The 57,671-nt window shown below is 48.2% G+C and carries 52 protein-coding genes and 1 pseudogene (2 of these 53 cut by a window edge); 41 read left to right on the top strand and 12 right to left on the bottom strand.

Annotation, left to right across the window (positions count from 1 at the left end; translation table 11 throughout):
• From ABEW73_RS19255 to ABEW73_RS19230, 6 genes are all read left to right on the top strand, one after another.
• Nucleotides 1–656, top strand: the 3' end of a protein-coding gene (locus ABEW73_RS19255; RefSeq protein ID WP_430166099.1) for an ABC transporter substrate-binding protein. The gene continues 937 nt to the left of window position 1, outside the view; only the last 656 of its 1,593 coding nucleotides appear in the window; its start codon lies off the left edge, out of view; it ends in the stop codon at nucleotides 654–656.
• Between the two features lie 119 nt (nucleotides 657–775).
• The gene (locus ABEW73_RS19250; RefSeq protein WP_430166097.1) at nucleotides 776–1,906 is read left to right on the top strand and encodes a GntR family transcriptional regulator; all 1,131 of its coding nucleotides are present in this window, start codon (nucleotides 776–778) and stop codon (nucleotides 1,904–1,906) included.
• 366 nt (nucleotides 1,907–2,272) lie between these two features.
• On the top strand, nucleotides 2,273–3,232 hold the full coding sequence (locus tag ABEW73_RS19245; RefSeq protein ID WP_430166095.1) for an AAA family ATPase: 960 nt from the start codon (nucleotides 2,273–2,275) through the stop codon (nucleotides 3,230–3,232).
• Nucleotides 3,233–3,246: 14 nt separating this feature from the next.
• Nucleotides 3,247–3,885 (top strand): RNA ligase family protein, encoded by a 639-nt coding sequence (locus ABEW73_RS19240; protein WP_430166093.1) that lies wholly within the window; start codon nucleotides 3,247–3,249, stop codon nucleotides 3,883–3,885.
• Between the two features lie 289 nt (nucleotides 3,886–4,174).
• Nucleotides 4,175–4,585, top strand: a complete 411-nt coding sequence (locus ABEW73_RS19235) for a hypothetical protein (protein WP_430166091.1) — start codon at nucleotides 4,175–4,177, stop codon at nucleotides 4,583–4,585.
• Between the two features lie 23 nt (nucleotides 4,586–4,608).
• Nucleotides 4,609–5,178 carry a hypothetical protein gene (locus ABEW73_RS19230; RefSeq protein WP_430206393.1) on the top strand — a complete coding sequence of 190 codons (570 nt, stop codon included), beginning with the start codon at nucleotides 4,609–4,611 and terminating at the stop codon, nucleotides 5,176–5,178.
• Between the two features lie 920 nt (nucleotides 5,179–6,098).
• Here the strand turns inward: ABEW73_RS19230 and ABEW73_RS19225 are convergent.
• Together ABEW73_RS19225 and ABEW73_RS19220 are read right to left on the bottom strand one after the other, a co-directional pair.
• Nucleotides 6,099–6,833 (bottom strand): hypothetical protein, encoded by a 735-nt coding sequence (locus ABEW73_RS19225; protein ID WP_430166087.1) that lies wholly within the window; start codon nucleotides 6,831–6,833, stop codon nucleotides 6,099–6,101.
• Nucleotides 6,808–7,710: an ABC transporter ATP-binding protein gene (locus ABEW73_RS19220; RefSeq protein ID WP_430166085.1), complete on the bottom strand. Its 903-nt coding sequence runs from the start codon at nucleotides 7,708–7,710 to the stop codon at nucleotides 6,808–6,810. Before ABEW73_RS19220 ends, ABEW73_RS19225 begins: the two co-directional genes overlap by 26 nt.
• A gap of 226 nt (nucleotides 7,711–7,936) precedes the next feature.
• On the opposite strand from ABEW73_RS19220, the gene ABEW73_RS19215 reads away from it, so the two are divergent.
• Nucleotides 7,937–8,386 (top strand): DUF1569 domain-containing protein, encoded by a 450-nt coding sequence (locus ABEW73_RS19215; protein WP_430166083.1) that lies wholly within the window; start codon nucleotides 7,937–7,939, stop codon nucleotides 8,384–8,386.
• Between the two features lie 121 nt (nucleotides 8,387–8,507).
• Nucleotides 8,508–9,512 (top strand): MerR family transcriptional regulator, encoded by a 1,005-nt coding sequence (locus ABEW73_RS19210; protein WP_430166082.1) that lies wholly within the window; start codon nucleotides 8,508–8,510, stop codon nucleotides 9,510–9,512.
• Between the two features lie 67 nt (nucleotides 9,513–9,579).
• Here ABEW73_RS19210 and ABEW73_RS19205 read toward each other — a convergent pair whose 3' ends face one another.
• The 3 genes from ABEW73_RS19205 to ABEW73_RS19195 all read right to left on the bottom strand — a co-directional run bounded on the left by ABEW73_RS19205 (nucleotide 9,580) and on the right by ABEW73_RS19195 (nucleotide 12,503).
• Nucleotides 9,580–11,040 (bottom strand): alpha/beta fold hydrolase, encoded by a 1,461-nt coding sequence (locus ABEW73_RS19205; RefSeq protein WP_430166080.1) that lies wholly within the window; start codon nucleotides 11,038–11,040, stop codon nucleotides 9,580–9,582.
• Between the two features lie 229 nt (nucleotides 11,041–11,269).
• Nucleotides 11,270–11,755 (bottom strand): hypothetical protein, encoded by a 486-nt coding sequence (locus tag ABEW73_RS19200; RefSeq protein ID WP_430166079.1) that lies wholly within the window; start codon nucleotides 11,753–11,755, stop codon nucleotides 11,270–11,272.
• Between the two features lie 97 nt (nucleotides 11,756–11,852).
• Nucleotides 11,853–12,503, bottom strand: a complete 651-nt coding sequence (locus ABEW73_RS19195; RefSeq protein WP_430166077.1) for a hypothetical protein — start codon at nucleotides 12,501–12,503, stop codon at nucleotides 11,853–11,855.
• 184 nt (nucleotides 12,504–12,687) lie between these two features.
• Here ABEW73_RS19195 and ABEW73_RS19190 point away from each other — a divergent pair.
• Nucleotides 12,688–12,966: pseudogene (locus ABEW73_RS19190) on the top strand (siderophore biosynthesis protein); the annotation flags it as partial.
• Between the two features lie 235 nt (nucleotides 12,967–13,201).
• On the opposite strand, the gene ABEW73_RS19185 reads toward ABEW73_RS19190, so the two are convergent.
• Nucleotides 13,202–14,089 carry a helix-turn-helix domain-containing protein gene (locus ABEW73_RS19185; protein ID WP_430166075.1) on the bottom strand — a complete coding sequence of 296 codons (888 nt, stop codon included), beginning with the start codon at nucleotides 14,087–14,089 and terminating at the stop codon, nucleotides 13,202–13,204.
• 124 nt (nucleotides 14,090–14,213) lie between these two features.
• On the opposite strand from ABEW73_RS19185, the gene ABEW73_RS19180 reads away from it, so the two are divergent.
• The 13 genes from ABEW73_RS19180 (at nucleotide 14,214) to ABEW73_RS19120 (ending at nucleotide 28,520) form a co-directional block, all read left to right on the top strand.
• A complete protein-coding gene (locus ABEW73_RS19180) occupies nucleotides 14,214–14,996 on the top strand; it encodes a phytanoyl-CoA dioxygenase family protein (RefSeq protein ID WP_430166073.1) in 783 nt (260 codons plus the stop codon).
• Nucleotides 14,997–15,189: 193 nt separating this feature from the next.
• A complete protein-coding gene (locus tag ABEW73_RS19175) occupies nucleotides 15,190–16,953 on the top strand; it encodes a sensor histidine kinase (RefSeq protein ID WP_430166071.1) in 1,764 nt (587 codons plus the stop codon).
• The gene (locus ABEW73_RS19170) at nucleotides 16,938–18,281 is read left to right on the top strand and encodes a response regulator transcription factor (RefSeq protein ID WP_430166069.1); all 1,344 of its coding nucleotides are present in this window, start codon (nucleotides 16,938–16,940) and stop codon (nucleotides 18,279–18,281) included. The genes ABEW73_RS19175 and ABEW73_RS19170 overlap by 16 nt, the downstream gene beginning before the upstream one ends.
• A 118-nt stretch (nucleotides 18,282–18,399) precedes the next feature.
• Nucleotides 18,400–20,124 carry an extracellular solute-binding protein gene (locus ABEW73_RS19165; RefSeq protein WP_430166068.1) on the top strand — a complete coding sequence of 575 codons (1,725 nt, stop codon included), beginning with the start codon at nucleotides 18,400–18,402 and terminating at the stop codon, nucleotides 20,122–20,124.
• A gap of 82 nt (nucleotides 20,125–20,206) precedes the next feature.
• Complete coding sequence (locus ABEW73_RS19160; protein WP_430166066.1) at nucleotides 20,207–21,097, top strand: ABC transporter permease; 891 nt, start codon at nucleotides 20,207–20,209, stop codon at nucleotides 21,095–21,097.
• A 20-nt stretch (nucleotides 21,098–21,117) separates the two neighbouring features.
• Nucleotides 21,118–22,005: a carbohydrate ABC transporter permease gene (locus tag ABEW73_RS19155; protein WP_430166065.1), complete on the top strand. Its 888-nt coding sequence runs from the start codon at nucleotides 21,118–21,120 to the stop codon at nucleotides 22,003–22,005.
• 28 nt (nucleotides 22,006–22,033) lie between these two features.
• Nucleotides 22,034–23,320 (top strand): Gfo/Idh/MocA family protein, encoded by a 1,287-nt coding sequence (locus ABEW73_RS19150; protein WP_430166063.1) that lies wholly within the window; start codon nucleotides 22,034–22,036, stop codon nucleotides 23,318–23,320.
• Nucleotides 23,321–23,544: 224 nt separating this feature from the next.
• The gene (locus tag ABEW73_RS19145; RefSeq protein ID WP_430166062.1) at nucleotides 23,545–24,045 is read left to right on the top strand and encodes a hypothetical protein; all 501 of its coding nucleotides are present in this window, start codon (nucleotides 23,545–23,547) and stop codon (nucleotides 24,043–24,045) included.
• A gap of 34 nt (nucleotides 24,046–24,079) precedes the next feature.
• Complete coding sequence (locus ABEW73_RS19140; RefSeq protein WP_430166060.1) at nucleotides 24,080–24,550, top strand: hypothetical protein; 471 nt, start codon at nucleotides 24,080–24,082, stop codon at nucleotides 24,548–24,550.
• A gap of 205 nt (nucleotides 24,551–24,755) precedes the next feature.
• Nucleotides 24,756–25,913 (top strand): type III polyketide synthase, encoded by a 1,158-nt coding sequence (locus tag ABEW73_RS19135; RefSeq protein ID WP_430166058.1) that lies wholly within the window; start codon nucleotides 24,756–24,758, stop codon nucleotides 25,911–25,913.
• Nucleotides 25,900–26,622 carry a methyltransferase domain-containing protein gene (locus ABEW73_RS19130; RefSeq protein ID WP_430166057.1) on the top strand — a complete coding sequence of 241 codons (723 nt, stop codon included), beginning with the start codon at nucleotides 25,900–25,902 and terminating at the stop codon, nucleotides 26,620–26,622. The genes ABEW73_RS19135 and ABEW73_RS19130 overlap by 14 nt, the downstream gene beginning before the upstream one ends.
• Nucleotides 26,623–26,681: 59 nt before the next feature.
• Nucleotides 26,682–27,833, top strand: coding sequence for an NAD(P)/FAD-dependent oxidoreductase (locus ABEW73_RS19125; RefSeq protein WP_430166055.1), 1,152 nt, complete (start codon nucleotides 26,682–26,684; stop codon nucleotides 27,831–27,833).
• Between the two features lie 138 nt (nucleotides 27,834–27,971).
• Nucleotides 27,972–28,520, top strand: coding sequence for a DinB family protein (locus ABEW73_RS19120; RefSeq protein ID WP_430166054.1), 549 nt, complete (start codon nucleotides 27,972–27,974; stop codon nucleotides 28,518–28,520).
• A gap of 120 nt (nucleotides 28,521–28,640) precedes the next feature.
• Here the strand turns inward: ABEW73_RS19120 and ABEW73_RS19115 are convergent, their stop codons facing one another.
• Both ABEW73_RS19115 and mscL read right to left on the bottom strand, forming a co-directional pair.
• Nucleotides 28,641–29,102 carry an OsmC family protein gene (locus ABEW73_RS19115; RefSeq protein WP_430166052.1) on the bottom strand — a complete coding sequence of 154 codons (462 nt, stop codon included), beginning with the start codon at nucleotides 29,100–29,102 and terminating at the stop codon, nucleotides 28,641–28,643.
• A gap of 243 nt (nucleotides 29,103–29,345) precedes the next feature.
• The gene (mscL, locus tag ABEW73_RS19110; protein ID WP_430166050.1) at nucleotides 29,346–29,744 is read right to left on the bottom strand and encodes a large conductance mechanosensitive channel protein MscL; all 399 of its coding nucleotides are present in this window, start codon (nucleotides 29,742–29,744) and stop codon (nucleotides 29,346–29,348) included.
• Nucleotides 29,745–29,970: 226 nt separating this feature from the next.
• Between mscL and ABEW73_RS19105 the strand changes: the two genes are divergently transcribed.
• Together ABEW73_RS19105 and ABEW73_RS19100 are read left to right on the top strand one after the other, a co-directional pair.
• A complete protein-coding gene (locus tag ABEW73_RS19105) occupies nucleotides 29,971–30,111 on the top strand; it encodes a hypothetical protein (RefSeq protein ID WP_215163679.1) in 141 nt (46 codons plus the stop codon).
• Between the two features lie 114 nt (nucleotides 30,112–30,225).
• Nucleotides 30,226–31,722: an Lsa family ABC-F type ribosomal protection protein gene (locus ABEW73_RS19100; RefSeq protein WP_430166049.1), complete on the top strand. Its 1,497-nt coding sequence runs from the start codon at nucleotides 30,226–30,228 to the stop codon at nucleotides 31,720–31,722.
• A gap of 158 nt (nucleotides 31,723–31,880) precedes the next feature.
• Here ABEW73_RS19100 and ABEW73_RS19095 read toward each other — a convergent pair whose 3' ends face one another.
• A complete protein-coding gene (locus tag ABEW73_RS19095) occupies nucleotides 31,881–32,372 on the bottom strand; it encodes a hypothetical protein (protein WP_430166047.1) in 492 nt (163 codons plus the stop codon).
• 251 nt (nucleotides 32,373–32,623) lie between these two features.
• Between ABEW73_RS19095 and ABEW73_RS19090 the strand changes: the two genes are divergently transcribed.
• From ABEW73_RS19090 to ABEW73_RS19060, 7 genes are all read left to right on the top strand, one after another.
• Complete coding sequence (locus ABEW73_RS19090; protein WP_430166045.1) at nucleotides 32,624–32,998, top strand: VOC family protein; 375 nt, start codon at nucleotides 32,624–32,626, stop codon at nucleotides 32,996–32,998.
• A gap of 204 nt (nucleotides 32,999–33,202) precedes the next feature.
• Nucleotides 33,203–34,336, top strand: coding sequence for an NAD(P)/FAD-dependent oxidoreductase (locus ABEW73_RS19085; protein WP_430166044.1), 1,134 nt, complete (start codon nucleotides 33,203–33,205; stop codon nucleotides 34,334–34,336).
• A 349-nt stretch (nucleotides 34,337–34,685) separates the two neighbouring features.
• Nucleotides 34,686–35,294 carry a TetR/AcrR family transcriptional regulator gene (locus tag ABEW73_RS19080; RefSeq protein ID WP_430166042.1) on the top strand — a complete coding sequence of 203 codons (609 nt, stop codon included), beginning with the start codon at nucleotides 34,686–34,688 and terminating at the stop codon, nucleotides 35,292–35,294.
• A gap of 2 nt (nucleotides 35,295–35,296) precedes the next feature.
• Nucleotides 35,297–35,482, top strand: coding sequence for a hypothetical protein (locus ABEW73_RS19075; RefSeq protein ID WP_430166041.1), 186 nt, complete (start codon nucleotides 35,297–35,299; stop codon nucleotides 35,480–35,482).
• A 5-nt stretch (nucleotides 35,483–35,487) separates the two neighbouring features.
• Nucleotides 35,488–35,889 (top strand): GNAT family N-acetyltransferase, encoded by a 402-nt coding sequence (locus ABEW73_RS19070; protein ID WP_430166039.1) that lies wholly within the window; start codon nucleotides 35,488–35,490, stop codon nucleotides 35,887–35,889.
• A gap of 319 nt (nucleotides 35,890–36,208) precedes the next feature.
• Nucleotides 36,209–39,397 (top strand): bifunctional cytochrome P450/NADPH--P450 reductase, encoded by a 3,189-nt coding sequence (locus tag ABEW73_RS19065; RefSeq protein ID WP_430166037.1) that lies wholly within the window; start codon nucleotides 36,209–36,211, stop codon nucleotides 39,395–39,397.
• 115 nt (nucleotides 39,398–39,512) lie between these two features.
• Nucleotides 39,513–39,884 (top strand): winged helix-turn-helix transcriptional regulator, encoded by a 372-nt coding sequence (locus tag ABEW73_RS19060; RefSeq protein WP_430166035.1) that lies wholly within the window; start codon nucleotides 39,513–39,515, stop codon nucleotides 39,882–39,884.
• 77 nt (nucleotides 39,885–39,961) lie between these two features.
• Here the strand turns inward: ABEW73_RS19060 and ABEW73_RS19055 are convergent, their stop codons facing one another.
• Entirely contained in the window at nucleotides 39,962–40,525 is a 564-nt protein-coding gene (locus ABEW73_RS19055; RefSeq protein ID WP_430166033.1) for an NAD(P)H-dependent oxidoreductase, read from the bottom strand.
• Nucleotides 40,526–40,853: 328 nt separating this feature from the next.
• Between ABEW73_RS19055 and ABEW73_RS19050 the strand changes: the two genes are divergently transcribed.
• A complete protein-coding gene (locus ABEW73_RS19050) occupies nucleotides 40,854–41,669 on the top strand; it encodes a ZIP family metal transporter (RefSeq protein WP_430166031.1) in 816 nt (271 codons plus the stop codon).
• A gap of 253 nt (nucleotides 41,670–41,922) precedes the next feature.
• Nucleotides 41,923–42,882, top strand: a complete 960-nt coding sequence (locus ABEW73_RS19045; protein ID WP_430166029.1) for a DUF4097 family beta strand repeat-containing protein — start codon at nucleotides 41,923–41,925, stop codon at nucleotides 42,880–42,882.
• A 617-nt stretch (nucleotides 42,883–43,499) separates the two neighbouring features.
• Here ABEW73_RS19045 and ABEW73_RS19040 read toward each other — a convergent pair.
• Nucleotides 43,500–45,545: a serine hydrolase gene (locus ABEW73_RS19040; RefSeq protein WP_430166028.1), complete on the bottom strand. Its 2,046-nt coding sequence runs from the start codon at nucleotides 45,543–45,545 to the stop codon at nucleotides 43,500–43,502.
• Between the two features lie 329 nt (nucleotides 45,546–45,874).
• Between ABEW73_RS19040 and ABEW73_RS19035 the strand changes: the two genes are divergently transcribed.
• The 6 genes from ABEW73_RS19035 (at nucleotide 45,875) to ABEW73_RS19010 (ending at nucleotide 52,453) form a co-directional block, all read left to right on the top strand.
• Entirely contained in the window at nucleotides 45,875–46,609 is a 735-nt protein-coding gene (locus ABEW73_RS19035; RefSeq protein WP_430166026.1) for an alpha/beta fold hydrolase, read from the top strand.
• Nucleotides 46,610–46,721: 112 nt separating this feature from the next.
• Complete coding sequence (locus tag ABEW73_RS19030) at nucleotides 46,722–47,546, top strand: MerR family transcriptional regulator (RefSeq protein WP_430166024.1); 825 nt, start codon at nucleotides 46,722–46,724, stop codon at nucleotides 47,544–47,546.
• 53 nt (nucleotides 47,547–47,599) lie between these two features.
• On the top strand, nucleotides 47,600–48,622 hold the full coding sequence (locus tag ABEW73_RS19025; protein ID WP_430166022.1) for a serine hydrolase domain-containing protein: 1,023 nt from the start codon (nucleotides 47,600–47,602) through the stop codon (nucleotides 48,620–48,622).
• 209 nt (nucleotides 48,623–48,831) lie between these two features.
• Nucleotides 48,832–51,036 (top strand): heavy metal translocating P-type ATPase, encoded by a 2,205-nt coding sequence (locus ABEW73_RS19020; protein ID WP_430166021.1) that lies wholly within the window; start codon nucleotides 48,832–48,834, stop codon nucleotides 51,034–51,036.
• 149 nt (nucleotides 51,037–51,185) lie between these two features.
• Entirely contained in the window at nucleotides 51,186–52,283 is a 1,098-nt protein-coding gene (locus ABEW73_RS19015) for a glycoside hydrolase family protein (protein WP_430166019.1), read from the top strand.
• Nucleotides 52,280–52,453: a hypothetical protein gene (locus ABEW73_RS19010; protein WP_430166017.1), complete on the top strand. Its 174-nt coding sequence runs from the start codon at nucleotides 52,280–52,282 to the stop codon at nucleotides 52,451–52,453. Before ABEW73_RS19015 ends, ABEW73_RS19010 begins: the two co-directional genes overlap by 4 nt.
• Nucleotides 52,454–52,617: 164 nt before the next feature.
• Here the strand turns inward: ABEW73_RS19010 and ABEW73_RS19005 are convergent, their stop codons facing one another.
• Nucleotides 52,618–54,603 (bottom strand): beta-galactosidase trimerization domain-containing protein, encoded by a 1,986-nt coding sequence (locus tag ABEW73_RS19005; RefSeq protein WP_430166015.1) that lies wholly within the window; start codon nucleotides 54,601–54,603, stop codon nucleotides 52,618–52,620.
• Between the two features lie 134 nt (nucleotides 54,604–54,737).
• On the opposite strand from ABEW73_RS19005, the gene ABEW73_RS19000 reads away from it, so the two are divergent.
• Nucleotides 54,738–55,682, top strand: coding sequence for a helix-turn-helix domain-containing protein (locus tag ABEW73_RS19000; RefSeq protein WP_430166013.1), 945 nt, complete (start codon nucleotides 54,738–54,740; stop codon nucleotides 55,680–55,682).
• 34 nt (nucleotides 55,683–55,716) lie between these two features.
• Nucleotides 55,717–57,671: the 5' portion of a helix-turn-helix transcriptional regulator gene (locus tag ABEW73_RS18995; RefSeq protein WP_430166011.1), read on the top strand. The gene runs 355 nt beyond the window's last position; 1,955 of the gene's 2,310 nt are visible here — the first part of the coding sequence; its start codon is at nucleotides 55,717–55,719; the stop codon falls past the right edge of the window.

Below are 57,671 nucleotides of genomic sequence, written 5' to 3'. Positions count from 1 at the left end.
AGGATGCAGCTGAAAACTATGTGGGCATTCATGCCCTCGAGGGGCCGAACGGGGATAAGGTCGCGGGGGTGTTGGGGCCGCCGGCAAAAGGAATCTTCGGTTTCGTCATAACGAACAAAAACAAATCCCCGGTTGAAACCATCAAGTGGATCGATTATTTCTATGGGGAGGAAGGGATACACTTTGCCACCTTTGGACTTGAGGGCGAAACCTATGAAATGGTTGACGGCAAACCGAAATACAAGGACGAGATTTTAAACTACAAGGGCGGTGTACAGCTGGGCGCTTTCCAATATGTCGATAATGTGTATGGTGCTTATTATCCATATGTTGAACCTGACGACGATTTGCGGATGGCGGCGCGCGGGACGACGGTGGCTGACGAGATCAAGGCGGATCCTGCAGAGCTTGATGAGCTTGCGCCCAAAGAGCTTTGGCCGGATTTTGTTCCCACGGATGACGAAGCCAATCAAAGCAGCGCGATCCTGACCGACATTAATAAATACATTGAGGAGATGCGGGTGAAGTTTGTGACGGGGAAAGCCAGCCTGGACACGGACTGGGATAACTACGTAAAGACCCTGGACAAAATGGGAGCCCAGAGCTACTTGGAAATCAAACGAGCGCAGTATGAACGTTATTCAAATGTGAAGTAATCGAAATGGTGCAAAGAACGGATGAAAGGAGCGGTTTACATGCCAATGATGCAAACGCTATAATTTTAGTACGACAAGATTAACACTGGAAAATAGATAAAGATGGGATGAGAACCAAGTTGACCAAAGACAATAAACCTCCGCTGTACCGTGTGATGATGGACGAGCTGAAATCGCAAATTTCATCGGGCCACTATTCTCCTGAAGCCCAGCTTCCCACGGAGGCCGAGCTGAGCTCCACCTTCGGCGTGAGCCGTATTACAACAAGAAGAGCGCTCGAGGAGCTGGAGCGGGACGGGTTTATCTACCGCGTCAAGGGAAGCGGCAGTTTTGTTAAACCACGACAACGTGGACAGGAGCAGCGGTCGGTTGGAACAGATAAAATGATATCGCTTATCCTGCCTTCCGAAGACGACCGCGGTACGATGGGATATATTCGCGGAGCTTCGGACTGGCTGAACGCGAATGGCTACTATTTGAGCATTCACCAAAGTGATTATGATTCCCAGAAAGAACGCGATCTGCTGGAAATGTTGACCCGAAAGGGCATTGCGGCCATCATATTGTATCCGCGGAACGATCAGACGAACTACGACATTCTGCATCGACTATGCCTCGAAGATTATCCGATCGTAACCATCGATAAATATTTTGACAGTCTGCCGTTAGGGGCGGTGGTTTCCGACAATTTGGGCGGTTCCTATCAAGCCGTATCCAGGCTGATTGAGCTCGGTCATCGAAAGATTGCGTTTCTGACAGCGGTCAGCATTGAATCGACCTCTTCGGTGCGCAACCGCTATTTCGGATACTGCCAAGCGCTGAAGGACCACGGGCTTCCCGTCGATAGCCGTTATATCAGGCTGAATATGAAGGATTATCGGGAGAAGGTTGGCTTTGAGCAATTTTATAATGAGCTGCTGGACTCTTACCAGGCGGAGGGGGTAACGGCTGTTCAGACGGAGAATGATCTGATTGCCGCCAACTTGCTGAACCGCTGTTTGGAACGAGGGATCCGCATTCCGGAGGATATATCGATCATAGGCTTTGATAATAACCCTGTCACAGAGCATGTCATGATCCCGCTGACCACCGTTGAGCAGAATTTTTACGAGATTGGACGCCAAGCAGCCGAACATGTTGTAAACTGGCTGGAGAGAGGGAAACAGACACCGGACCGGACACTGATCCCCGTCAAGCTAGTAGAGCGTGATACGACTGCACCTGCTCCGAAAGGAAAAGTCACAGAGTAGATATGATATGAAAGCATGATATGAAGGCTGATTGCCATGCAGGACTTCTTACCTGCGACAATCAGCCTTTTTATAGGCATGTAAAAGTTGAGTATAAAAATTCTCTACTTACTCAAACACTTCGTAAGGATGGTACATTATGTAGAGGAACGGATTTCGATAAGCGCTGTCCATTTGAGAGATCTATCTGACCAACAGGCGATTTGAACGATGAGAACGGGATCAAAGCGTTAAAGGCGGCGATCATGCGGATGCCGCGATGATAATTGAACCGGACACAACTAAGCGTTAAGGTTGAGACGTCTATCCCTCCGGACAAATAAACATGACACCAAGTGAACCAAGACCTGAAAGGAGGTGATCAACATGTGTACGATTCATATGCTGGTCGGGATACCCGGCAGCGGAAAAAGCTATTATGCCAAACAATTATGCAAAAGCGAGCGGGCCGTCATCGTTGCGACGGACTCGATCCGTGAAAGATTGTTCGGAAGCGAATCCAAACAGAAAAATACGTATCTGGTATTTGACGAAGCTTTCGCCGAGATCGAACAGGCGCTTGCGTCCGGACGAAATGTCGTATTTGATGCCACCAATGTCAGCCGGGAGCGGAGACAGAAGTTCCTGAAGCGATTTGGCGATAGACCTGTGGAGTGCCATATCTGCACAACCCCTTATGAAGTGGCTCTGAAAAGAGTCAAGGGACGAAAACGCCGTCTCGATGAGAAGATCATGACGAAATTTGCCAAGAATCTTGAATTTCCTGTCAGGGGCGAAGGATTTAGCAAACTGCATCTCGTTCATGAGCAGGGCGAAACTCAGTTTACAAGAGAAGAACTGGAAGTGCTGCTAACACGCAAACCGGGTCATGATGAGTTATTTGGCTACTTGTCCCAATCTCCCTATTTCAACGTGATGCTGGGATATGATCAGGAGAATCCGTTTCATTCCAAAACGTTGTCGGAGCACACATTTGCCGTGCTGGAATATATCAATGCTTTCTATGAAGGCGAGCATTTGCTGGCTATGCAATTAGCAGCGTTGTTCCATGACGCGGGCAAGCCGTTTTGCAAAGTATGGAAGCAGGCAAGAGGGTACTATTCCTATTATGGGCACGAGCATGTATCGGCAAGCATTGCCTGCCATACATTGAAGGACCTCGGATATGATGATGTATTTATTCAGTACGTCGTTCAACTTGTGAGTTTTCATATGGAAATTTTGCATGGAGGGGATGCCGGGGCATCCAAAATCTATCATTTGTTAGGCGAAGATGTGCTGGCTGAGCTGTATTTCTTCGCGGAAGCCGATACCTTCGGCAAATAAGGAGGTGAACAACGATGAAAATGAAATATCCCAAAACGATGCATTTGCCTTGGTCCAGAGGTTATACGGATGACGATAAGATTTTACGAAGTACTGACCATTTTACGGGGCAGGAAGTTGTCATTACCGAGAAAATGGACGGGGAGAACACCACGATGTACCCCAATTTCATCCATGCCAGATCTCTGGACAGCAAGGATCATCCTTCCCGTCATTATGTGAAGACGCTGCATGGTGGCATCCAGTTTTTGATTCCGGAAGGATATCGTCTCTGCGGGGAAAACGTATATGCCAAGCACTCGCTTTCGTATTCGGCGCTGCCTGCCTATTACATGCTGTTTTCCGTGTGGAATGAGTATAATGTATGCCTGTCATGGGACGAGACAGAGGCTTGGGCGGAACGTCTGGGGCTGGTAACGGTTCCTGTCTTGTACCGGGGAATCTGGAACGAGGCTGCTGCCAAAGCGTGTTATACGAAGCTATCAAACTGCGGAGGGGAACAGGAAGGTTATGTGGTTCGGCTGGTTTCCTCATTCGCTTATGGCGATTTTAAGCGCAGCGTTGCCAAGTTTGTGCGCGAGAATCACGTACAAACCGATGAGCATTGGCTAAGCAAACCGGTGGAAGCGAATCAATTGGCTGCCGGTGAATAAAGCGGTAAGATGGTGAACGATAATAATTTTCAAGAAATGAGGTGTTGATCATGTAATTCCGAATTGCTTTATAATAAGATATGTGGATACATAACACAGACATGAGCTGCCGCTTACATCGGGGCTTTTTTTATTGTTTTTGTACATATTGGTTACCACATTTTGTTAGTTCAAGTATAATGAACCTATACATAAGGATGAGAAACAGAACCATCATGATTCCAAGATAGGAGATAAGATGAATAAGAAGAGGATGTTTCGAGTTTCTGCTCCGTCAGGGGGGAGATTGATGCTTTCGATGTTGATTTTAATCGCTATTCTTCTTGGAAACATAATAAGAGGCCATGAAGAAAAGGACATCTTTTATTATGTATGGATTGTATGGCTGGTTCTTTGCTCCGCCATATTCGTTATCACCGTATATAGAACCTACGTGAAGAAGCCAAGCGTGATGGAAATGCATCAAGACGGAATTGTTATAAACGGTACAGAAATAAACGCTGAAGCTGTAGCATGTTTATTGATCAACGATAACAAGAAGCGGGTAATCGGGATCAAGCCGAAAGGGCGTGCAATCGTACCTCTAAAGTTATGTTTTACGTTCGAGGAGGAGCAGGTGGAAGGGATCAGGCAGCTGGAGACATGGGCACGCGAAAGACAGGTGAAGGTGTCAAAGGGATATTTTATGAGATGGATGTAGAGCGAGTAGTGGAGGGGATCAAATTGTTTTTTAAGCGAAGGGGGAAACAAAAGATAGCCAGCTCGGAAGTTATATCTCTTTCGGTTCAGGAGGAACGTTGGGAACGGTATATGTATGAGTGGCATACACCTGAAGAATTGGCGGGATGGGCCAAGCAGTTGAGGGTGTTCAGATATTGTCGCGCCTATGGCGGACATGCCAATGACGGAGACGCTTTAAAGGCTGCAATTTTGATTAACAACCGTCATGACCTTGAAGAAGTTTGCTCACACATGGGCATTGAGCTTAAGGTGCTGCCAGCGCTTCATGATGGATATCCCCCGGATTCAAGAAGCATTCAGACATACCCGGAATATGAACAGCCAGGCTGGATAGAAATTAGCGAAGTACCTGTTCACGTATGGGTCTACCCGGACAGACTGGAGCTTCATCTTGCTGATCCCATCAATCGGCACGTCGTTACCCACGAAGTCGTGAGTACTGCTGTTATCGTCGAGAAGATCCTGGAACCGCTGTATGACAGGATTATCGATCCCCCGCAGAATAACCGCCGCTGTGTGTGCCCCAAGTATTATCCGGCTCTATTCAAGTGAGTAGAATGAATATTTAAGTTTATTACACACGCATCTGTGGATGCTGCTGTGAATGAAATTGTCGAGACGTTAGAATTGCGGAGAGGTATTAAAATACAAGAACCTTCACTCCGTATAATAAAAAATGGAGTGAAGGTTCTTGTATTGTGAGTATTAATTAATATGTAAGTGGATGCATTGCCCTAGCAAGCAAGCCATAAACAGTGTTACCCTTTACTGGAAGGCCTAATAAAGATAGAGACGATAACTCCAATGATTAGGAACAGAATTGGAAATCCGATCAAGAAAATAAGGGCTGATGATATCCCTTCATAACTAGTTGTGTTGATAACGATAGGGATGTTCACTCCTACAAACGAAAAAATGAAGAAAATTAGACCGATAACAAGTCCAATAAGACCAAATATTTTAATTGTTCCCGCCTTTGAATTAGATGATCTCTTACCCATAAACGAGTCCCTCCAATATTGACTGAATTAAGATGAATTCTAAATATAATATCTCTTAGATAGTTCGTGTAAGGCGGCTTCTTGAAATATATGCTACGGTCAATAATCCGATACTAATGAATACATAAATGAAGCACAAAGCCCATGAGTTTATTCCTATGTCGGTGACCCAGTTTTCCCCTCCTGTTGACTTTGTACCCATGAAGTCTAGAATCGGCATTTTGTTAAACGGGCCTATGTACCAAATGATCATATATAGTACCTCGAATGTTCGGTTTGTTTTAGTAAGTACCCCTGAGGCAAGTGCAAAGCTAGGAATAAGAAAGACAGCTGAAATCCAATGTGCCACGTACGGGACATCACCTTCCAAAATGAAACGAATGAGCATGCCACCCCCGGTTATGCACGTCAGTAGAAATCCTGCGAACCACACGGCAGTTAGCTGACGGGAAACAAAACGCGGACTTGAAGCTACCATTCGAATAGCTGAATAGGCTTCTCGCCGAGAGTCAGGATACCGATTCCGAAATCACCTGAATAGTTCGGTTGGAGCGTAGTGAGGTCATGGACCATGCTGTCAGTAATGATGTTGGTCCCGAAGGGGATGTAGCTGGAGATCGAGAGAAAAATGATAATGATGAGAAAGTAAATCAAATTACCGAGCACGCCTTTTAAAACCTTCCATGTTTCAAAACATATAGCTAGAGCAGAGACAATGGATATCATCGGAAAAGTTAAGAACAGAAACGGTGAGATCAGGTTCCACCATTCGATCTTCATAACCTCACCGCGCACCTGTTGCATAATGATCGTCATCAAGATAACCACAAATACGATAATGGACAAAACAGCAAAGTTGCTGATTGATTTACCGATCAAATATTTCAGCTTACTCACAGAGGTTGAAGCGATAATTTGTACAAAACCCGTTCGTTCATCACGTTGTATGCTATTTTTCACTAAATAGAAACCAAACAGCATAAGGAATAGTGTAGTAGAAATGGCGACTGATGCGCCAACCCAAGCAGAGTTGTAGATCCCGCGATAATGATCCAGATAAAGCGTCACGTAACCGCTATCCACAGGTGGAACAAAGAAGTAAGCCACCATGATCGTAATCCCTAAAATGACCAGAAACGAAAATTGTCTAATCCTCTCAAGAAGATCAGCTCGTGCAATGTTATAGATTGTGCGGAATACTTCCACCAAAAGTTCCCTCCTGGGTAGTTTTAATGTACAAATAGGCATCTTCTAGGCTTGGAGATACTTCAATAGAGCCTGGCAGCGGCGGTTGATCAGAGACAATACGGAGCTGTAGGCCTTCCTCTCGTCGAATGGTACCACTTATTGTCCATGTGGCGCGGGCTTCCTGAAGGTCATGATCTGCTATGATAACAGACCACACTTTACCATGTACTTTGTGTAGGAGCTCTGAAGGGGTTGATTTTGTCAATAATTGACCCTTCGATAAAATGACAATCTGATCGGCAGTTGCTTCTATATCAGATACAATGTGCGTGGAAAAGATAATAATTCTTTCCCCTGATAAATCCGTCAAAAGGTTACGAAAGCGAACACGTTCTTCCGGGTCAAGGCCTACGGTCGGTTCGTCAACGATAAGCAATCGGGGATTATTGAGCAGCGCCTGAGCAATCCCAATTCGTTGACGCATACCCCCGGAGAAGTTACCAATCGGGCGCTTTAAAGTATCATGCAAATTTAATAGTTCAAGTATTTCTAAAATCCGAGATTTGATCTTACGGCTGTCTAAGCCTTTCAATGCAGAAACATATTCGAGGAATTCTACGGGGTACAAATGCGGATACACACCAAAATCTTGAGGTAAATAGCCGAGGGTTCGACGCAACTCATCGTTTTTTTTGCGAGTATCCGTCCCATTCCAACTCACAGTTCCACTCGAAGGTTGCGAGATGGTGGCGAGGATTCGCATGAGAGTAGATTTACCTGCTCCATTTGGTCCTAGAAGACCTACGATCCCTGGCTTCAAGTGCAGGTTAATATCCTGTAATGCCCATGAGCCTTTCTTGTATGATTTACTCACTTGTTGTATGTCTAGTAGCATTCATATACCTCCTTAAGGAAATAATTATATTTTATGGAAATGTGAATAATATACGATGATTATATAAGTGCCTTACTTACTTGTCTATAATTGTTTACGGTGAAATGAATATAAGCATAGATGATAAAGGTAGGGTTAAAGCAATTAAGAAGAAATCTCCGAAGCTGGGTCGGCTATAATGTAATCAGGTGTTTACACATGAATTTTATTACGGGGAGAGGCAAACATGAATAATATGTACACTCATTTAGATATGATCGAAATACTAAAGCGAATTGACAGTTTAAGCGCTCAATCACAGCCGTTATGGGGAAAAATGGATGTTGCTCAAATGCTGTCTCACTGCTCCGCGTTCCAAGACATCGCCATGGGAATCACAAACCCGCCAAGAGGTTGGTTAGGCAGGTTGGTAGGGAATTTCGCAAAACCTGTGTTCTATAATGAAAAATCGTTACCTCGCAATATGTCTACTATTCCGGATATTTTGATTGCGGATCCAAGAGAATTTGAAACGGAAAGAGAACAATTGAAAGAAAAAATTATAGCATTTCAAAAGAACGGACCTGAGAGATGTACCACGCATCCTCATGCATTCTTCGGTAAATTGACCCCGGAGCAATGGGGGAAAGGATTATACAAGCATCTGGACCATCACTTGAAACAGTTTGGCGTTTAAGGCTCAAGAAACCGCAGACTCGCGGTTTTTTTAATTCTTTACGGTTCTATTCATGTCCTATAGCTTCATATGAAGGCATTCGGCTTAAGATGGTATATACTATCTAATTGAGGTGAGTGGAGTGTATTCATACAAAGAGACCAGCTTACAGAGAGATGGGAACCGTAATTCCGTAACACATAAAGACGAAACTTATTCGATCGGACAAGTTGCTGCATTGCTGGGCTCTACCGTAAAAACGGTCCGTTACTATGACAAGATCGGATTGCTTAAGCCCTCAAATTACACCGAGGGAGGGCACCGGCAGTATGCGAAGGATGATATTTGGCGTTTACAACTCATTACAACGCTGCGCTTTCTAGATTTCGAAATTGATGATATACGCAGGCTCATAGCTGGCGAAATCGAAGTTGCTTCAGCCTTGGATTGGCAGATTGAGTCCTTGGAGGCGCAGGTTAGCACACTGACGAGTATGATCTCGATTTTGCGTCAAGCGAAGACACACGACGAGGATTCGTTAGATTATATTCAAGACCTAGTCAAGACACGGACGAGCAATAGTGAGAAGCGGCATCAATTTATGATGGATAAATTGGAGGATTCCAAATTTCTGGATGGAGTCCCTCAGGAATGGAGAGGATCATTTCTCTATTTCTTTAATAAATATATAGTGAATCAAGTCAAAATAACGGCTAAACAAGCGTTTGTATGGGATGAATTACAGGCGTTAATTAACGATCCCCAGTTTATTCCGGACCTGGTCCAAGATGAATTTCTATTTTTCAATATGGTCAACCAGCCAAGATGGGGTGCCTCCGTATGGCCCAAGAAGATTGAGGATATCCATAACCGGCTGAATACAGCATTGGAGCGCAACCTTTCAGCTGGTAGCCCTTTCGTGCAGTCCATCGTCGAGAATGCGGCCATGCTGTATGCAGACGCCGAACAGTCGATGAACCAAGAGGATGTATTTCGCTACTTTGCGGAATATGCGAAGAGCCCTAGAACTGAACGTATTAAACGGTTCAATACATTGTGCGCAATGTTAAGCCCGGAATACCGCTTGTTCTCAAAAGGGAACAACTTACTGCTTCAAGGCATCGAATGGAGGCTCGAACATAGGTGACCACGCATTATGAAAAAATAACCGAGGCGATAACGCCCCGGCTAAGAAGTTAAATGCATCCTGGAATTCAGTCTGCACCTTTCTGCAGTGAAAACGAAGAATGATCTCCAATATTTTGTTCTATTAATTCAAACGGCTGCTGCTTTAAATAATGGTTAAAGAAGTCAAGGGTGTAGTCGTTGATCAGGCGATGTGCTTTTCGCACATCAACCCCTTCCATCCATGCTAGCACAGGTGAAAGCAGGTACGTATCGGAGAAGCCCATATGCTTCATTTTATTCATCTTCATCCAATAGTTCTCGCCGGCTGCTACAGACTCATATCTTGATAACACCTCGTCAAAAAACTTGTCCAATTCCTCTCTTGTTGTACCTTGGGAAGCGATATTCTCATCGCTCATATTGGCGGTTCCTGCCAGTGTGTCGTCAGCGCTCATCATCAGGAATGGTTTCTTCACACCATCCTCCGGAAGACGTTGTTCGCCGAATAATCCACCGTCCATGTTGATGGCAGCTTTCAGTCTGGGATCCTTCAACAGGGTTTGAACGGCAGTCGCCCCACCATAGGAGTGACCAAACATGCCAATGTTGTCCGTATCCATACGGCCTGTAAATCGATGATCCGGATCATTTGCCACGAGCTTCTCAACCTGATCGATTACAAACATCGTATCTTCCACCCAGACCTTATTTAATTGATCTAAGTATTCGTACCCGCTATCCTCCAGAGGAGAAAAATTTACAACACGACCATCAGGGAATACGGAAGTGGTGCTATAGTACGTGTGATCGATGCCGATTACGATATATCCATGACTGGCCAACTCTTCAATCTGGAAGGTGTTTTGGTTCTTAACTCCATTGAATCCATGCGAGAATAGGAGAACCGGGTAGGTAGTTTCCTTATTCGATAGTTCTGCACCTTTGATCGCATGCGTTTTAATCAGTCCAAGGCTTTTAAACAACGGCTTAGGCATATTGAGCGCTTGGCTGTATCCATCTTCGAAAATATCGGGGTGTGCGACATATGGCGCTTGTTTGCCTTTCGCCGAAGGATTGGCCGGGTACCAGATTTGTACCATTAACTCACGGTTATCGTCAGGTGTCGGCGTATTCGCTTCCTCACGCAACCCATCTTTCCAATCATACGTCACCGTTCCTATTTTATAGGGCCCCGTCGGCTTCTCAAATTTAAATACTGGAAGCAGGAGAGGCAGTGTCACCGCAATAGTGGAATACAGCACGGCCAGTGCAGCGATCAGCATGGTTTTAAATGGGAATGCCTTCTTTTTGACTTTCTTTGATTTGGGAATGTACCTTAATGCCAACACCATGATCGGGATAAACGTCATTGCATAGGGAGGGATCATTTGCCAACGCATTCCTTCGATCAGAATGTGCGCTAGCAGGAGTACGGCAGATATACCGAAACCAATGATCAGATGTCGCTGCGGCTTGTTCCGAGCAAAGATCAACCAACCTAGCATAATCAGATTAAAGATAACAAACCACATTTCCAAAGTTCTCATTACGATGAAACCTCCTCAATTTCTGTTCTTGCTGTTTTTACAATGCAAGTATAAAACCTCCCCTAAGGGTACATTCAACAACAAAAAAATGAGCGTATGTATAACTAACCGCGGATACTGAAAGAGAACTGAGATATGGAGTAATGATGCGAAAATACCCCGTAGAGCCAGCACACAACGAATGTTGGCTCTACGGGGTGGGGGGGAACTGCGGATTATGTATTTTCCTTTATAACCAATCTTTGTATTTCTCCATCGTAAACTCGCCTTCCAGCTCCAACCGGGTATCCGGCTTACTGCCGTCATAATAGTTGACGTCCATCGTCGTACCCGTCCAATATACGTAAAATACGCCATTTCCTCGATACTCGATACGTCCCCGGTTATCATTCACCTCCTGGTGCTCAAAATAATACAGTCTTGCATCCAGGCTTCTGGAGTTCTCGTTATAACCCTGGGCAATCGTAAATTCCAGCGGTGCAAACTCATCTAGTTTTAACGTATCCAGATATATTGTAAGCTCCGCATCCGGATTGTTCAGTAATTCATCCGAATCCGGTAAACACTGGAGCGGCTCGGGTTCCGTTTCCGTCTCGAACCAGAGCATGATTTGCGGCCGTTCATTGACTTGGCTGCGGGTTGCATAGGCTTTGGATTCGGCCAAAGCGTGTTTTTCGGTTCCGTTATAACGAATTAGAGTTAATGTCCCTGTCATGCGAGTCTCCTTATCTATTTTTCCTTAAGCACATGGAACCATTGCACCTACCGGTATGCCTTGTATCGGTACGGTCAAATTGGCAGGTCAGACATCTTTATTGAATCGATAAATATTCCAGAAGCGCATCCATTTGCTCGTTTCCCAAAAGATCAGTCAGTGATGGCATCACATGGGAGATATATTCCGGTTTCGTCTCATAGGTTTCTTCGTCGCTGATTTCCCCTTGGAAAAGACGAGCTCCTTCAATGAGAATGGACAGCGCGTGTAAGCAATCCGCAAGCGAATTCGCAATCAGCTTCGGCTCGCCGCCTTCGAATGCGGCATATATGGGTGAACCACTCGCTTGGACGTCAACGATCAGCGGATCATCGTTTACATTGGCAATGACGACGTGATGAGCCGGCCAAGCGTTCGATTCTGCTGTTTCACCGCCGACGTTAATCCAGCGATAGCCCATTTGCTGCCGGACCAGATGCTCAGGAGACACAAAGTAGATGACAGCCGATTCACCGATCTCAACCGCCGCGTTCTTCATTTTGTGGGTTCCTTCGGCCAAAGCGTCATTCATCTCATAATGGCTGTATAGATAGCTCAGTTCAGGGGACAGCGTGATGCGGTCATCCACAGGCGGCAGCTGGACCTCGGACCGCTGTCGTATTTCATGATCGGTGAAGAGCCCATATTCCCGATTATATAAGTCCTGTTGTTCTATGAATCTAGTTAAAGCCGCTTCCAGTTCCAGCATTTATTTCATCCCTTCCAGCATATTAACCGAATTATAACACGCCAAGTCACCGTGGTTAAGCGTGGGGGATTCAAACTCAGGAATGAGATATGGTAGAATATCCCGTATGGTGAGAATCTATTAAACGACAGAAGATGTTATAACGAATACTAAAAGGATGATTTGAATCTGCAGTAAGCAAGGGGGATTGAGCTTTCCTGAGTTCAACGGACTGCTGGATGACATCGGTTTTATGTCGGATGAAGCACAGCGGGATCTGCTGGAGGAGGGTGAATCACTGGAAGATTCGCTCAGGTTTGAACAGACCAATCTTCTGCAAGTGCCCCGTAAGCCGGAGGGAGAGACTTTTACATATATAGGTCGGTTAACGGGATATTACTTTCAGGCTTACGGGGCTGATGCGTTGTATCTTTTCTACTCAAGGGAGCTGCGCAAGGCAGTCATATGCTTGGAATATACTTGAGAAGACTGCAGGATCTATATACTAACATCTATAAAATACACATGGTTGGAAAGTAGGACAAGTACAACAGAATAGTCTCGAAACTTTTGGTCCATTTATGGCAATGATGACGAATGTCCAGGTTAGAAATACAAGCAGCCTCGTGAATGGAGGGCTGCTTGTATTGATATGGAAGAAAATGAAAAAGCGTATATTGCTGTATCGTTGCTAACCTTCCGCTTATCTCTTAGAGAGATCATTCTTGTTGATCCGCCTCTAAGGCCCATTTCGCTCGATAAGCGGCAGGCGGAATACCCTTGAACTTGGTGAACAGCCTTGTGAAGTAATGAACGGATGAGAACCCGGTTCGCTCTGCAATCGCCTTGATGGGATCTTGGGTGTGCTGGAGCAGCAACTCGGCTGCCCGGATCCGTTCGGTGCGAACCATGGAGGTAAAGGATTCATGAATGCTCTCCGCAAACAATCGGGATAATTGCCGCTCGGACACATTCAGGTAAGCCGCCACTTCGGGTAGTGACACAGGCCCGCTGAGGTTGTCTCTTATGTACAACTTTGCCTTTTGAATGAGTTGTAACGCAGATGATAAGAGAGGAGCGCTTTCGAAGCTGCCGGAAGCCCCGAGCAGTCCAGGAAAGGATTGCAGGAGTACATGCGCTAGCTTGGGCAGAAGCGATGCAGGCAGCGAGTCATCGGCTTCCGACCGGACCAGCATGGATTTCCATATTTGGATGGCGGGTGATTCGCCCGCATGCTCGGTCCAAACAGCACATCGATCAAGCGCTTCCATGTATTTCACCGATACATCCGGAGCTGACGGTTTCTCCATCGCTTCAAACGCAACGAACAACAGATTCAGATCGTGAACGTCTTTGATCTGATGTAACCGACCTGGGCGTGTACAGAAAGCTACCCCCTCATATAAGGGATACATCTGATCGCCGTCCGTATATACACCGGTCCCGCCGTCCACATAACAAATCTCATAGAATGAATGGCGATGAATGGAATTAGCCGTCAAATGCCTGACGGTCCCCCAGTAATGCACAAGGAACGAGAGGCTTTCATCTTCAAGCCGTCCAGCATAACGATTAAGGCGTTCCTCACTTTTGCTCCAACGATACAAGGCAGTTTACAGCTCCTTTGGCGTAATTTTGCAAAACGTCGTCATCCCCGTGCAAATACGATTTCGCTTGCCCTTACTATAATTAAACTAGATATTCCATAACATATCGAGAGGGTGCATGGTGATGATGGACGAAAAGGATGTGCAATTTTACAAAGACAATGGGTACCTGCTGGTCCGAGGCGTTTATAATCAACAGGAAGTAGAGGATATGAGAGCGGCAGTTGAAGGGATTATCCAGAGGGCGGCACGCGCCAAATCGGATCAAAACCATGCCTGGCAAGGCGACTTCCTGCCGCCTGAGCAGCTTAAGAAGCTGGTTCTGAAAGGCTTTCACGATGTGCATTACCATGATGCCGCGTTCATGAGAGCCGCAATCCATCCCCGATTGACAGAAGTGTTGAACGGAATCATCGGTCCGAACGTGCAGCTGCATCACTCGAAAATGCTGGTGAAGCCTCCTGCTAACGGGGCCGCGTTTCCCATGCATCAAGATTATCCATATTTCCCTCATCGCGATCACACCATGTTAGCTGCTAGCGTTCATCTGGACGATGCCGATATGGAGAACGGCTGCCTATGCGTTGTGCCGGGATCCCATAAACAGGGCGTTTTGCCGCATATCGGCGCTTATTATTTGAATCACAAGGAGTATCCCTTATCCTCGGGAACCCCGTGCCCGGCCAAGGCGGGCGATGTGCTTTTCTTTAATTACCTGACCATTCATGGCTCGGACGTGAACCGGAGCGACCGTACGCGGAGAAACATCCTGTTCCAATACCGTGACGCTGCGGATGTGCCTACCGCGGATGTTCACTTCGATTGGGGAATGGGCTTAATGGTAAGCGGAATGAATCCGGATTTCAACAATGTAAAGCCAAAATATGAAATCATCCGTGCGAAATGACCACACAACAGTACCGATTCCAAATGCTGAATTCTAGACCAGCTTAAAGCCCCTCAACGGGGCTTTTTTCTATGACTGGTACTCATGCCTGTCAAGTTCACACTTAACAATGTAAAAATAATTCGTTGTAATGCCGGCTGGCCCCCCTATACTAGATGATAATAGATCGGTTGATACCAAATGGGGGGAAAGCATGAAACTTCAAGCTCCGGGCAAAGCATCGAAATGGTTTGTGTACCAGAAAATCGTCGTCGTTTTTATTCTATTATTACTTCCTCTCATCTCGATGAATATTTGGTTGAATTATAAGGGAATGTCCGTTACGAAGGAGTCCCTCTTGAACTCTGCTACGGCCGGCGCATCCTTCTATTCCAAGCAGCTCGATAAAGAGATGTATTTTATTCGGAATTTGCAGCTGCAGCTGATGAATGACAAGGATCTGCAGAAGCTGAGCTTTCGGGGCAGTATGCTTGAGGACTATGGAGAGGTGGAGCTGATTGATCAGGTCAGGGATCGGCTAGCAACCCTCATGGTTTCCAGTGAGTACATCGTGAACGCCGGGGTTTACGTGAAGGATATCGGGAAAACGATCTCGACCACAACGGGCGTGACCAATACACCGAATAAGGAAATGGAACTGATCTCCTCGATGATGATGGTTATGCCCAAGCCTTCTTTTTATCGAAGCGGCGACCGGATTTTTCTGATTGAAACCGAAAACAACGGCGGCATCTGGTCCTACATCGAAATTTCCCGATCCAAGCTGCTGGGGGCTTTAAGCGAAATCGCCAAGTTGTATCCGGAATCCGAAGTATTACTCGGGAGTAAAGAAGGGGGGACCATATTAACGACAGCTCTGCGGGCCGATGAGTCATCCGAGATTTTGAGCCATATTCTGGACAATCCCAGCCCGGAGCAAAGTGTGCCGGGGACAGGGGAACTGAACGGCGTAGACTATTTTATTATCGAGAATGAAGTTAGCGCGCTGGATCTGTCCTTGGTCATGTATGTGAACCAGAATGAAATCACGCGGCCTTTAAGCCAATTCATTACATGGTTTTATACGTTGTTTATTCTGGCGGTGACCGTCATGGTGCTTTATTCGTTCTCGGTCAATCTGATGATCCACAGGCCACTGTCCAAGCTTGTTAAAGCCTTTCATATGATCGAAACCGATAATTTGAACATCATGATCGAGTCCAGAAGCAAAGATGAGTTTCATTACGTATTTAATGGATTCAACAGGATGGCGCATAAACTCAAACATTCGATTGAGGAAAACTATGAGCAAAAAATAGCACTCCAGCACTCGCAACTGAAGCAGCTGCAGTCCCAGATCAATCCGCACTTTCTATATAACAGCTTTTTCAATATTTATATGATGTGCAAGGTTGGAGACTCGGATAGCGCGGCGGAGCTCTCGCAAAAGCTGGGAAGCTACTATCAATACATCACGAGAAGCGGCTCCGACGAGGTGCCTTTCTATAAGGAATACAAACATGCGCTGGATTACTGCGACATTCAAGGTATCCGCTTCTCGAACCGGATTGCATATGAGCATAAGGAAATATCGGACATCCCACCGTCTATAACCGTGCCGAGACTCATCATACAGCCTATCGTGGAGAATGCGTTTGAGCATGCGTTCGAAGACGGCATGGAGGAGGGGAAATTATATATCAGCAGCGATTACCGGGAAGGCAAATTGCGTATCACGGTGGAGGATAACGGGAAGCTGCTAACGAATGAGATGCTGCAGCGTTTGCAGGACAAGCTGGCTATGGATTCGAAGCATATTGAAAAAACAGGATTGATCAACGTGAACAACCGGCTTCAGCTTAAATATGGGCCTGAAAGCGGATTATTCATCTCACGCAGCGCCTATGGCGGCTTAAAGGTGGATCTGATCATTAACATCGATGGGATAGAGGAGGCATCATCATGTACAGACTGTTGATCGTGGACGACGAACCTGTCATCGTTAACGGCTTGGTTCAGCTTTTTCAGGAGCAAACGCAATTGGATCTGGATGTATGCAAAGCGTATTCCTCCAAGGAAGCGCTGGAGATTGCCATGAGAGTGAAGCTGGACATCCTGGTCAGCGATATACGAATGCCCCAAAAGAACGGGCTACAGTTGATTGATGAAATTACATACTATTGGCCGCATTGCCGAATCATTTTCCTGACCGGCTATAGTGAATTTGATTATGTTCATGAAGCACTGCGCAAAAACGTGGATAACTACATTCTGAAAACCGAAGGAATCGATCCGATTTTCCAAGCTGTCCAAGTGGCTTCTTCTAAACTTGATGAGGAAAACCGTCGCAGGATCCAGGCGGAAAAGGCAAAGGTGCATTTTCAAATCGCCGAACCTCTGCTGAAACGGGAGCTGATACGAAAGCTATTGAATGGAGAAGCCGCCCGTTCCTTGTTGTCCGAGTCCCGCTATGAAGAAGTGGAGTTGTGCATCGATATAGACCAGCCGGCATTCTTTATCTTGGGAAGGATCGACGGTGCGTCGGAGACGAAAACAAAGGATGTGGCGCAAGCTGTTCAGATGACGTTTATCAACGATTTGCCCAACTCATTTGCATGTGAGCATGCAATTCTGGACGATGCCTTACAGGTATGGCTGCTGCAGCCGGATGTGGAACTTCGGGATCGCTTTCGAGGTGATGCACAGGAAAATGAGCTTCATTGGCATGGGGTTATGTCTTATATGAGAGGTATCCTGGAGCTGGTTCAGAATGAATGCGAAGAACTGCTCGGCGTTTATGTTTCTTTCGGGATCTCGGGCAATCTGCATGATAAGTGGGATACCTCGGGGCAGCAGCTTGATCTGTTACGATCCATGCTGCAGAGCAGGGCTGCGCTTGGACAAAATATGGTCATTGTGAACATCGAAAAGGCTAAAGAGCTTGAGGAAACGAACCAAGATTATGACCTCTTCAAGCAGGATGACATGAAATTCGACGTGATTGACCGGATCCATAAATATATCATGGAGCATTTATCCGGGGATGTCTCCTTGACCGCCATTGCGGAGGAGGTTCATTTTAACCCGTCCTATCTTTCGCGCTACTACAAGCAGCTGACAGGGCACAACCTGCTGGAGTATATCCAGGCGAAGAAGCTGGAGGGGGCGCTCCATCTGATGTTGCATACGAACATGAAATTACAGGAGATTGCCACCCGGCTCGGATTCGAATCCCCGTCCTATTTCACGACATTTTTCAAAAAAAAGATGGGGGTTTCCCCTCAGGAATACCGAAATACCCAATAAGTAAAAAAAGTGAAAGCGATGTAAAAAACTTAAAATTGATAGCGCTTTCGGACGGGATCTATAATGATACCAAGCAGCACAGATATGAAGATTACGCCAGATAAAGGGGGACGCAATCATGAGATGGATCAAGCTAGCGAAGATGATGTTGATTAGCACGATGACGCTTTCGGTAATGGCTGCATGTTCGAATCAGGCAACAGAATCTGAGGGGACGCCGGCCAAATCCTCTACCGAGGATGCAAAAACCAATACTGCACCACCCGAACCTCTCGGCAAATATCCTGAAACGGTGACGGTCACGCAAGTGCTCGGCTACAATCCGCCGGAGGACCCGCGGACGCCTCAAGGGATTACACCTGAACAGAATGCTTACTTTAAAGATCTCAAAGACATGCTGAACATTGAGGTTCAGTACAAATGGACGGTGCCTTCGAGCCAGTTCGAACAGAAGTTTTCGTTAGCCATGGCTTCGGCGGATCTGCCGGATATTATGGAACTGGACCAGAAGAACTTCGAGAAGTTGAAGAAACAGGGGATGCTAGCCGATCTAACCCAGGCTTACAACGACTATGCTTCACCGGCACTGAAAAAATACATGGAGTCTGACGGCGGCTTTGCGATGAAGACGTTTACGTCAGAAGGAAAGCTGCTGGCGATTCCCGGATTTGAGGATCCGTTCCTGTCGACCCAACTGCTCTGGATCCGCAAGGACTGGCTCGACAACCTGAATTTGCAGCCGCCGCAAACCATGGATGAGCTGGAACAGGTTGCAAGGGCCTTCGTGCAGCAGGATCCGGACCAAAACGGTAAAAATGACACATACGGTATCGCGATGCAGAAGAATCTATTCTTCTGGGGATTTGACCTGAGAGGTTTCTTCAATGGATTTGGCGCATATCCGTCCATCGGGGACAACCAGTCGGCCTGGATTAAGGATGACAGCGGCAAGCTTGTACCTGGACTCATTCAGCCGGAAGTAAAGACCGCGCTGGGCAAGCTGCAGTCCTGGTACAAGGAGGGGATTCTGGATAAGGAATTTGCCTTGAAGGACGAGAACAAGTCCGTTGAAGATATTACCGCAGGCAAGGTCGGCATTTCCTACGGGGAATGGTGGTATCCGAACTGGCCATTGAATCTCAATGTCGATAAAGATCCTAAAGCAGAATGGATTGCCCTTCAGATACCTGGACTGGATGGACCCGGCAAGTCCATGGTGCCTAAGATCCGCAGCAACAAGCTCGTGGTCGTGAACAAAAAAATGAAGAATCCGGAAGCCGCCATTAAGATGATCAACTTCTATATCGAGGTGGGCAACAAGAAGTACATGGATCAGAATAAAGCGGAAAAAGGATATGTATACAATTGGTTCGTTCCACGAATTTATAATCCGGCCCAAATCGATACGATCTATACGGAAGTTAACAAAGCGCTTGATGCGAACCAATCGGAAATTACGCTGGATGACGAGAACTACAAAAATGTGGCGGACGTCTTCAAAGCAACGAAGGATTACCTTGCGGGTAATACCGCAGATGCCTCGAAAGGCGTAAATTGGGGCCAGTATTTTAGTCGGGCGGCAAAAGACGGCGGCTGGGGAACGACGCGGCAAATCAAAGAGAGTCAGGCTTATGTGAATAATGAATTCTACGGCCTTCCCACGGCAACGCAAGTGGAGAAGGGATCCCAGCTCGATAAACTGATGCAGGAAACCTTCACCAAGATCGTCATGGGGGCTTCGCTGGATGAATTCGATAAATTCGTTCAGAGCTGGAAGTCGCTTGGCGGCGATCAGATTACGCAAGAGGTCAACGATTGGTACGGCCAGCAGAGTGCCAAATAATCTTTGAATGATGGAACGGGAGGGTGTGCCTTTTGGAAGTTGGCAGATTCCTCCCGTTTTAAATGGACGGGGAGGTTCATCTGTGAGAACGCTAAAAAAAGAATATTTGCTGCATTTGATGTTGCTGCCTGGAGTTATCGTCACATTGATTTATGCTTATGGACCTATGGCCGGCCTCGTGATGGCTTTTCAACAGTTTGAGCCGCTGGCCGGGTTCTTCCACTCGGATTTCGTTGGCTTTGATAATTTCCGATATGTATTTGAACTGCCCGATTTCAAGCAGGTACTGTGGAACACCATTGTCATTTCGGTATTTAAAATGATTTTGTTTTTACTGGTGCCTCTGATTCTGGCACTGCTTCTCAACGAAGTCACCCGGAGATGGTTCTCGCGTTTTATCCAATCCGCCATCTTCCTGCCATTCTTTCTGTCCTGGACGGTGCTTGGCGGCGTCATCATCGAACTGTTTTCGTTGAATGGTCCAGTAAACGGCTTGTTGGGCGCACTGGATATGGAACCGATCATGTTCATGCTGGATAACCACTGGTTCCGTGGAATCATCATCGGTTCGGACGTATGGAAAGGGATGGGCTATAACATGATTGTTATGCTCGCAGCCATAACAGGAATCCATGCAACGCTGTATGAAGCTGCTGAAGTAGACGGAGCGGGAAGATGGAAGCAGATGATTCATATCACGCTCCCGGGCATGGCACCGATCCTCATCCTGCTGGGTGTATTAAGTCTTGGCGGCATTCTCAACGCCGGTTTCGAACAGATTCTGATTATGTACAACCCGACGGTTTATGAGGGTGCGGATATTATCGATACCTTCGTCTATAGGCTCGGAATGTTCAGTCAGCAATTCGGACCTGCCGCCGCGGTCGGCTTCTTTAAATCCATCATCTCTCTGGCTCTCGTGGCTGTGACGTACTATGCGGCTTATAAATATAACAATTATCGGATCTTTTAGGCTGGAGTGGAGGTAGGAAAATGCACAAACCAACGATCAGCAGAAGGCTGTTTGTAATCGTGAATACGCTGGTTCTATCCGCAATCACCTTGCTCGGTATTATTCCGTTCATTCATTTGCTCTCGATTTCGTTAAGCTCGAATACAGCAGCGATGGCGGGGGAAGTGAGGCTCTGGCCGGTCGGCCTTAACTTGGATGCTTACCGGTACTTAGGCGAAAAGGTCGAGTTTTTTCGATCGTTCCGGGTTTCGCTAACGCGGGTGGTGTTAGGAACGGCAGTGAATATGTTTTTGGTATTTATCACCGCGTATCCCTTATCGAAATCAAATCATCAATTTAAGTTCCGAACACCGTACGTGTGGTTTTTTGCCATTACCATGTTTTTCGGCGGGGGCTTGATTCCCACTTACATGATCGTGAAGAATACCGGCTTGATTGACTCCGTATGGGCTCTGATTCTGCCTGGGGCACTCAATGTATGGAACATGGTTCTGATGCTGAACTTCTTCAGAACGATCCCGAAGGAACTGGAGGAGGCGGCAACGATTGACGGCGCCGGACACTGGCGAATATTATGGCGTATCTACCTGCCGGTTTCACTGCCGTCCATTGCAACGATTGGCTTGTTTACCATCGTGGGACACTGGAATGCTTGGTTCGACGGAATTCTATACTTGAATTCGCCGGATAAATATCCGCTGCAAACCTATTTGTCTACACTCATCATGTCAATCAATTCCCAAATGACTTCGATATCGATCGAGCAGATCAAGGCGATGGAGAATTTGAGTGAGAAAACGCTCCGCACTGCCCAAATATTCATGGGCGCGCTGCCGATCATGGTCGTGTATCCGTTCCTGCAAAAGTATTTTGTCAAAGGGATGACGGTCGGAAGCGTCAAAGAATAAGTGCTTACAAAAAAAGGAGAAGAGTCGGATGAATAAGGTTAAGGTTGCCCTTATCGGAGCAGGACTGCGAGGCATCAATTATATGGAATATGCCCTGCTGCATCCCCATGAGCTTGAGGTGGTTGCCGTCGCAGAACCGAATCAGCAGCGGAGGGAACAGTTTCAAGCTAGGCATGGCCTTGAAGATGCAGCTTGCTTCGAGAATTGGAATGATTTCTTTGCAGGGCCCAAGCTCGCGGACGCGGTACTGATATGCACCCAGGATAAGCAGCATTTCGAGCCGACGATGCGAGCGCTTGAAGCCGGTTACCATGTGCTGCTAGAGAAGCCGATGTCACCGGATCCCGAAGAGTGCATCAAGATGGGCGAGATGGCTTCACAGGCCGGGCTGGTGTTCTCCATCTGTCACGTGCTGCGATATGCGCCGTTTTTCACGACTTTAAAGGAACTGCTGGAACGTGAGACCATTGGCCAATTGATGTCGATCCAGCATAACGAGAACGTGGGCTATTGGCATCAGGCGCATAGTTTTGTGCGGGGGAATTGGCGTCGTAAGGAAGATTCCAGCCCGATGATTCTCGCCAAGTCCTGTCATGATCTCGACATTTTGCTCTGGCTTGCCGATTCTGAATGCCTTCGGGTATCCTCTTTCGGCTCGCTGAGCCATTTTACGCCTGCGCAAGCACCGGAAGGCGCACCTAAACGCTGTTTGGACGGATGCCCGGTCTCGGATCAGTGCCTCTATTATGCGCCGGATCTATATTTGACAGAGGATACGAATTGGCCAACGTCGGCGATCAGTGATGATATGAGTTATGATGCCCGTTATAAGGCGTTGCTGGAGGGGCCATATGGCCGCTGCGTATACCATTGCGATAATGACGTGGTGGATCATCAGGTCGTCAATCTGGAATTTGCTAATACCGTGACGGCCGCATTTACGATGAGTGCGTTTACGCGAGATGTCAGCCGCACGATCAAGCTGATGGGAACCCGCGGGGAGATCCGCGGAGCCATGGAGAAGAATGAAATTGAGATCATTCACTTTGGCAGCGGCAAGATTGAGCGAATATCTTTTGAGGATAGGGGCGGGCATGTCGGGCACGGCGGCGGTGATATGGGCCTGATCAAGGATTTTTTGAGACTGGTGCAGACTGGGGGAAGCGATCAAGGGCTGACTTCGGCAAGTCGTTCCGTTCAAAGTCATCTCATGGCATTTGCGGCTGAGCAATCGAGAGTGGACGGAAGCATCATCTCGATAAAGGAATTTGAGCAGCAGTTCAGCACGCATGTAAAAACGATGCCCAGGAAATAATCCCAAGCCTGATTGCTGATGCAATCGGGCTTGTTTTGTATTCTAAGGCACAACGCCAAGTGGCTGTCTATGGTAAAATAAACCTAGCGCTTGATAATGGAACAAATAGATCGGCAGGGATTTGAATCATGAAGGAGCACTCCGTAAAGGACACAACGCGAGCCGCTTCCGAAATGTAGGAGTTGACGATTATAAAATATCTAAAAGATGTTCAGGAGCCGGGGATGGGAACCTGGTACTTTGAAATTGATAACAATGGCACGGCTTATAGGCAGATCGTGGTTAATGAGAACGGCAGCTGCATTACATCCAACCGGAAGCACGATTCCTATCATTTCATGCTTGCGGAGCACCCTCTTAATCTGGAGGAACCCTATTATACAGAAATCAGTCAAGCGGCATTCGAGGAGCTTTGGATGGAACAGCTGCAAGCTGGCCTGGAGGACTGGCATCGGACTCAACGTTTATTTCCAGTCGGCGCTAAAGTGGAAGGATTCATCGAGGCCTTTTTTCCGCAAGGCACATTAATCAACTTGTTGGAACCGGGGGCCGTAGGCTTGACGGACACGTCCGCTCTGAAATCGCGAGCCCCTGCTGAATGGATGTACCCTCGTTATCGGGTCATTGCCGAGGTATCCGGTTACGATGAAGTAAACCAATGGGTCCTTCTTGCCGATGCAAAAATTCCGGGAAGTCAGTTTAATGAAGGTGAACTTGGCGAGTAGGAAGGAGTATAGGATGATCGAAAGGAGTGTTTGAATGATGTGCAGCAGCGGTTGGACTGCAGGAGAGCTTGTTGTTAATGGAGAACGGGCCATTCACCCCGGTTTAACCGAAGATCCATTATGTGCATCCAAACTTTATACCCTGTATTTTCACTCTGCCCGCTCCATGGGGAATGGCTATGAGTGGTTTTATTTTAACGAGGTTCCGTTGATGGATGAATCGGTATTTGTGTCCATATGCTTTCATGCAGGTAAGCTATATACGGTAGAATTGTCCGTTCAGGGGGAGCAATTTCCGACTTCGTGGGATAACTGGACCGTGGAAGGCGAGCGGAGAAGGTACGAGAAGCATAGGAACATGCTTGAGAGGGCTTTATGTTTAATGCCTAACTATGAGCAGGAACGTCCTTATCCATATGTGGAATACCAGATGGAATGGGGGAATATCACCTCCTATCAGGATCCGCGTTCAGGATCGACGGCCATCGCGTTTTCTTTTACGTGATGTGATCATAATAGTTAGCCCAGGAAACCACGTTCATCGTGGTTTTTTTTGCGACTACGGACATGCGGACTAAGCCTTCGGTGTGAATTGGATATAATTTGCTAAGTTCGGGTTATCCTAATCTCAAAAGTAAGTCTTAGGACGAATTCAAAATACCCAGGAAAGGGTAATCATGTATAATTCCAAGACGATACAGGAGGTTAGCATGAAACATACAAACGGTATGTCCGCTGTTGCGATTCTCGGGATGGGGACGGCATTGCCGGCACATTCGGTGGCACAGTCGGATATCGCGGAATTAATTGCCTCTACGCTGCAGGATAAACCCGATCTGGCCCGCTTTGCTCGAAGAGTATTTAGATCCTGCGGTGTCGAAACTCGTTATACCTGCGAACCCAACTACCTTGGTCCATTGGAAGAGTGCCGCTATTTGCCTTCCCATGACGAGTCAGACATCCCGACAACCGAGGAACGAATGGATACATACAAGCGGGAGGCCCTCCCGCTTGGCATAGAAGCTGCCAAGCAGGCCTTGAAGGATGCCGGTATGTCGCCGGATCGAATCACGCATCTCATTACGGTCAGCTGCACGGGTCAATACCAGCCGGGTATGGATGCACTGTTGATCGGCCATTTGGGGCTTTCTCGACGGGTTAATCGCCTGCCGTTGATATTCCAGGGATGTGCTGCCGGCCTTAAAGCGATTCAAATGGCGCGGGATGTTGTCATAGGGGCGCCGGGGTCGCAAGTATTGATTGTGTGCGTGGAGCTTTGTACCCTTCATTTTCAACCGGTCAAGGAGAGGGAGGCGCTGTTTGCAGCCTCGTTTTTCGGTGATGGAGCCTCATCATGTGTCATCGGTCATCCGGCAACGGAGCATCGACATTATTTGGAGCTTGGCTCGGGTTATTCGGTCTTGCTCCCGGATTCCACGGAGGATATGACATGGGAGGTAGGTAACACAGGCTTTGATCTTTTTTTGTCGCCGCGTATTCCGAAGCTGCTCGGTATTCACCTGGAGGAAGAACTGCGTGTTCTGCTGAAGGGCGATAAGCTTCCTGAATTGTGGGCCATCCATCCTGGCGGACGGGGCATCGTGGATTCGGTGCAGAACGTCATGGGCCTGACCGATGAACAAACCAAATACAGCCGGGACATCTTAAGAACGGCAGGGAATCTCTCCTCCGTGACCATTTTGTTTGTGCTGAGTGCGATGCGCAAGGAGATGCAAGAGCTGAATAAAGATTCCGCGGAAGGGGTAGCCATGGCCTTCGGGCCAGGCCTGACAGCGGAGCTTATGCGCTTTACCTATATGAAGGCTTATGCGTCATCGGTCAAGGAGCAGGACCATGTCCTTCTTTAGAACCCTGTCCATCCGGGCGGAGGAAGATGAGCTTATGGATGACTTCTCCATCGGAGGAGAAGAGCTAAGCGAAGCGCTGAAGCATTTAAGGCGGCTGAATCGGATTTTCGCTGCACCGGGACCGACCTTGGACGGCGTGGAGAAGCTTTGGAAGTCGATTGGCAGCCCGAGTACCCTTAGCATCATGGACGTAGGGGCTGGTTCAGGCGATGTAAACCAGAAGCTGCTGCAATGGTCGGATCAAAGGGGCATCCGGCTGAATATTACCTTAGTCGATATGACGGAAGAAGCATGCGATGAGGCTAGACGACTGTTTCGAAACGAGCCGAGGGTTCAAGTTCGACGTGCCGATGTTAAAGAGTTACCCGATGCATCGGCAGATATTGTGACCGGTTCCCAGTTCATCCATCATTTCCAGGGCGATCAGCTTGTGGACATGGTGACGCATATGCTGCGAGCCTCTATTCACGGGGTTGTCATCAATGATATCCATCGGCATCCGGTCCCCTACACGGCAGTTTGGATTACAACGCGCATCATTTCCCGCAATCGTTATATTCGCCATGATGGTCCGTTATCGGTTGCTAAGGGATTTAAAGGGAGAGATTGGAGAGAGCTGAAAAAACAGCTCAATCACGACACCATGACCTATGAATGGAAGCCGCTGTTTCGCTATTCCGTTGTTATCCCGAACCATCGGGCTCGATAGTCCTCTCATCGTTACCAAGCCAATGTTCTTCAGGCAAGCTATAAGGCAGGTGGTCATATATGTCAAAGCAAGCGGATGTTATTGTGATCGGAGCGGGAGTAGCCGGTACCAGCTGTGCACTACAGCTTGCAAAGCAAGGGCATCGTACGATATTGCTGGATCGGCAATCATTTCCGCGTCATAAAACCTGCGGTGAATTCATGTCACCGGAGACCAAAGAGATGCTGGATTATCTAGGCGTCGATCTAGTGGGTCAAGAGATGAAGCCCAGCCCCATGGATCATGCCAAAATCGTGATGCCACACGGCGGTGAAATTACCGCTCCATTACCGGGAAAGGCCACAGGCATCAGCCGCTATGAGCTGGATCGCCTCCTGCATGAGAATGCAGTGGCCGCGGGTGCGGAAGTTGTCACTGGAACAACCGTGACCGATATTCAGAAGCTCGGTGATCATCGGTATGAAGTCGATGTAAGGCAAGGGAACGAGCGCGTTCGATATGAGGCAAGGGCCGTCATTGGTGCATACGGTACGAAAAGACCGCGCGGTGTTTCCCCTGCCGAGGAGTATCGGGATGATACCGTATATGTGGGCGTAAAATCACATTTTAGCGGCATTACGATACCTTCCCGGGTAGAGCTGTACTTTTGCGAGGGGGGGTATGTCGGAATCTCGCCGATTGAAAATGGGACGGTTAATGTGGCTGCGTTGCTGACCTTGAATTCAGTGCAGGGCAGCGGCAAATCGGTGCCTGAAATTCTCCGGGCCGCTTCACGTACGAACAAAAGGTTAGCTGAACGAATGGCTGACGGAGAGCCTGTTTCGGGAACTCAGGTATCGATTGCCCCGCTTCGTTTATCCCATACGCCGTATCCATGGTCGGAATATCCTCACATCGGCGATGCCATGCTGATGCTTCCGCCGCTGTGCGGGGACGGGATGTCGGTTGCTCTGCGGTCCTCGCTGATATGCGCTCGTTGGACCGACTCTTATTTAAAGGGAGAAATAAACTTCGAACATTGGCGAAATCAGTATACACATGAAGCCAATCGTACGTTTACGGAGCTTCTCAGAAGAGCGAGGAGAATTCAGAACCTGGCTTTTGCCAAGACCAACCGTTTCTATCCAGGCATCGCCCGGATGATCCCAGGATTGGCTTCCTATATCGTAAAAGCTACCCGGTTATCCGCATCGGGTATAGGCTCCAGATAAAAGCCGCAGGATTGCGGCTTTTTTATATTGTTATTTAACGGACTTTCGTTGACATTGGATAGATGGTATTTTATTATGTTTATAAAATGATAGACATATTTAAATAGTGTTTATTATTTCGATGAATGGAGGGGCGATATGCAGGATGGACAGAATTCACCTAATCCAACCGGGCTTATTCGAAGTACGCTTGATTTTCAGTTCCAAATCGCTTGGCAGATGCTCGACTTGCATCTCACGGGGCTTCAAGATGAGGAGTTTCATTGGCGACCTGCTTCAAAGGGACTCCACGTTTACCGTGAATCTGGGATCTGGCTGGCGGATTGGCCGGAATCCGAGGAGTACGAGATTGGCCCGCCGAATATATCTTGGTTGACATGGCATATCACATACTGGTGGTCTATGGTACTGAATTATTCGTTCGGCAGCGGGGCTTTGGCCCGTGAAGACATCCATTCTATGGGTAACATCCAAGAGACCAGAGATAGAATAAATGAATTGAGCTGCGACTGGAAACGTGAAATGTCGGCTTTGACGGACGAAGCATTCCTTTCTACGGAACGAACGTTATGGCCTTTCGCGGATAAGCCTTTTCATGAATTGGCAGCCTGGCTAAATCTAGAACTGATGAAAAATGCGGCTGAGATCGGTTATTGCCGTTTCCTTTATGCCGTTCACAAGAAATAATACATTATCTATGGACAATACGTCGCTTAATGATACCCGGATGATTGGTTTTCATAAGATGAAAAATGAAGGGCTGCTACGTTGCTTGGTGCAACGTAGCAGCCTTTATATGTAGATTAATTAAGAATGAGTCACTTCGTTCTCAATGACGATGCGATTTAGCTTCACATTTACTGGCGCCGCTATCGTATCGCCCACAGGGCATTTACTCTCCAGAAATTCAACAAACTGCTCAACTTTCTCGGCGGACGAAGGGGTCTTGATGTAGAACGTGTACCGAATATCGGAGTATCCAGGGCGTACGTCAGAGCGATTAAAGAATCCATCCAGGTCAAGGTCGCCTTCTACATCAACTCTGAAATCTTCAAGGATCACATCGAATTTTGGCGCATATACACGGGCCACGATTGATTGGCATGCCCCGAGGGAGGCGAGCAGAGCTTCAACGGGGTTCATTCCGGTATCCGTACCTCCAAGGCTTTTCGGCTCATCGATGACGAACTCGAACTGCCTTACATTAGTAACAACTCTTACCCCTTCTTGCAAATGGGCAGTTGCTTTGAACGTTTGAACACTTGGCATATAACACATCTCCCTTTTTCTAGACAGCCCCATACGTCCTGGCTAATCTGTCTTTATATTATAATGTATACTATTTTACTTGGTTTAGTCTGGATTATAATTCTATTTAGCTTGATCTGTCAATAGAACATGAATAGAACGATATGACGGGCGTTTGTTATTCCCATGGGTGGACCTGGCGGAAGGCGAAAAAAAGAGAGTATGTTCTCATATCGAAAACACACTCTCTAGATCGGTACCCTATTATTTTTCGGAGGCCTGATTTTGCTGCTTCAGCAAATCGCGAATTTCAGTCAATAATAGTTCTTCCTTCGATGGAGCTGGCGGTTCTTCTGCCTTAGTTTCTTCTTTGCGTTTAAAGCGGTTCAGCGTACGGATGAATATGAAGATCGAGAAGGAGACGATCAGGAAGTCCACGACCGTTTGAAGAAATACACCATACGTCAGGGTTGCATCCCCGATCGTCGCATCTAGTCCTGATAAATTGACTCCGCCAAGGAGCAAGCCAATTACCGGCATAATGATATCGCTCACCAAGGAGGATACGATTTTGCCGAAAGCAGCACCAATGATAACCCCAATGGCTAAATCGAGCACATTACCCTTAAGCGCAAAGGTTTTAAACTCTTTTAATAAATTCATAATAAGTCACCTGCTTTTCAATCCAAAATGTAGGCGGCATTTCATCTACCACTCGAAATATCCTATCAGCAACTAGTGAAATGCGCAAGATCGTTAAGTTGTATCTTTTTTACGGAAACGTAGGCGAGCCGCCGCTTGCCCTATACAGGTTGACCAATAGGTGGCATTCATGTTAAGTTTATAATATTCGCACAATAACGGGATCGAATGAAGGAGGGATAAAGCGATGACTGAATTAGATGTTGTAGATGTTCATGTGAACCTGTCGATACTAGGAAGCATTAGACAAGGTTCACACCATAACCAGTCAGATACCGGAACTTTATCCTTCTATACTTATATGCAGGCAAATTTAGCGATAGCTTGATCGTCGCTTGTTTCTTTATGGTATAGTTGGCAAAGATAAGCGTAGAAAGCACCGGGTTCTGGTGTTTTTGCGCTTTTTTTCGTTCTGAAATTTTACCGTAGAGGAATGATGAAAATGTCATTAATCCAAGTTTCAAACCTTTCGTTTGCTTATGAGAGCAGTTTTGATCCGATATTCGAACAAGTGAGCTTTCAAATCGATACCGATTGGAAATTAGGATTTACCGGAAGAAACGGCAGGGGGAAAACCACGTTTCTCAATCTGCTGCTAGGCAAGTATGAATACAGCGGGAATATCTCGGCCTCCGTGAGCTTCGAATATTTCCCTTACCATGTCGAGAACAAGGAGTATCTCACTCTGGACATCATCGAGGAGATCTATCCGGAGTATGTTCATTGGCAAATCGTGCGCGAACTTAACTTGTTAAAGGTTTCGGAAGATGTCCTGTACCGGCCTTTTGACTCATTATCCAGCGGAGAACAGACCAAAGTGATGCTGGCTGCGTTGTTTATCAAGGAAAATCGCTTCCTCTTGATTGACGAACCGACCAATCACCTGGATATGCATGCGAGAAAATTAGTCAGCGACTACCTCAGCAAGAAAAGCGGATTTATTCTGGTGTCGCACGATCGATCATTCTTGGATCATTGCGTAGACCACATCCTGTCCATTAATAAAACCAATATCGAGATCCAAAAAGGCAATTTTTCCGCATGGTGGGAAAATAAAAAGAGACAGGATCAATTTGAGCTTGCGAGTGACGAGAAGCTGAGGAAAGATATTAAACGTTTAACCGATTCTGCAAGAAGGACGGGGAATTGGTCGGATCAGGTGGAGAAATCGAAGAACGGTACCAGAAATTCAGGCTCCAAAGTAGATAAAGGCTATATTGGCCACAAGGCAGCTAAGATGATGAAGCGCTCCAAAAACCTAGAGCAGCGACAGCAGTCCGCCATTGAGGAAAAATCGAAGCTCCTTAAAAATATCGAGAGCTCCGAGAATTTGCAGATGTTCCAACTGGACTATCACAAAAAACAACTGGTCCAGCTGGAGGATGTCTCCATTTCATACGGCTCCAAGACGGTGTGTGAAAACTTGAGTTTTACGATTGAAAAAGGGGACCGAGTTGCCCTCTCGGGCAAGAACGGTTCTGGAAAATCCAGTATCCTTAAGCTGATATGCGGAGAAGAGATGCAATACACAGGCCAGTTCAACAGGGATAGCCAGCTTAAGATATCCTATGTATCTCAGGACACGTCCTACCTGCAAGGCAGCTTGACGGATTATGCCATAAGCAGCGGGATTGATGAAAGCCTGTTTAAATCCATATTGCGAAAGCTCGATTTCTCCAGACTTCAGTTTGAAAAGGATATTTCGACTTATAGCGGGGGACAGAAGAAGAAGGTGCTGATCGCTAAAAGCCTTAGTGAGCATGCTCATTTGTATGTGTGGGATGAACCGCTTAATTTTATCGATGTGATCTCTCGCATGCAAATCGAAGAGTTATTGCTTGAGCATGCACCGACGATTCTGTTCGTGGAGCATGATCGTGCATTCTGCGAGAACGTGGCAACGAAGTTCGTTGAACTTGATGCCCATCAAGAAACATAAGAAACAATAAGATTGTTATCCCAAAGAAGGAATAAGAGTATCAATTAGCCCAAATATGTTCCTTAATGGGAAATTACAAAAAAAACTGTCGCGAATTAGTTTGCGGCAGCTTTTTTATATTTCGTTGTGATATGAACTAAGATGTTCATACAGTAAACCTAACCCTTCCAGTAGCCGGTCAAAGACAGTCCTTCCATCGCTTGATTCCAAATGAACTCATCATTAGGACGGTCGATGGGGACCTGAAGTGTGCAAATGCCGTCGATTCCCCAATCCAATTCTCGTACATCTTGAATATCGTGCATGGTCTGAAGAACAAGAATATTGCACGTGCCGGGTACGAATGAGGATAAGACGGCATGAAGCAGAGCAGCTTCCGGGGGATTCACTTCCCCCCACCTGATAAATAAAACGGCTCGGCTGTTGTTTAGAACTTCATAAAACCTGCGAATGCGAACATTCATCTTCTCTTTATAGGAAGCGTACGTTTGCGTCCAATCTTGATGGGGCAGCACTGGGAAGTCATCAAGCGGGAAAGAAAAGCGTCGCAGTTGACGCTCCCGCAAATTGACCGATGGCCCGCACCAGTTGCCCAAGCTAATGATCACATCGTAGGCGCCTTTCACGTCCACCAGCTTCACGTTTGTCACCACTCTCTCATGTACATCTATATTATCGTATTCAGCCTGTTTTCAAGCCGTATGGACATTCATAAATAGGAAACCGTCTGTTTTGATACGGACATAAGTGGCGAATACTATAAAAATAAACCGGAATTTAATATAAATTCGCATTTGATAAGAAATATAAGTCCATCTGGCATGTTATGATCTGAAGAGAAAAGGAAGTCATAGAAACAAGCTGGTTTTAACATTTAATAAGACGAGGAGTGTAACAATTGATGATTAGTAAAGTTGGTCAAATTATGGTGTATGTGAATAATCAGGATCAAGCAGTGAAGTTTTGGACTGAAATGGTAGGATTTCAAGTCATAGCTGAAGAGAATAACGGTGAAATGAGATGGATTGAAATTGCCCCAACGAAGGAAGCCGAAACAAGTATTATTCTGCATGACAAGGAGCTCGTAGCCAAAATGTCGCCTGGAATGAATTTGGGCACACCTTCTTTAATGTTTTTTACGGAAAATTTCGAAGCGTTGCACAGCCATTTAACCAGCCATGATATCACCGTCGGCGAAGTGGTGAATTTGCCTTCCGGCAGAGTGTTCAACTTTGCGGATTATGAAGAAAACTATTTTGCTGTCATGGAAAAATAACCAGTCCATCAGATCAACCATAGATCGGCTTGGATGTGAAGTCGCCTATTTGGCGGCTTTTTTGTATATTCTTTGGTATGGAAGAAATGTATTTGCCGAATTACCCTCAGCGGCTCAATCTAAAATGCTTAGATGGTGGGCGTTATACTTTTTTCCTGCATTCGCTATAATGGATACAGTGATTGAAGGAAAGGGATGTCATGCATGAAGAAAGTGATCGTCATTGGATCGGGAATACTGGGGGCATCGACTGCTTATCAGTTAGCAAAAATGGGAGCGGAAGTCCTTATTATAGACCGCAAAGATAGAGGACAGGCTACGGATGCCGCGGCAGGCATTATCTGCCCCTGGCTATCGCAAAGGCGGAATCAGGCGTGGTACCAATTAGCGAAGGCGGGCGCACGTTTTTACCCTGAGTTAGTGAAAGAACTCATCATTGAAGGCGAGACAGAAACAGGCTATGCCCAAGTCGGCGCTCTTAGCATTCATGAGGATTTGGATAAAATCGGCAAGATGGAGGAACGGGCTCATATTCGGAAAACAGATGCTCCGGAAATCGGTGAGATTACCCGACTGAATGAGGAAGAAACCCATGAGCGTTTTCCTCTGCTTGGTGAAGGCTATCATTCCGTCCATATTAGCGGTGCCGCCCGTATCGATGGTCGTGCGCTGCGCGATGCGTTGATCCGGTCCGCACAGAGGAACGGGGCTAAGCTTATAGACGGGGATGCCGCATTGCTATACGAATCGAATCGTGTTATCGGAGCAGCAGTCGGAGCTGATAGCTTCGAGGCTGATGAAGTCATTGTTTGTGTCGGTGCATGGGCTAATCAACTGCTTCAGCCATTAGGCATTCACTTTCAGGTTCGTTTTCAAAAAGCGCAAATCATGCATGTGCAGGTGCCTGATCAGCAAGATACAGGTGCCTGGCCGGTCGTCATGCCGCCTTCGGATCAATATTTGCTCTCTTTTGATAACCAGAAGATTGTGATCGGAGCGACTCACGAAAATGAAGTCAATGGCTACGATACAAGAGTAACACCCGGCGGTATGCAGGAAATCCTGAATAAAGGATTAGCCTTAGCGCCTGGTTTGGCTGACAGCACATTTGAGGAGGTACGAGTCGGGTTTCGTCCGTTTACACCCGGATTTCTTCCGGTTATTGGTGCTGTCCCTGGCTGGGAAGGCCTTATTACGGCAAACGGGCTGGGCGCGTCCGGATTAACGATGGGGCCATTTATCGGAAGCCAACTTGCAAAGATAGCGCTTGGAATGCCGCTGGATATCGACATTCGTGATTATGATGTTCGAAAAGCAATGGATGGAGCCTGGGCATGAACCTCCGGCTGATCGGAGCCATGAATAATCATAGCAATATCCTGCGTACAGATATTGCATGCTTGTCATGACAATGCAGATGAATACTGGATATCAAAAAAGCCGCGATCATATTCGCGGTTTTTTATAGCAAAACTCCGATATTCTAGACGGTTGTGAGCGATTCGTTCATTCGGTTCGCTTTCAGCTTACCAAACAGGAATCGAACGGCCGGCCTACGAGGAGCAGTTGAATCGGCAAAGCAAACACAAAATTTTTATTTTACTGCGATTCAGCAATTCAAGGCTTGATCATTCAATGTTAACATTTTATAATGAGTAAAAACTCACTCATAAAAAGGAGGAGCTCATTGCCACGTACGAAGGACCAATACGAAGAAATGCGTAACGCCACCAGACAAAAAATACAATCGGCCGGGATGCAGCTATTTGTTCATAAAGGGTTCGGTTCCACGAATGTACAGGACATCGCGGATGCGGCCGGTATCAGCATCGGGCTTTTATATCGGCATTACAAAACAAAAGAAAGCTTGTTTAATCAGTTGGTGGAGTTTGCGCTTGATGGCTTGAAAAAAATCACGAAAACCTTTGAGGAAGCTGATTCACCGAAACAACTCATGGCGCAGTTTGTCGACGAAATTTATAACGATATGCTAAATGGAGAGGAACTTGCCAATTTGCTGATCCTCATGAATCAGTTGTTTTTCTCAGGAGGCGCAGCCAATCCGAAGCAATCGGAGGTTTTAGAGAAACATGATCGACTGCTGTCTGCTACAACCGCGCTTTTCAAAAAGGGACAGGAATTAGGCGATTTCCGTCCGGGGGATCCTTATCAAATGGCCGTGTTGTTCTATTCCGCTTTGCAGGGGCTGGCCGAATTGAAAGTGATCCTGAAAAACAACTTTGTTATGCCATCCCCGTTCGTTCTCACTTCATTCCTGTTCAAGGAGGAAGATTAACGATGTATACAGTAATGAAAGCCGATCAATTCGGAAGAGATGCAAGAGCTCAAATATCCCACATTTTTGCGGAAGGATTCTCACAATGGCTTGGATATTTCTCGAAAGATAAGGAGAAAATTGAAAGAGCCTTTGCCCACATGTTTAATCTGGATCAATTCTATGTTGCCGTTGCCGCGACAAAGTAGTTGGGATGGCTGCATGTACGGACGGTACCTCTTTATCAGTGAAACTCAACAAAAAAGAGTTGCGGGAGCATTTGGGTTTATATAAGGGCAGCCTCGCGCATATGTTTCTGAAAAAGGAATTTGAAACACCTCTTGCGAATCCGTCACCGGTGAAGTGTTCGATTGAGTTTGTCGGGACGGCTTCGGAATATCGAGGACAGGGAGTAGGCTCGCTGATCATAGGCCATATTCTTGAAGCTACTTCATACCGTGAGTTTTTAATAGAAGAGGTAGCTGATACGAATATACCTGCCATGAGACTCTACGAAAAGATGGGCTTTAAAGAATATAAACGAAGAATGATTCCCCAAAAAAGAGCAGTAAAGATAGGCATTAATCATATCGTATCTCTAAAGTACGCAAAATGAGGATAACAGTGGATTCATAGTCCTAAAGTTTCAAAAACGGAACACACTTGGTTGAAAAGTAATAAGGGAATATCGGCGGACCTAAACGATATTACGGACCTCCGGCAGATGTGCGGGATATCATATCATGATAGGGTAAAGGGTAGGATAAGACAGCCATGTTAAGTAGAAACTAACGATGCAGCCGTCAATCCTCTTTTTTATTGTGAAATGACCGGATTACGACATTGGTCAGTGAGTACTGTAACTGTATAGGAATTGACCTGTCCAAACAAAGGGACGCATTCCAAAGAAACAATGGATCATGGAGGGAGATCGAATGTCAGATACGAAGCAAGTACCTCAACCTAAAACTTACGGACCGCTGGGCAATCTGCCTCTGCTGGATTCCGCAGCTCCAATCCAATCGCTTGTGAAGGTCGCATCGGAACTCGGGCCGATATTTCAATTTCAGTTTCCGGGCGGACGCAGGGAGCTGTATGTCTCCGGACACGAATATGTCAAGGACGCGTGTGACGAGAAGCGTTTTGATAAACAAATCTGGGCGCCGCTTCAGAATGTCCGTCCTTTTGCCGGTGACGGATTGTTTACGAGCGCTACACATGAGCCCAACTGGAAAAAAGCACATAATATCCTGCTCTCCAGCTTTAGCCAGCGTGCGATGCAAGGCTACCATACGAAAATGGTCGATATCGCCATGCAGCTTATCCAGAAATGGGCTCGGCTCAACCCCGACGAAACCGTGGACGTTCCTGCCGACATGACGCGCCTGACGCTGGATACCATCGGCTTGTGCGGATTTAATTACCGGTTTAACAGCTTCTACCGGGAAGACAATCATCCGTTTATCGACAGCATGGTGCGTGCCCTCGATGAAGGCATGAACCAGCTGCACCGTCTGGGCATACAAGACATGTTTATGATTAAAAAGAAGCGGCAGTTTCAGGAAGATGTTCAGGACATGTTCTCGCTCGTTGATGAGCTCATTCAAGATCGCAAGAAGTATGGCGGCGAAGAAGGGGATTTGCTCGCGCATATGCTGGAAGGTGTCGATCCGGATTCAGGCGAGCGCCTGGATTCGGAGAATATCCGATATCAGATGATTACGTTTCTTATCGCGGGGCATGAGACGACGAGCGGATTGCTGTCCTTTGCCATTTATTTTTTGCTGAAAAATCCGGATACATTGCAAAAAGCGGTAAGCGAGGTGGAACGCGTTCTGAAAGATCCCGTGCCGACTTACAATCAGGTTCGGGAGCTCAAATACGTCCGCATGGTTCTCAGCGAGTCGCTGCGCTTATGGCCAACGGCACCTGCCTTCTCGTTATATGCCAAGGAAGATACGACGATCGGAGGAGCCTATCCGATCAAGAAGGGGGATAGCGTAACAGTCCTGATTCCGGGACTGCATCGAGACGCCCGTGTGTGGGGAGACGACGTGGAGACGTTCAGGCCGGAGCGCTTCGAAGATCCCAGCCAGGTGCCGCATGACGCTTACAAACCGTTTGGTAACGGACAGCGCGCATGCATCGGGCAGCAGTTTGCGCTGCAGGAGGCAACCCTGGTGCTTGGTTTGGTGCTCAAATATTTTGAATTGATCGAAAACCCGTCTTATGAGTTGAAGGTTAAGGAAACCCTCACTTTGAAGCCGGAAGGGTTCCATATTCAAGTTCGAAGCCGTCAAGAGGGGGCCGCACTCTTGGTTCCAGGAGCAGGAAAGGCGGTATCACCCGAGTCGGAGAAGCGAGAATACGCCAAGTCGTCCGATAAAACGGCGGCCAATGCCCATCATACCCCGCTGCTCGCTTTATACGGGTCGAATTTGGGTACGGCAGAGGGAATTGCCCGAGAGGTGGCGGATGCTGCAAAGTACCAAGGGTTCGACAGCCAGGTAGGTACGCTGGACGATTATGCCGGAAAGCTTCCGAAGGAAGGTGCCGTCATCATTGTAACCGCCTCGTACAACGGACAGCCGCCTTCCAATGCAAAAGCATTTACGGAATGGCTGGAGAATGCCGATGAATCAGAAATCCAGGGTGTGCGATATGCTGTATTTGGCTGCGGGGATCACAACTGGGCAAGCACCTATCAGCGGATACCTCGTTTGATAGACGAACAGCTTGCTGTCAAAGGGGCGCAGCGATTGCTCACGCGCGGTGAGAGTGATGCCAGCGGCGACTTTGAGCGTGAAGTCGATGAATGGACAGAGCATTTATGGCCGGATTTGATGCAATCGCTAGGTCTGCCTCTGATGTCCGTCAATGAGCTGAAGCGCAGTGCCTTGTCCGTCCAGTTCGTACAGGGAGCGGCCGCCGTGCCTCTGGCAGAAACCTACCAGGCTGTAACCGGGCGCGTTGCTCATACCCGCAATCTGCAGCATGCGGACAGCGGAAGGATCACGCAGCATATCGAAATCTCGCTGCCGGCGGGATCGGACTATCGTGAAGGAGATCATCTGGGAGTGCTTCCGGTCAATCCGGAGACGCTGGTTCAGCGAGTTCTCCGAAGATTCAAACTGGACGCGGGCGCACATCTTATCTTGTCTGCTGAAGGAAGAAGCGGTGCGCATTTGCCGACAGGCATTCCTGTCCGACTGGACGACCTGTTGTCCCGCAGCGTGGAGCTGCAGGAGCCGGCCACAAGAGCACAGATTCGGGAGATGGCCGCTTATACGGTATGCCCGCCGCATGCCAAAGAGCTTCAAGAACTGCTTTCGGAAGAGACCTATCAGGCTGAAGTGCGGGCCAAACGGATCACCATGCTCGACCTGCTGGAGCGATATGAAGCCTGCGAGCTGCCGTTTGAACGCTTTCTTGAGCTCCTGCCTCCATTGAAGCCGAGATATTATTCGATTTCCAGCTCCCCTAAGATTAGTCCGAATACGGCAAGCATTACGGTCAGTGTCGTTCGGGGCAGTGCTTGGAGCGGCCAAGGGGAATACAGGGGCGTGGCTTCCAACTATCTGGAACAATTGGAGACGGGCGCGGAGGTTCTGATGTTCATTCGTTCTCCGGAGTCGGGCTTTGCGCTGCCGGAAGATCCGGCAACGCCAATCATCATGATCGGACCGGGCACGGGCGTGGCTCCGTTCAGGGGATTCATCCAGGCAAGACAAGCGCTTCAAGAGGCTGGGCAGAAGCTGGGTGCTGCGCATCTGTACTTCGGCTGTCGGAACCCGGAGCAAGACTATCTTTACCGCGAGGAGTTTGTGCAGGCGGAGAGAGAAGGACTGGTCACCCTGCATACGGCCTTTTCGAGAGTAGACGGTGTGGAGAAATGCTATGTCCAGCATTTAATGACACAAGATGGAGCGTTATTGCTGTCACTGCTTGAGGCAGGAGCGCAAATGTACATTTGCGGCGACGGCTTACGGATGGCGCCGGAGGTGGAACAAACGCTGATCCGTGCCTATCGGGATCGACATGGCGTGGATGCAGAAGAGGCTGCCGCCTGGCTATCCGGGCTGGAAGCGTCGGGACAATATGTAAAGGATGTCTGGGCCGGATAATCATCATGACAGCGGAACTCGTCGTTCTATAGATCTCCTTGCGATCCAGTGCTGTTTTTATGTTAAGATGATCAGTACATGATAAATGGAACAGATTAGAAGGAGAGTGTGACTTATGCGCGAAACTGAAACCTGCGTTCCGACTGGCGTGAAACCCCAAGATAGCGGCTTTGGTTATACGTTATCCTTGATCGGCGGTAAATATAAAATGATCATCTTGTATTGGCTGTCTGAAAATAAGGTTATGCGGCATAATGAGTTGAAGCGAAGCATTGGTTCCATATCCTTTAAGACGCTAAGCATCATGTTAAAGGAGCTGGAGGCAGATGAGCTAATCGTTCGCACGGAATATCCCCAGGTCCCCCCAAAAGTCGAATACACCTTGTCGGAACGCGGACTCTCCCTCATTCCTGTGTTACATATGATGTGCGAATGGGGAGAGCAAAACAGTTCGCCGGCGCTGGAAGCTGTGCAGCTGGAAGCATGAGGCTTTGTTATATTCAAAGAAGTATTTCCTGAACAAGGAAATACTTCTTTTTTTAACGGCTTAATTCCGTTCATTCATCACAGGTTATCTATGAACTTTAAGTAATCCTGTGCACTTGTATCCAATGCGCTATGAGGAGGCGATAGGTCCAAGTCAGGCGCATTACCGCCAGGAGCAGCCTCTTGTCCGTAAAACGCATAGAACGAACGATAATCTGCCTCACAGTAGAGGAAGGTCGTTTCAAAAGGGGTTAATATCTGTGCAAGCGTGTAGCGATACCTTCCGTCTTCCTGATAATCTTCTTTTTTTATACCAGCCGAGACCGCTAATCCAACTTTGCGGTTCTTTAACTTATCGCCGCCATTTGAGCCGTACGCCCACCCATAAGCGAAAACCTCGTCAAGCCATTTTTTGAGGAGCGGCGGGCAATTAAACCAATAGATAGGAAATTGTAAAACAAGATTGCTATGCGATTCAATGAGCTGCTGTTCTTTTTGTACATCAATGTTTCCGTCTGGGTATACCTTATGCAGTTCGTGAACAGTATACTGATCAGGATATTGCATTAGTTCTTCGACCCAGCGCTTATTTATGATCGAGGTTTCCAGGTTTGGATGCGTTACGATAACAAGAGTTTTCAATGATTTTTCCTCCTTGAGCGTGATTTATTTTCTTAGTATAAAGTGACCGCTGCAAGGATGTAAGTATGCACTTTTAGAACAGGTACTTACCAAAAGGTAAGTGTTGCGGAGGAAAATATCGTTTATAGATAATAGAGTTATAGAAAATAAATAACAACCATAATTGCATTTTATGATATATAATAATTTGCACTGACTGCATTAGAACGAACTCCCGCGGGTACATAAACTCTAGAGCACTCTCTGGATGATCGCTAAATGTATGTAAGGCCTATATTAGGAGATATTATCTGTATCATATTTTTTTCGTAAAAGGAGTTCTTGTTTAATGGTAGATTTTTTTATGAATTTCAATCCCATTATCCAAGCATTACTAGCCACCTTGTTTACTTGGGGAATGACGGCGTTAGGGGCGGCTGTTGTTTTTTTTACAAAAACATTGAACCAACGCCTGCTGGATAGTATGTTGGGTTTTGCTGGCGGTGTCATGATTGCGGCCAGTTACTGGTCCTTATTGGCTCCAGCCATCGAGATGTCGGAAAGCAATTCGATCGGGAGCTGGTTTCCGGCTGCCTTCGGATTTTTATTAGGCGGAATCTTTATATGGGGAATCGACAAGGTATTACCCCATCTTCATCCCAATTCTCCGATTGGAAGAGCGGAAGGATATAATCCAAAAGTCAGAAAACGGAGTACTCTACTGGTACTCGCAATTACCCTTCACAACATTCCGGAAGGGTTAGCGGTCGGGATCGCATTTGGCGCGCTTGCTAATGGAGGGACTGAAGCATCGCTGGTAGGCGCTCTGACGCTGGCTCTGGGAATCGGCATTCAAAACTTCCCGGAGGGCGTTGCAGTTTCCATGCCCCTGCGAGGCGACGGAATGTCTCAGCGAAAAAGCTTTTTCTATGGACAGTTCTCGGGTATGGTGGAACCGGTTGCCGCGGTAATCGGCGCAGTAGCCGTCGCCTTTATTGAACCCATGCTGCCTTACGCATTGAGTTTTGCGGCCGGTGCTATGATTTTCGTGGTAGCCGAAGAGGTCATTCCAAGCTCGCAAGAAAAAGGCAACAAGGATTTAGCGTCCATGAGTTTAATGTTCGGTTTCGTATTGATGATGATCCTTGATGTGGCGTTGGGGTAGAGACGAGAACAGCCAGCCGGGTACGGACTGGCTGTTTTTGCGTTCCAATCCGCTGACTGGGAGCAGAGGTTTATACAATGAGAACGTTGGTGACAATTCGCAAGTGAACGAGACTGGACTTAGGTCGAGGTTCGCATCTCATTCGCGGGACCAATGCTCAAGTCTCTAAATGGATGGTATACTGAATAAGACTTCAGGATTCGGCAGAAGAGAGAGAGACAAAAAGGGACGACGGAAGGAATGGGAACACATTATGCAAAAGAAAACAGGGATATTGATCGTAGTGGCTGGCGTACTGCTGCTGCTCTTTACGGTGAACCCGATGAACATTTTTTCGGATGTTCAATTCGGATTTTCCTTTGACACCAAGAAAATTAATGAAGAGAAAATAGTGGCCGCTGATGATTTTCGGGATTTGACCCTACAGACTGGAAGCACTGACATTCAAGTCACTAAGGGAAATTCAGACGAGATTAAGGTTCGACTGAACGGAAAGGTAAGCTCGAAAAATGTAGACCAAGTGAAATTGAAGGTCGAGCCAAACGGCGATACGCTGGTGATCGGGGTCGATGTTCCTGACGGTATTCAGTTTGGCGTACGTATACTGGATATCGATTTATCGGTGGAGTTACCGGAAAAGCAATGGACAGCTGCAAAAATTGAAAGTGGAAGCGGCAATCTCGAGATCGGTAGTATGCATGGAGATGAGGTCACGATCAAGGCAAGCAGCGGAAATGTTAATGTTCAGGATGTGAAGGCAGGCTCACTGACGGTGTATACGGGCAGCGGTAATCTCAAGGCTGAAGAGATTGAAGCCGAGTCGTTAGCGTTAGAGTCAGGCTCTGGAAATATATCGGCGGAAGGCTACCATGCCACAACGCTGAACTTCAAAAATGGAAGCGGCTATGTTGAACTGAAGGATGGGGAGTCAGCCGTCCAAGGAAAGGCTGGCTCTGGAAACATACGCTTGGAGTCGGAGCGGTTGATCTATGATACCGACCTGCAAGCGGGAAGCGGGAACGTGACCATCGATCTGGTTCAAGAGCCTTCCTCCCTGGAAGTTGATTATCAAGGAAAGTCAGGTGATGGGAAAATCCAGTGGGACGGAATACGATATGAGGTAAAAGACGAAGGCCGGCTGAAGGGAACGTTCGGCAGCGGCGACGCACTGCTGAAGGTTCGCACAGGGTCTGGAAGCTTCAAGCTGGAGTAAGCAGAACACAATAGATTTAATGAAATAACGAGAAGGGGCCGTCCCAAAAGTAGATTTAGTTGCTTGACGTACGGCTCTCATAAACAGAGATGTGTCAAATAAAGCCATGGCGGTGCTCAGGATGTTATTCCCAAACCGCTATGGCTTCTGTTTTGATCATTGCCGTCTTCTTGAGCAAATGATGGGCAAGCGAAAGCCACCCGACCTCCAGGCATTTTATCCAAACCCCTGGTGTAGAAATCGCCGGAATCCTCGGTTGTTAGGCACTCACAAAGATTCGGTCGTCTGGCAGATCGAGTTGGTCAGGGTATACTGAATGTACAAAAAGAAACCGTTCCTTTCGTAAATGGTTTGGGTCGCACCTCCATTTTACCAAAGAACGGTTTCTTTGCGTCTAAACGTAAGCAAACTGCACGGCGTAGCGGAGAGGACGAATCGCTTCCGGACAAGCAACAGCGATGGTAGGAACGATTCGTACATGGAGCGTCTTCTCACAGCAAGAAGGGGGCTTCCCGCAAGATCTAAGATCTTTTGGGACAACCCCTTCTGCCTTGTGCTTATTATTCCGTTTTAAATGCGTTATCCTTCTAAGACAAGAATGTCCATATCAGGCCAAATTAAAAGCCAAACGCCTGTTGAATCAGTCTCGCATAGATGGCAGCAGCTTCTTTACGCAGAAGTTTATCGGACGGCCGGTAATCCGCGGCGCCGTTTGCGTCTTTTGTCACCTCGGGTCCATGCAATCCGGATCCGACCATGAACTGTACGGCTTCATCCGCCCAGGCAGCCGGTTTCGAGCTGAGTTTTGCCGAAACCGCCTTCGCGCCAAGCGCGTTATGTGCCACACGCCATATTATAGCTGCAGCCTCTTGGCGTGTAATTGGCTGATCGGGTTCAAAGTTCTGGGTCGGAGTGCCGGTGACGCCCCCTATGTCCGCGACATTCTGCACATAACCAGCGAGTGGGTGCCCTTGCATATCCTTAAATGAACTCGTGCCTTCGCTAGGCTTCATCCCGGCCAGCCGGCTGATTGCACTGACAAACTCTACCCGCGTGATCGGTTCATTCGGTCGGAAGCTGGATTGCTCATTCTCGCCAAAAGCCTTGAGGGACTGAACAAAGTAGATATCCTTGGCATAAGGATTCTCTTCCGGGACGTCGTTGTAAGCAGCAGGCTCCTCGAGCTTTTCGGACATGCTGTCTATCGCCGTGTAATACATATATGCCACATTGCCGTTATCATCTTCCTTGAAGGCGGCCGGCGTACCGTTCTCATCCACGAATCGCAGCGGACCGACTGGCGTGAGTTTATGTTCGCCCAATGCATCCAAGACCAATAACTCACCTTGGCCAGCCTTCACCTGTGTGGCGATAAGCGGTGTTCTTAAGCTCCTGAATGTGCCCTCGAATTTCTTGAGCTGCTCCTGATTGAGCGGGAAGTCGTTCTCCTGAACCTGTTTCTTCGGATAAAAATGATCCATGAATTCGGTGAAAAATTCGGCTCGGATCGAAGTGCTCGTGTCACTGTTAACCACGATCATGGCTCCGACATTCTGGTCGGGAAGGAGCCAAAGCCAGGAATGATAGCCATCCAAATCGCCACCTTTGCCAATCAGGGTTTGGCCGTTGTGGCTGCTGTGCATAAACGACTCGAACCCGTATGACATCAACGGAAGGCCGGCTGCATCATAATGCGTCTGATGCATCAAACGCATGGTCTCTTCCTTCATAATGCGGGAAGACCCGAACTGACCCTTATTTAGATGGGCGATGATGAAATTGGCCATGTCGGTGCCGGTGGCGAACATGCCGCCTTCGGGTGCGATGGTAGGTATGTTTGGGTATGGCTTAAACGGTTGACGTTCGGCATTGTAGCCTGTGGCAAGGTTCGCGATAACATCCTCATCCATCCGAAATGCAGCGTGCTCCATTTTTAACGGGGTGAAAATATGTTTTTTTACATAATCCTCAAACGGTTCCCCGTATACCCGTTCGACAATGTAGCCCTGCATGGTGGAGGCCAGATTATCATAGCGGTAAACCTCTCCCGGCGTGCGAACCACAGCTGGGGCATTTACCCGGATAAAGTCGGCGAGAGGAACCTCGCCCTTCTGAACGATATGTGGCGGAACCGAGGAGTTATCCGTATAGTCGAAGCCTGTCGTATGGGTCAATAAATGCTCGACCGTGACGGGTGTCCCGGTGTTGTTGGTGATCTTAACATCCGGCATATAATCGGTTATGTCTTTTTTTAGATCGATTTTCCCTTCCTCTACCAGTTGCATGATAGCGGTCGCGGTTATCGATTTGGATATTGAGGCCATGCGGAACAAGGTTCGATCGGGATCAATCTTTTTCTTGGATGCAAGGTCGGCATAGCCGTAGCCCGTATTCAGCAGCACCTTGTCGTCTTTTACAATCACAACAAGCGCACCAGCGAGCATGTCCGAAACATGAGGCTTAGCAAAGTAGGCATCGGTGAACGCCTTGACTTCTTTGGAACTTAGTACCGGCGTTCCCGCATGCTGTGTTGCGGTTGTACCTGAGGCAGGTTTTGCCGTATCGGCAAAGATATCGGCAGGTAAAGCCAGCAGGCTAGCGGACAGCACGGAGGCTGCCAGTATACGAATGGTTCTAGACTTGCTTTGTTTATTTGGCTTCATGGGTTCCTCTCCTTGTCAATCGTATTAGATTTCCACTTCATGGTAGTCGATGGAGGGAGAAGGAAGAACGGTCCGCAGAATGAGTTTCAACTGGCTCCTCGGAAGGAATTGGGCCTCGACTTTGGTCTAGGGATATTGAACAACTGAGAAGCAAAACGTTTTATTTTATACTAATTAATAAAATAAAGTATAAATTAATATTTGATATGACATTAAATGATCATAATGTATACTATATAATATGCATTAGTATAAATTATTCGTGTGACTGGGGGATGAGCAATCTGAATCTATACATCAAGGAGAGCGGAAACAAAGAGGTAGCAAGGATGATCGTATTTTTGCATGGCGGCGGTGTAAGCGGCTGGATGTGGAACAAGCAGCTTCCCTATTTTGAAGACAGCTTCTGCCTGATTCCTGACTTGCCCGGACATGGGCGCAGCCCCGGCAATTCGCCTTTTTCCATAAGCCGCACCGCGGATCAGCTTAATGAGGTCATTTCGACGAAGGCTGACGGACGGGAGATTGTGGTTTTCGGCTTTTCACTAGGGGCGCAAATTCTTGTGGAGATGATATGTCAACGACCCCACCTTATTGATTATGCCATCGTAAATAGTGCCTTGCTGAGACCGATGCCGGCAGCGCTTAAGTTGATTGAGCCCTCTGTTCGAATCAGCTTCCCGTTAACCAAATACAGATGGTTTTCCAGATGGCAGGCAAGCACTCTGTACGTGAATGAGGTTGATTTTGAACAGTATTACGCGGAAACTCTGCGTATGAAGCGGGAGCTATTGGTTTCGGTGCTGAAGGAGAATATGTCCTATTCAATCTCTCCAAGGATTCAAGAATCAACAACGAAGCTATTGGTTACGGTTGGGGAAAAGGAGAGAGGCAGTGTTAAGAAATCGGCTGAGGATCTCGTACAGCTGAGTGAAGGCGCTGACGGGATCATCTTTCCCGGTATTGGGCACGGCATACCGCTTGCCGATCCGGCACTGTTTAATCGGGTAGTGGAACATTGGCTTAACACCGGTACAATTCCGGAAGGTACTCCTCATATATAGTGGGGACTGGCGGTTCACGCCCCCTTCTCATAATGTGCTGTAGACTTTGCCCTTAGGGCAAGGTGTATAGTGATCTTGAACCAAGATCCGAAACCAGAAAAGAGGTGCACCTATGCTGTCGATCGGAGAATTTTCCAAAATATGCGAAGTATCTACAAAGACGCTTCGATATTACGATGAAATCGGGTTAATTCATCCGGATCAGATCAATCCGGAAAACGGTTATCGCTATTATTCCATCAGTCAATTAAAGACAATGCTCTATATCAACCGTTTGAAGTCCTATCATTTCTCGCTGGAAGAAATCAAAGAAATTCTGGACGGGGAAGCGGATCAATCTGAAGAGAAGCTTCGCCTCGCCCTCAATCGCAAACGTCGGGTAATTCAGGAGAAGTTAAACACGTATGAATATACCCTAAAACAAATGAACCAGGATATCTTGAATTTGGAGCAGGGCATACATCTGATGTCATACCTGGATGATATTGAAGTACAGCTTGTTGAAACGGGACCTATGAATATCCTATACAAGCGTCAGATGATGAGCAGTGATGACTATGCTTTAGGATACGGTCGGTATTATTGCAGTTTATATGAAGAGATCGCTAGGGAGAAACTCACCTTGGTTGGAACGCCCATGACGATATATCACAGCCCGGAATTTAATCCTGCAGGCAATGACACAGAGTTTGCCCTCCCGATCAAGGAGGCTGTAAAGGGAACGAGAGATTTGTGCGGGGGCCTTTGTGCGAGGTCTGTTTTAAAGGGGGCTTATTCTAATTTGACATCGGTATATGCCAAGCTAAGGGAATGGGTAGAAGATAAAGGATATGCATTGACTCAATCACCCTATGAAGTCTATGTAACCGACCCGTATCAAGTCTTGACTGCCGAGGACATGGTTACCGAGGTGTATTTTCCCGTGACGAAGAAATAAGAGATGTACATATACCATATGGTTTAAATAATGAATTCTGCGAGGTATTTATAATGAAAAGAAACTACTGGCCAACGACAGCATGGCATACCCTAGCCCCGGCGACCATGGGAATGGACGCTGACAAGCTTACGGGACTGGACTCATTGATCACAACCGAATATCCCAATATTAATGGTATTGTCATGGTTAGAAACGGAGCTATCGTTTATGAAAAATATGATCATGGATATGGTCCGGAGGATAGGCACCACGTTGCATCAGTTACGAAAAGTATCATTTCCGCACTTATAGGCATCGCTATCGATGCAGGCTATATTCAACATGTAGATCAGAAGGTGCTGGATTTTTTTCCAGAATATGAACAAAAGACTGCCGCTCGACAAAAACAAGAAATTACGATACGCCATCTGCTCACGATGACCGCTCCTTATCCATTTGAGGACTGGCACGAACCCTTGGACAAACTGTGCATGCAATCGGATTGGGTACATTATACGCTGGATATGCTGGGCATCGGTGGAAGCCTGGGAGCATTTAAGTATTCTACTGCAGGGGTGCATCTCCTGTCAGCGATTATAACTCGCAGCACGGGAACAAGCGCCCGCGCGTTTGCTAACGAACACTTGTTTAAACCAATCGGCATGAACGAAATTCCGGACTATGACATGAGCTCATTCGGATTTGATGATTTATTCGGAAAAGACGTCAGGGGCTGGGTCAAGGACCCAGCCGGTAACTCTGTTGGAGGGTGGGGGCTTACGTTAAGTCCTCGAGATATGGCTCGTTTTGGCTTTCTTTATCTGAACCGCGGCACATGGGACAATCAGCCGATTATATCGGAGGCATGGATTGACCAATCAACGTTGATGAATTCTAATCATTATGGATATCTTTGGTGGCTGCGGGATGAGGCTGGGGTATCTGCCTACTCGGCAGTAGGCGACGGCGGGAATATCATTTGCTGCATTCCAAAACAAGACTTGGTTGTCGCCATTGCATCGGCATTTACCGTCAATCCTCGGGATCGATGGGCACTGATTAAAGAACACATCATCCCGGCGATCATCGACTAAATTAATCCACAAATTGGTGATGTTAAAAGAACAAGAATATCTACGCGTATGAAGCCGCCCAAATGGGCGGCTTTTATGGTTAATGCACATTTCTTTCAGGCAAAAACCGTAGTAGATGGCTCTTCTTAACCATTCTGATGTTACGTGTATTTTCATACAATGTATGGACAAGCGAAAGCAGAAATAAGCAGAGGTGGGGAGGAACCGTTGTGAAGCTGCATCAAATCCATGTGACGGGCATGACTTGCACAGCTTGTGCAGCCCGGATCGAAAAAGTTCTTCGGAAAGTGGAAGGCGTTCAATCTGCTCGTGTCAGCCTCGCCTTATCTCAGGCCACGGTTCATTATGAACCGACGCAGATTGGATTAAACACGATCGTGGAGAAAATCGAAAAGCTAGGCTATGGAGCGAGTGACAGGCTGTCGCATCCGCAGGCAGGGATCGAGGCGGAGACGGGGGCTTATCGCATGCGGTTCATCATCGCCGCTTGCTTATCGGTCCCACTCCTATGGGCGATGATGGCGCATGTTGCCAATTGGCCTGCACAATGGACGCCGAATTTGCTGATGGAGCCTGTATTTCAATGGGTGCTCGCTACTTTGCTTCAGTTTGGCGTCGGATATCCTTTCTATTACGGAGCTTACCAGGCTATGATCCATCGTACAGCAAATATGGATACCCTTGTTGCGTTAAGCACCTCGGTGGCTTACTTCTACAGCCACTATGTCATGTTTGAATCCAGGCACAGTCTAGCGCATCCCACGCTTTATTTTGATACGATTGCGATGGTGATGACAGCGGTACTGCTGGGCAAGTGGCTTGAGACCATGGCCAAGGGCAGAGCGTTGAAACAACTTAGTGCCTTATACGAGCTTCAGGTTAAACGAGTTCGAGTCGTCCGCAGTCATGGGGAAGAATGGATTTCTGCGGATCAAGTGCAGATCGGGGACCGGATCCGAGTGAACCATGGAGAATGGATCTCCATTGACGGCTTTGTTCAGTCGGGATCAGCAGATGCCGATGAATCTATGCTGACAGGTGAAAGTACAGCGGTGGCCAAGGGCATGAGGGATCGAGTTTACGCCGGAACGCGTTGTCTGGTCGGACGTTTGGACATCGTGGTTGATAAGAATCATAGCGAAACCCGTCTATCTCAAATGATTGGGCTTATCGAGTCCGCACAACAGGGGAAACCGGCCATTCAGCTAGCCGTTGACCGTATAGCGGCGATTTTTGTTCCCATGATGATCGGTTGTGCTGCACTTACTTATGCGGGATGGCTCTGGTTTTCCCAAGCTCCCGATGCATCCGAAACGGCGATGCGCCACGCGCTGTCTGTTTTACTGATCGCCTGTCCCTGTGCGCTTGGTTTGGCTACGCCGGTATCCATCCTGATCGCAACCGGATCGTCCGCCCAAAGAGGTGTTCTATTTAAAGACGGCCGGTCTCTGGAGGGGTTGCGGCGAACCGATGTCGTATTGTTGGATAAGACAGGCACGTTGACGGAAGGAAGACCTCAGCTCACAACGATTCACACTGCGAACGGCAGCAACGCAGCCTACGTGCTATCCATGTCGGCAGCGCTGGCTTCCCGGTCCGCTCACCCGTTAGCACAAGCCATCGTACGAGCGGCCCAAGACAAACATTCCCCACTATTAGAAGTACAGAAATTCCAAGAGCGGGTTGGGAAAGGGATGGAAGGCTATGTCAAAGGAGAACACGTATGCGTGGGAAATCGGAAATGGCTGCTGGAACAGGGCATACGGCTGGAAATTCCTCCGGATCAGCCTGGTTATACAAGGCTTTATGTCGCCGTGAACGGGAAGTGCATCGGATCGCTTGTATTGATTGACAAGCTTAGAAAAGATGCCCGGAAGATTGTTCAGGAGTTAAAGCGCAGAGCCGATGTGTGGATGGTAACCGGTGATGAGGAGCAAGCCACCGTGGCGGTGGCGGCCGCGGCAGGGATCGATCAGATACGTGCAGGCATGCTTCCTGAAGACAAGCTGGCGTTTATTCGCGAGCTTCAACATCAAGGACGATCCGTTGCCATGATTGGCGATGGCATAAACGATGCAGCTGCGCTTGCCGTGGCCGATGTCGGCATGGCGATGGGCGGGGGAGCGGATGCGGCTAAACAGGCCGGCGACATCGTGCTGATCGGAAACAAACTCTTCAATATTATCGATGCTTATACATGGAGCCGCCAAACGATGCGGAATGTTCATCAGAATTTGCTATTTGCTCTGCTGTATAACGCCATTACCGTGCCGTTGGCCGCATGTGGTTATTTGGACCCGCGCATCGCTTGCATTGGCATGGCGGCAAGCTCCGTGCTTGTTGTTGCGAATGCGCTTAGATTGCAGCTTAAGGTGCAGAGATTAGATAAGAACCGCATAACTGTGAATGGTTGAATGAATAAACCGTGACGCTATGGTCACGATCATGGCGAAACCTTATGATTCTCACGGCTTTCCCGTTCTGCTAGAATATCTCATGTAAGGGAAATGAGAACGGTTGCGAGAAAGGATAGCCAAACCATGCTCACGGGAGGTCATTATGAATGAGCAATCCGATTAATGCGAGGTTACTGCCTGCGCCAGTGAACGGCGGATATTGTGAAGAAGATTATTTTATCTGGTGCGGTTCATGTGTTAAGGGAGAGGACGGTCGTTATCATTTGTTCGCTTCTCGGTGGAGGAAGGAGCTTGGATTCGGGGTCCACTGGCTATTCAATTGTGAGATTGTAAGGGCAGCCAGCCCGGTGCCGGAAGGTCCTTTCCGATTTGAGGAAGTTGTGCTCAGCCGTCGAGATCGCGGCTATTTTGATGGGATGAACCAGCACAATCCTCATATTCAATACTGGAACGGTACGTATTACCTCTATTATATGGGAACAACGTACGGGGGGCCGATACCCGGGCCAGGAGACGTCGTTTCCTCTGAGCGAGGCACGGAGGTCTGGAATAATAAAAGAATTGGGCTGGCGACATCCCGATCGGTATTCGGGCCTTGGGAACGGTCGGACGAACCCATTCTGCTTCCCCGCCTGGGACAATGGGACGGCACCGTCACAACCAATCCGGCCGTTGCAATTCTGGCAGATGGCCGTACCTATATGATCTATAAATCGCGGGAGTATAGCGGATCCACACTTCAGTTGGGCGTAGCGGTAGCGGAATGTCCATCCGGTCCTTTCGAGCGGTTATCCGATCATCCGATATTGAATTTCGCCGATCCGGATAAACATGTGGAGGACCCCTTTCTTTGGCATGATGGCGACCGATTCCATCTCCTGATCAAGGATGATTCCAAGAACGGGTCTGAGGGCTTGACGGGAGAATGGGGAGCTGGCGTATATGCCACCAGTACGGATTGTCTGGACTGGAAGATTCATCCCGAGCCCAAGGCGTATTCCCGGACAGTTGCATGGGATGACGGCACGGTTAAAGAAATGTGCAATCTCGAGCGTCCCTATCTATTATTTGAAGACGGAGTCCCAACCCATCTGTTTGCAGCCACCGGTACGGGGCCACGTGCGTGGGATTTCACGCACACCTGGAATATGGTCATTCCATTAGCTCGATGGAGGGTGAATGCTAGGGCCTCAACGGTAACCGTTTCGAAGGAAAAGGATGGGAAGGAGGGGGATGACCTATGAAAGACGCCTTAATGGATAGGTTAAAACCGTTCCTTCTTCGGGAGGATAATATCTCACTCGTAGGCAATCCGGCAACCCATGTGGAAATCGCACATGCAGAGCAGCAACACGCACTGCAGTGTATTGATGCCGCTTGCGTGATGCCGAACATCTCTTTCCGACGACTTTGATGTACGTTGCTGAATAACCTCTATATCAGTTGTAAACCATCCTTTAATTGCGATTTAAATGCGAACCGAGATCTAAAAGATAAAAATGAAAATGCCGCAGTCCGGGGACTGCGGCATTTATTATTAGGCAGAGCTGTGATCTTTTGCTAATGGCATGCTGTATGCTACACCAGCTCCAACACAACCATCTGATGATTATCCAAATAAGGTACTTTGTAGTTGATCTCGCCTTGATTTCCGACTGTATAAGGAAGATCCTCCATCGTAGGGGCCAGATAGACCCGCTTGACCGAAGCGGCCGATGGGAGACGCAACTCGACAGATATATTCTGCAGAGGTACGATATCCTCGATGACTTCCACGCGTCCCTTAAGTACGGGGGAAACATACAGGAGGTGATGAACATAGCGATTGTCCACAGCCTGATACTGGAGCGTTGCTATGCCCCGGGCCGGTAAGTCGCAGCGCAGAGAAGGCTGCGGCAGGAGCCGGCCGAGCGCGTGCAACACCATCTCTTTCAGAATGAGGTGACCGTTATCCGCATAGTCACCGAACACATTCCAAGCGATGTAGATGCCGCCTGTGCTTTCAATCATGCCCGGTCCAATGTCTTCTCCGGTGCTTGGCGTGTGCTGATGCGAGCAGAACGTGAACACGTCCCGGTTAAAGTATGGATTCTCCCGACTGCCAAGCGCACGGCCGCCGTTCAATTCCACCTGCTGTCCCTCGCCGTACATGACATACGCAGCGGGCAGAAGGGAGCCTGGAGTAAAGTCCGGACGGAAATAAGACGGACGGTAGGGGCTCGGGCCTTTCCAGTTCAATCCAAGATCAAGCGCAAACGCGCTGCCGGCTGGATCCAAACCCGAGCGACCCGTGGCCAGAACCTTGCCGCCGCTTGCGGTGAATGTGCGGATGGCCTCTCCCAATTCGGGCCATATTGGAACCTCGTCCGGCAATACCAGCACTTTGTAGCGGCCGAAATCAGCATCGGCATCCACGATGTCGTATAAGTAATGTCCTTCGGTCAGGATGCGTACCGCTCCGGCATCCGCCAGATTGTTCCGGTCTTCTGATGTCCGTGCTTCCGGACAAGCCTCCCATGCAGCCTCCAGCGACAAGACGGCGATGTCCGCCACGGACAATGTTCCGCTGCACCATGGCTCCTTCGCTTCCACCTCCGCGTAGGCGGTGCCGATCAAGGCGTAGGTTGCTTCATCCATGAGACCCGAAGGATGAAGCTGGTCGCCGATCGAGCACTTGGCGCCGTGGGCCAGGCTGAGCGCCGTTTCGAAGCGCAGCGCGTTCGGATGTTTGTAACCGCCGAATTCGCCCCAAGAGGTGTGGAACTTTCCCGTCATGCCGAGAAAATCCATACCCAGCGTCTGCGCATAGCGCGCCGATAGCGGAAAGTGATCGTAGCCCCAGCCCCCGGTTGGCAGGGATTCCAGTTCCAAATGGCTGTTGACGTTGGCGAGGTCGCGGCGGCCCCGACGTTGATGGCCGCTGTTATGGAAGACCGGAAGACCGGGCTTGATCTCGTCCACCGTTTCCCGAACGCGGCGGGCATAGTTCAAGTAGGTCGCCTCGCCCAAGTCGGCAACGGCCACTTCATCCCGAGGGTCTTGGCCGGCTGATCGCAGCGCCGCCACACAATGCTGGCAACGACATTTTCGGATGCCGACGATATCAAGGAATATGCCGTCCGCATCATAGCGGGAAACCACCTCGCGGATTTGCGCCAGCAAGAGGTCCAGGTAAGGCGTGTTGAAGCAAAACTCATGGTACCCGGGAGTCATAAAATCTTTGACCCAGCGCGTACGATCTTCCGCATCTCGAATCAGCCATTCCGGATGGCGACGCGCCAGCTTTTCGTCAAGGCCGGCGGACAAGTACACAGGCGTTTTGACGCCGATTTCGTGGGCGGCTGCAATCATTTCGCCTAGCAGATCGAACGAAAGATTCGGGTGCGTTTCATTGGCTTCGCTCGGGTGATAAGCCCAGCCGTGATGGCATTTAGAGAAAACGGTAATGGAATCGACATGCCCGGCACGCAGCATGTTCTGAAACTGGATTTTTGAAAACTGGCTTCCGATGCCCGGGATGGCCTCGGACGTATGAAAGTCGAGATGAACCTGACGAAATCGCATGTGTGAACAGCCTCCTTTGCCGCCTGATGAGAACGGTTTCTTTTGTTCAATGTACCTCTTTTATACGCGGGTAACCAGTGATAATATAGACTTTGATTAGCACAAAATGGACTTGCAAAAAGGAGAGAGATGCCGTGCTGTGCTTAGAATTCGCCATTCCGCCGCTGCCGCAATTCGTAACGGCCGGATATGCGGTCTGGAAGCCGGGAGACCAACATTTCGCCCGTACCTTCGGTGTCTATGACCTGCTGCTGGTAACGAGGGGAACGCTCTATATGACGGAAGGACAGACTGAATATGAGGTCAGTGCCGGAAAGCTGCTCGTGCTGGAAGCGGGCCAGCGGCATTTCGGGCATCAGGCCTGCTTGGAGCATACGGAGATTTATTGGGTGCATTTCATCCATGGAAGTCCTGCTTCGTACATCTCGCAGAAGGATATTCCTTGGTCGGCCCTGCTCTCCAAAGGCACGGTCGAGGATGTCGAGCCGTCCACGCAGCAGCGCATGTACCTGCCGAAGTTCGCCTCCGTCGATGTGCAGACCGTAGAACCTATGCTGCGCGGGTTGAATGATATCCACAACCGGCTGAATGGGGAGAATGCGCTCAAGCTCCATTTATTGCTGGCCGAGCTGTTCGCCGCGTTGCAGGCTGACTGCGCACGGACGACCGAACCGGAGCCTTCCAGCCGACTGGCACAAGCTGCCGCTGCTTATTTAAATGAACACTGGAGGGAACCGTTTGAACGGGCGGCATTGGAGGAGAAGCTGCATTTCCAGGCAAGTTATATCGCGAGATGCATGAGGAAGCATATCGGCAAAACGCCGCTGCAGTACGTACTTCATCTGCGCCTGGAGGAAGCCAAAAAACTCCTCGGCGGCACGGTGCTTAGCATTTCCGAGATCGCGGAAAGGGTGGGAATCCGCGATTCGAACTACATGACGCGGCTGTTTACCGCCAAGCTTGGCATGTCGCCCGGCGCGTATCGGCAAATGCTGCGGCAGAGGAAGGAAGAAGAGGGGGAAGGGACGGCTTTATTATTGAAAATGCCGATTGACAACGAAAAACCTACAGGATTATAGTAAAGCCACCCAATTATGCAGGGAGAGTGGTCCCATGAATTTGCTGCAAACCCTCCGCTCTCGCAAATATTTGCAGCGGATCATCCTTAGCTTTATGCTTGTTGTCGCGATGCTGGCCTTCGCTTCTCTCTTTCTGAACGCAGCCGCCCGTGACAAAGTCTTGAGTCTCCAACACGAAGCCGATCGCAAGCTGCTCACCCAAATCAACTACAATATCGAGAACATGAACGGGATCGTGAAGGATTTGGCCGTATCATTGTACAATGACGAAGAGTTGATCGCGCTGAAGTCCGGGGCGGATTATAAGCAGAGCATTCTGAAAATCGAACGTTTGAACCGGACGGTTGCCGCTTCGCCGTACCTGCACTCCGCCGTTTTTTACAACGGCAAGCAGAATCGTTTTTTCTCTTCGCTGAGCCATGATATGGACACGCGCGTCCTGTACAGCGCGCTTGAAGACTATATGTCTTCCCGAGCCGATCTGCCGAAGTTGCAGCTCATTCCGCTCGATCTCGACGGGGAGAATGAGGGCATCGACGTATTCGCTTTTTTTATTTATGACGGGCCTACCCTCGGTTCCGTTAACCGGAACGCCCTCATTTTGACTGTGAAGCCAGGCTGGATGCTCGATAATGTGAAAGCGCTTAATCGTGTGGCCGAACGAGAAAACGACGTCCTGTTTGTCACCGACAGTGATGGGCAAGTGCTGATGGCCGGTGAGCGTAAGCTGCCGACCGGGCTGGACATCAAAAAGGATTTACTGGGACGAATGGGCTCGACGGACAATGCGCCGGACTCCTTTATCCATAAACAAGGAGAGAAGGAATATAAGGTCACCTATTTGAACAAAGGCTTGAATAACTGGCAGATCATTAGTCTGCAGGATTACGACGATGTGCTGGGCAGCGTACGCCAGATGAGATGGACCGAAATGGCCGTGACGCTGTCCGTTGCCCTGCTGGCCTTGCTCCTGTCCGTATTAATCTCGCTGCGGCTGTATAAACCGGTAGGCCGTCTGCTGACGCTGGTGCCTGATGACGGGCGCGAGGATGCCAGGTCAAAGGATGAGCTGTCGCTCATCACGAAAAATGTAACGGTGATGATCGGCAAGCTCAAAGGCTTGGAGCAGGAACGGGCCACGCAGTGGAATATCGCCAAGATGTATCATTTGCGGAGCCTGATCGGCCTCAGCGATAGGATGGAAGAAGAAGCATTTTTGCGGACGAATGAGCAGTACGGAATCGATATCGCGTATCCATCGCCGCTCCGGCTGGCGGTCGTTGAGCTCGATGATATGCAGAGCCTCACCCTGCAGCCGGGTTCCCAGCCGGAGGCGCTGTATTACTTCGCCATCGCGAACATCGGCCAAGAGCTGCTGCAGCGTGGCGGTTCGTGCGAAGCCGCGGACATGAAGAGCGGACATCTTGTCTTTATCGTCAGCGGCAATCCCGGTTACCTCGAGACACTGGGCGAACGGTTCCGGGAACTTCAAGAGACCATACTCCGCTTTTATCGGGTAACGTTCACCGTAACGCTCAGTGACACGTTCGATGATTACCGCCTGCTAACGAAACATTGCAACCTGGCGATGCGACATTCCAACTATCGCATGATTTTCGGCAAGGGGGCCGTGATCCAGCCTGAGATGATCCTCCGAAACGAGCGGAACGAGTCGTTCGCCATTCCGAAAGAGCTGGAGCGCCGGCTGACGGAGGGGTTGAAAAGCGGAGACTCGGAGGAGACGGAGCAGGCGATTCGAAGCTGGAGGGAACTCCTCGGCGAGTTCAGCTTCGATAACATGTTCTCGGCGCTGCTGCATCTGACCATGACACTGAGCCATACGCTGGGCGAGATGAATAACAATAATCTGAATCCGGTATCGGTTAATCTGCAGGCTATCAATCGGCGCATTCTCGAAAAAGAGACGCTGGATGAGATCGAGGGCGTGCTATTGGAAGTCGTGCGCGATGTATTTGAGCAGCGCAGGAG

The sequence above is a fragment of the Paenibacillus lautus genome, assembly GCF_050482385.1.
Lineage (GTDB): Bacteria > Bacillota > Bacilli > Paenibacillales > Paenibacillaceae > Paenibacillus_AQ > Paenibacillus_AQ lautus_B.
Note: the sequence above shows the minus strand (reverse complement) of the source record. Positions and strands in the feature narration are given on the sequence as shown.

Excerpts from the sequence above, each read along its gene's own strand:
- ABEW73_RS19045 (WP_430166029.1), top strand. The coding sequence starts at position 41,923 with ATGCAAAAGAAAACAGGGATATTGATCGTAGTGGCTGGCGTACTGCTG.
- ABEW73_RS19005 (WP_430166015.1), bottom strand. The coding sequence starts at position 54,603 with ATGCGATTTCGTCAGGTTCATCTCGACTTTCATACGTCCGAGGCCATC.
- ABEW73_RS19100 (WP_430166049.1), top strand. The coding sequence starts at position 30,226 with ATGTCATTAATCCAAGTTTCAAACCTTTCGTTTGCTTATGAGAGCAGT.
- ABEW73_RS19195 (WP_430166077.1), bottom strand. The coding sequence starts at position 12,503 with ATGCTGGAACTGGAAGCGGCTTTAACTAGATTCATAGAACAACAGGAC.
- ABEW73_RS19075 (WP_430166041.1), top strand. The coding sequence starts at position 35,297 with ATGTATACAGTAATGAAAGCCGATCAATTCGGAAGAGATGCAAGAGCT.
- ABEW73_RS19170 (WP_430166069.1), top strand. The coding sequence starts at position 16,938 with ATGTACAGACTGTTGATCGTGGACGACGAACCTGTCATCGTTAACGGC.
- ABEW73_RS19235 (WP_430166091.1), top strand. The coding sequence starts at position 4,175 with ATGCTTTCGATGTTGATTTTAATCGCTATTCTTCTTGGAAACATAATA.
- ABEW73_RS19205 (WP_430166080.1), bottom strand. The coding sequence starts at position 11,040 with ATGAGAACTTTGGAAATGTGGTTTGTTATCTTTAATCTGATTATGCTA.
- ABEW73_RS19015 (WP_430166019.1), top strand. The coding sequence starts at position 51,186 with ATGAGCAATCCGATTAATGCGAGGTTACTGCCTGCGCCAGTGAACGGC.
- ABEW73_RS19180 (WP_430166073.1), top strand. The coding sequence starts at position 14,214 with ATGATGGACGAAAAGGATGTGCAATTTTACAAAGACAATGGGTACCTG.
- ABEW73_RS19090 (WP_430166045.1), top strand. The coding sequence starts at position 32,624 with ATGATTAGTAAAGTTGGTCAAATTATGGTGTATGTGAATAATCAGGAT.
- ABEW73_RS19040 (WP_430166028.1), bottom strand. The coding sequence starts at position 45,545 with ATGAAGCCAAATAAACAAAGCAAGTCTAGAACCATTCGTATACTGGCA.
- ABEW73_RS19145 (WP_430166062.1), top strand. The coding sequence starts at position 23,545 with ATGGGAACCTGGTACTTTGAAATTGATAACAATGGCACGGCTTATAGG.
- ABEW73_RS19010 (WP_430166017.1), top strand. The coding sequence starts at position 52,280 with ATGAAAGACGCCTTAATGGATAGGTTAAAACCGTTCCTTCTTCGGGAG.
- ABEW73_RS19115 (WP_430166052.1), bottom strand. The coding sequence starts at position 29,102 with ATGCCAAGTGTTCAAACGTTCAAAGCAACTGCCCATTTGCAAGAAGGG.
- ABEW73_RS19030 (WP_430166024.1), top strand. The coding sequence starts at position 46,722 with ATGCTGTCGATCGGAGAATTTTCCAAAATATGCGAAGTATCTACAAAG.
- ABEW73_RS19140 (WP_430166060.1), top strand. The coding sequence starts at position 24,080 with ATGATGTGCAGCAGCGGTTGGACTGCAGGAGAGCTTGTTGTTAATGGA.
- ABEW73_RS19065 (WP_430166037.1), top strand. The coding sequence starts at position 36,209 with ATGTCAGATACGAAGCAAGTACCTCAACCTAAAACTTACGGACCGCTG.
- ABEW73_RS19050 (WP_430166031.1), top strand. The coding sequence starts at position 40,854 with ATGGTAGATTTTTTTATGAATTTCAATCCCATTATCCAAGCATTACTA.
- ABEW73_RS19215 (WP_430166083.1), top strand. The coding sequence starts at position 7,937 with ATGAATAATATGTACACTCATTTAGATATGATCGAAATACTAAAGCGA.
- ABEW73_RS19150 (WP_430166063.1), top strand. The coding sequence starts at position 22,034 with ATGAATAAGGTTAAGGTTGCCCTTATCGGAGCAGGACTGCGAGGCATC.
- ABEW73_RS19120 (WP_430166054.1), top strand. The coding sequence starts at position 27,972 with ATGCAGGATGGACAGAATTCACCTAATCCAACCGGGCTTATTCGAAGT.
- ABEW73_RS19125 (WP_430166055.1), top strand. The coding sequence starts at position 26,682 with ATGTCAAAGCAAGCGGATGTTATTGTGATCGGAGCGGGAGTAGCCGGT.
- ABEW73_RS19105 (WP_215163679.1), top strand. The coding sequence starts at position 29,971 with ATGACTGAATTAGATGTTGTAGATGTTCATGTGAACCTGTCGATACTA.
- ABEW73_RS19025 (WP_430166022.1), top strand. The coding sequence starts at position 47,600 with ATGAAAAGAAACTACTGGCCAACGACAGCATGGCATACCCTAGCCCCG.
- ABEW73_RS19130 (WP_430166057.1), top strand. The coding sequence starts at position 25,900 with ATGTCCTTCTTTAGAACCCTGTCCATCCGGGCGGAGGAAGATGAGCTT.
- ABEW73_RS19060 (WP_430166035.1), top strand. The coding sequence starts at position 39,513 with ATGCGCGAAACTGAAACCTGCGTTCCGACTGGCGTGAAACCCCAAGAT.
- ABEW73_RS19245 (WP_430166095.1), top strand. The coding sequence starts at position 2,273 with ATGTGTACGATTCATATGCTGGTCGGGATACCCGGCAGCGGAAAAAGC.
- ABEW73_RS19070 (WP_430166039.1), top strand. The coding sequence starts at position 35,488 with ATGGCTGCATGTACGGACGGTACCTCTTTATCAGTGAAACTCAACAAA.
- ABEW73_RS19135 (WP_430166058.1), top strand. The coding sequence starts at position 24,756 with ATGAAACATACAAACGGTATGTCCGCTGTTGCGATTCTCGGGATGGGG.
- ABEW73_RS19035 (WP_430166026.1), top strand. The coding sequence starts at position 45,875 with ATGATCGTATTTTTGCATGGCGGCGGTGTAAGCGGCTGGATGTGGAAC.
- ABEW73_RS19200 (WP_430166079.1), bottom strand. The coding sequence starts at position 11,755 with ATGACAGGGACATTAACTCTAATTCGTTATAACGGAACCGAAAAACAC.
- ABEW73_RS19155 (WP_430166065.1), top strand. The coding sequence starts at position 21,118 with ATGCACAAACCAACGATCAGCAGAAGGCTGTTTGTAATCGTGAATACG.
- ABEW73_RS19165 (WP_430166068.1), top strand. The coding sequence starts at position 18,400 with ATGAGATGGATCAAGCTAGCGAAGATGATGTTGATTAGCACGATGACG.
- ABEW73_RS19175 (WP_430166071.1), top strand. The coding sequence starts at position 15,190 with ATGAAACTTCAAGCTCCGGGCAAAGCATCGAAATGGTTTGTGTACCAG.
- mscL (WP_430166050.1), bottom strand. The coding sequence starts at position 29,744 with ATGAATTTATTAAAAGAGTTTAAAACCTTTGCGCTTAAGGGTAATGTG.
- ABEW73_RS19240 (WP_430166093.1), top strand. The coding sequence starts at position 3,247 with ATGAAAATGAAATATCCCAAAACGATGCATTTGCCTTGGTCCAGAGGT.
- ABEW73_RS19220 (WP_430166085.1), bottom strand. The coding sequence starts at position 7,710 with ATGCTACTAGACATACAACAAGTGAGTAAATCATACAAGAAAGGCTCA.
- ABEW73_RS19085 (WP_430166044.1), top strand. The coding sequence starts at position 33,203 with ATGAAGAAAGTGATCGTCATTGGATCGGGAATACTGGGGGCATCGACT.